The sequence below is a fragment of the Streptomyces sp. NPDC030995 genome, from assembly GCF_055571215.1.
In genome coordinates this window covers 3782-61452 of the sequence record NZ_JBVIFS010000018.1, presented here as the reverse complement: position 1 = coordinate 61452, position 57671 = coordinate 3782, and the positions used below count along the sequence as shown (strand labels likewise).

General features: G+C 69.7%; 44 protein-coding genes and 3 pseudogenes (1 of these 47 cut by a window edge). 19 read left to right on the top strand and 28 right to left on the bottom strand.

Going from position 1 to position 57671, the window contains the following annotated elements:
* The 10 genes from ACZ45T_RS25000 to ACZ45T_RS24955 form a co-directional block, all read right to left on the bottom strand.
* Positions 1-650, bottom strand: partial view of a glycoside hydrolase family 27 protein gene (locus ACZ45T_RS25000; RefSeq protein WP_468444876.1) — the 5' portion only. It extends 982 nt beyond the left edge of the window; the window shows 650 of its 1632 coding nt (coding positions 1-650); it begins with the start codon at positions 648-650; its stop codon lies off the left edge, out of view.
* Positions 651-761: 111 nt separating this feature from the next.
* Positions 762-2243, bottom strand: coding sequence for a non-reducing end alpha-L-arabinofuranosidase family hydrolase (locus ACZ45T_RS24995; protein WP_468444874.1), 1482 nt, complete (start codon positions 2241-2243; stop codon positions 762-764).
* Entirely contained in the window at positions 2243-3031 is a 789-nt protein-coding gene (locus ACZ45T_RS24990) for a cupin domain-containing protein (RefSeq protein ID WP_468444872.1), read from the bottom strand. The genes ACZ45T_RS24995 and ACZ45T_RS24990 overlap by 1 nt, the downstream gene beginning before the upstream one ends.
* Entirely contained in the window at positions 2983-3843 is an 861-nt protein-coding gene (locus tag ACZ45T_RS24985) for a DUF6807 domain-containing protein (RefSeq protein ID WP_468444870.1), read from the bottom strand. The genes ACZ45T_RS24990 and ACZ45T_RS24985 overlap by 49 nt, the downstream gene beginning before the upstream one ends.
* Entirely contained in the window at positions 3840-4886 is a 1047-nt protein-coding gene (locus tag ACZ45T_RS24980; RefSeq protein WP_468444868.1) for a Gfo/Idh/MocA family protein, read from the bottom strand. Before ACZ45T_RS24980 ends, ACZ45T_RS24985 begins: the two co-directional genes overlap by 4 nt.
* Entirely contained in the window at positions 4883-5935 is a 1053-nt protein-coding gene (locus tag ACZ45T_RS24975) for a glycoside hydrolase family 10 protein (RefSeq protein ID WP_468444866.1), read from the bottom strand. The genes ACZ45T_RS24980 and ACZ45T_RS24975 overlap by 4 nt, the downstream gene beginning before the upstream one ends.
* Before the next feature lie 29 nt (positions 5936-5964).
* Positions 5965-7284, bottom strand: a complete 1320-nt coding sequence (locus ACZ45T_RS24970; protein ID WP_468444864.1) for a glycoside hydrolase family 30 protein — start codon at positions 7282-7284, stop codon at positions 5965-5967.
* A 90-nt stretch (positions 7285-7374) separates the two neighbouring features.
* Positions 7375-8205 carry a carbohydrate ABC transporter permease gene (locus tag ACZ45T_RS24965; protein ID WP_468444862.1) on the bottom strand — a complete coding sequence of 277 codons (831 nt, stop codon included), beginning with the start codon at positions 8203-8205 and terminating at the stop codon, positions 7375-7377.
* Positions 8202-9191, bottom strand: a complete 990-nt coding sequence (locus tag ACZ45T_RS24960; RefSeq protein WP_468444860.1) for a carbohydrate ABC transporter permease — start codon at positions 9189-9191, stop codon at positions 8202-8204. The genes ACZ45T_RS24965 and ACZ45T_RS24960 overlap by 4 nt, the downstream gene beginning before the upstream one ends.
* Positions 9184-10476 (bottom strand): extracellular solute-binding protein, encoded by a 1293-nt coding sequence (locus ACZ45T_RS24955; RefSeq protein ID WP_468444858.1) that lies wholly within the window; start codon positions 10474-10476, stop codon positions 9184-9186. Before ACZ45T_RS24955 ends, ACZ45T_RS24960 begins: the two co-directional genes overlap by 8 nt.
* Positions 10477-10706: 230 nt before the next feature.
* On the opposite strand from ACZ45T_RS24955, the gene ACZ45T_RS24950 reads away from it, so the two are divergent.
* From ACZ45T_RS24950 to ACZ45T_RS24940, 3 genes are read left to right on the top strand one after another with little or no spacing between them, the layout of a single operon-like run.
* A complete protein-coding gene (locus ACZ45T_RS24950; protein ID WP_215150146.1) occupies positions 10707-11720 on the top strand; it encodes a LacI family DNA-binding transcriptional regulator in 1014 nt (337 codons plus the stop codon).
* A 9-nt stretch (positions 11721-11729) separates the two neighbouring features.
* Positions 11730-13949, top strand: coding sequence for a glycoside hydrolase family 3 N-terminal domain-containing protein (locus tag ACZ45T_RS24945; RefSeq protein ID WP_468444855.1), 2220 nt, complete (start codon positions 11730-11732; stop codon positions 13947-13949).
* On the top strand, positions 13946-15463 hold the full coding sequence (locus ACZ45T_RS24940) for a glycoside hydrolase family 43 protein (protein WP_468444853.1): 1518 nt from the start codon (positions 13946-13948) through the stop codon (positions 15461-15463). The genes ACZ45T_RS24945 and ACZ45T_RS24940 overlap by 4 nt, the downstream gene beginning before the upstream one ends.
* A gap of 161 nt (positions 15464-15624) precedes the next feature.
* Here the strand turns inward: ACZ45T_RS24940 and ACZ45T_RS24935 are convergent, their stop codons facing one another.
* On the bottom strand, positions 15625-16653 hold the full coding sequence (locus ACZ45T_RS24935) for a LacI family DNA-binding transcriptional regulator (protein ID WP_468444851.1): 1029 nt from the start codon (positions 16651-16653) through the stop codon (positions 15625-15627).
* A 268-nt stretch (positions 16654-16921) separates the two neighbouring features.
* On the opposite strand from ACZ45T_RS24935, the gene ACZ45T_RS24930 reads away from it, so the two are divergent.
* From ACZ45T_RS24930 to ACZ45T_RS24920, 3 genes are all read left to right on the top strand, one after another.
* A complete protein-coding gene (locus ACZ45T_RS24930) occupies positions 16922-17893 on the top strand; it encodes a glycoside hydrolase family 6 protein (protein ID WP_468444849.1) in 972 nt (323 codons plus the stop codon).
* A gap of 57 nt (positions 17894-17950) precedes the next feature.
* Complete coding sequence (locus ACZ45T_RS24925; RefSeq protein ID WP_468444847.1) at positions 17951-19240, top strand: glycoside hydrolase family 6 protein; 1290 nt, start codon at positions 17951-17953, stop codon at positions 19238-19240.
* 378 nt (positions 19241-19618) lie between these two features.
* Positions 19619-21061 (top strand): endo-1,4-beta-xylanase, encoded by a 1443-nt coding sequence (locus ACZ45T_RS24920; RefSeq protein ID WP_468444845.1) that lies wholly within the window; start codon positions 19619-19621, stop codon positions 21059-21061.
* 81 nt (positions 21062-21142) lie between these two features.
* Here the strand turns inward: ACZ45T_RS24920 and ACZ45T_RS24915 are convergent, their stop codons facing one another.
* The gene (locus ACZ45T_RS24915; RefSeq protein ID WP_468444843.1) at positions 21143-23614 is read right to left on the bottom strand and encodes a glycoside hydrolase family 9 protein; all 2472 of its coding nucleotides are present in this window, start codon (positions 23612-23614) and stop codon (positions 21143-21145) included.
* 299 nt (positions 23615-23913) lie between these two features.
* The gene (gene araD / locus ACZ45T_RS24910) at positions 23914-24651 is read right to left on the bottom strand and encodes an L-ribulose-5-phosphate 4-epimerase AraD (protein ID WP_308296938.1); all 738 of its coding nucleotides are present in this window, start codon (positions 24649-24651) and stop codon (positions 23914-23916) included.
* A gap of 319 nt (positions 24652-24970) precedes the next feature.
* Here araD and ACZ45T_RS24905 point away from each other — a divergent pair, with 319 nt between their 5' ends.
* Positions 24971-26047, top strand: a complete 1077-nt coding sequence (locus tag ACZ45T_RS24905; RefSeq protein WP_374777184.1) for a LacI family DNA-binding transcriptional regulator — start codon at positions 24971-24973, stop codon at positions 26045-26047.
* Between the two features lie 145 nt (positions 26048-26192).
* Here ACZ45T_RS24905 and ACZ45T_RS24900 read toward each other — a convergent pair whose 3' ends face one another.
* The 5 genes from ACZ45T_RS24900 to ACZ45T_RS24880 form a co-directional block, all read right to left on the bottom strand.
* A complete protein-coding gene (locus ACZ45T_RS24900) occupies positions 26193-27317 on the bottom strand; it encodes an aldose epimerase family protein (protein WP_468444840.1) in 1125 nt (374 codons plus the stop codon).
* A 104-nt stretch (positions 27318-27421) separates the two neighbouring features.
* Positions 27422-28444: a galactofuranose ABC transporter, permease protein YjfF gene (yjfF, locus tag ACZ45T_RS24895; RefSeq protein ID WP_468444838.1), complete on the bottom strand. Its 1023-nt coding sequence runs from the start codon at positions 28442-28444 to the stop codon at positions 27422-27424.
* Positions 28441-29541, bottom strand: coding sequence for an ABC transporter permease (locus ACZ45T_RS24890; RefSeq protein ID WP_468444836.1), 1101 nt, complete (start codon positions 29539-29541; stop codon positions 28441-28443). The genes yjfF and ACZ45T_RS24890 overlap by 4 nt, the downstream gene beginning before the upstream one ends.
* Positions 29538-31097: a sugar ABC transporter ATP-binding protein gene (locus tag ACZ45T_RS24885; RefSeq protein WP_468444834.1), complete on the bottom strand. Its 1560-nt coding sequence runs from the start codon at positions 31095-31097 to the stop codon at positions 29538-29540. The genes ACZ45T_RS24890 and ACZ45T_RS24885 overlap by 4 nt, the downstream gene beginning before the upstream one ends.
* Before the next feature lie 94 nt (positions 31098-31191).
* A complete protein-coding gene (locus tag ACZ45T_RS24880; RefSeq protein ID WP_112447263.1) occupies positions 31192-32190 on the bottom strand; it encodes an ABC transporter substrate-binding protein in 999 nt (332 codons plus the stop codon).
* Between the two features lie 507 nt (positions 32191-32697).
* On the opposite strand from ACZ45T_RS24880, the gene ACZ45T_RS24875 reads away from it, so the two are divergent.
* The gene (locus tag ACZ45T_RS24875; RefSeq protein WP_468444831.1) at positions 32698-34392 is read left to right on the top strand and encodes a ribulokinase; all 1695 of its coding nucleotides are present in this window, start codon (positions 32698-32700) and stop codon (positions 34390-34392) included.
* 83 nt (positions 34393-34475) lie between these two features.
* The gene (gene araA / locus ACZ45T_RS24870) at positions 34476-35987 is read left to right on the top strand and encodes an L-arabinose isomerase (protein WP_468444829.1); all 1512 of its coding nucleotides are present in this window, start codon (positions 34476-34478) and stop codon (positions 35985-35987) included.
* A 186-nt stretch (positions 35988-36173) separates the two neighbouring features.
* Here araA and ACZ45T_RS24865 read toward each other — a convergent pair whose 3' ends face one another.
* Both ACZ45T_RS24865 and xylB read right to left on the bottom strand, forming a co-directional pair.
* Positions 36174-37385, bottom strand: coding sequence for an ROK family protein (locus ACZ45T_RS24865; RefSeq protein ID WP_468444827.1), 1212 nt, complete (start codon positions 37383-37385; stop codon positions 36174-36176).
* A 13-nt stretch (positions 37386-37398) separates the two neighbouring features.
* Positions 37399-38829, bottom strand: a complete 1431-nt coding sequence (xylB, locus tag ACZ45T_RS24860) for a xylulokinase (protein ID WP_468444825.1) — start codon at positions 38827-38829, stop codon at positions 37399-37401.
* A 93-nt stretch (positions 38830-38922) separates the two neighbouring features.
* Here xylB and xylA point away from each other — a divergent pair, with 93 nt between their 5' ends.
* On the top strand, positions 38923-40095 hold the full coding sequence (gene xylA, locus ACZ45T_RS24855; RefSeq protein WP_468444823.1) for a xylose isomerase: 1173 nt from the start codon (positions 38923-38925) through the stop codon (positions 40093-40095).
* Between the two features lie 213 nt (positions 40096-40308).
* On the opposite strand, the gene ACZ45T_RS24850 is transcribed toward xylA, so the two are convergent.
* Both ACZ45T_RS24850 and ACZ45T_RS24845 read right to left on the bottom strand, forming a co-directional pair.
* Positions 40309-41739 (bottom strand): non-reducing end alpha-L-arabinofuranosidase family hydrolase, encoded by a 1431-nt coding sequence (locus tag ACZ45T_RS24850; protein WP_468444821.1) that lies wholly within the window; start codon positions 41737-41739, stop codon positions 40309-40311.
* 508 nt (positions 41740-42247) lie between these two features.
* On the bottom strand, positions 42248-42763 hold the full coding sequence (locus ACZ45T_RS24845; protein ID WP_468444819.1) for a transposase: 516 nt from the start codon (positions 42761-42763) through the stop codon (positions 42248-42250).
* A 710-nt stretch (positions 42764-43473) separates the two neighbouring features.
* Here ACZ45T_RS24845 and chvE point away from each other — a divergent pair.
* From chvE to mmsB, 3 genes are all read left to right on the top strand, one after another.
* Positions 43474-44568 carry a multiple monosaccharide ABC transporter substrate-binding protein gene (chvE, locus tag ACZ45T_RS24840; protein ID WP_468444817.1) on the top strand — a complete coding sequence of 365 codons (1095 nt, stop codon included), beginning with the start codon at positions 43474-43476 and terminating at the stop codon, positions 44566-44568.
* A gap of 102 nt (positions 44569-44670) precedes the next feature.
* A complete protein-coding gene (gene mmsA / locus ACZ45T_RS24835) occupies positions 44671-46218 on the top strand; it encodes a multiple monosaccharide ABC transporter ATP-binding protein (RefSeq protein WP_468444815.1) in 1548 nt (515 codons plus the stop codon).
* Between the two features lie 3 nt (positions 46219-46221).
* The gene (gene mmsB, locus ACZ45T_RS24830; RefSeq protein ID WP_468444813.1) at positions 46222-47457 is read left to right on the top strand and encodes a multiple monosaccharide ABC transporter permease; all 1236 of its coding nucleotides are present in this window, start codon (positions 46222-46224) and stop codon (positions 47455-47457) included.
* Between the two features lie 53 nt (positions 47458-47510).
* Here mmsB and ACZ45T_RS24825 read toward each other — a convergent pair whose 3' ends face one another.
* The gene (locus tag ACZ45T_RS24825) at positions 47511-47741 is read right to left on the bottom strand and encodes a hypothetical protein (protein ID WP_468444811.1); all 231 of its coding nucleotides are present in this window, start codon (positions 47739-47741) and stop codon (positions 47511-47513) included.
* An 817-nt stretch (positions 47742-48558) separates the two neighbouring features.
* Between ACZ45T_RS24825 and ACZ45T_RS24820 the strand changes: the two genes are divergently transcribed.
* Positions 48559-49542, top strand: a complete 984-nt coding sequence (locus ACZ45T_RS24820) for an expansin EXLX1 family cellulose-binding protein (protein WP_468444809.1) — start codon at positions 48559-48561, stop codon at positions 49540-49542.
* Here ACZ45T_RS24820 and ACZ45T_RS24815 read toward each other — a convergent pair.
* From ACZ45T_RS24815 to ACZ45T_RS24805, 3 genes are read right to left on the bottom strand one after another with little or no spacing between them, the layout of a single operon-like run.
* Positions 49520-49960: a hypothetical protein gene (locus ACZ45T_RS24815; protein ID WP_468444807.1), complete on the bottom strand. Its 441-nt coding sequence runs from the start codon at positions 49958-49960 to the stop codon at positions 49520-49522. The two genes, ACZ45T_RS24820 and ACZ45T_RS24815, sit on opposite strands and share 23 nt — an antisense overlap.
* Entirely contained in the window at positions 49960-51261 is a 1302-nt protein-coding gene (locus ACZ45T_RS24810) for an amidase domain-containing protein (protein WP_468444805.1), read from the bottom strand. Before ACZ45T_RS24810 ends, ACZ45T_RS24815 begins: the two co-directional genes overlap by 1 nt.
* 3 nt (positions 51262-51264) lie before the next feature.
* The gene (locus tag ACZ45T_RS24805; protein WP_189968800.1) at positions 51265-51588 is read right to left on the bottom strand and encodes a type VII secretion target; all 324 of its coding nucleotides are present in this window, start codon (positions 51586-51588) and stop codon (positions 51265-51267) included.
* A 741-nt stretch (positions 51589-52329) separates the two neighbouring features.
* Between ACZ45T_RS24805 and ACZ45T_RS24800 the strand changes: the two genes are divergently transcribed.
* The 4 genes and pseudogenes from ACZ45T_RS24800 (at position 52330) to ACZ45T_RS24785 (ending at position 54731) form a co-directional block, all read left to right on the top strand.
* Positions 52330-52470 (top strand): hypothetical protein, encoded by a 141-nt coding sequence (locus ACZ45T_RS24800; RefSeq protein WP_468444803.1) that lies wholly within the window; start codon positions 52330-52332, stop codon positions 52468-52470.
* A 153-nt stretch (positions 52471-52623) separates the two neighbouring features.
* Positions 52624-53265: a PASTA domain-containing protein gene (locus tag ACZ45T_RS24795; RefSeq protein ID WP_468444801.1), complete on the top strand. Its 642-nt coding sequence runs from the start codon at positions 52624-52626 to the stop codon at positions 53263-53265.
* Between the two features lie 298 nt (positions 53266-53563).
* Positions 53564-53680, top strand: a pseudogene (locus ACZ45T_RS24790) (RHS domain-containing protein); the annotation flags it as partial.
* 148 nt (positions 53681-53828) lie between these two features.
* Positions 53829-54731, top strand: coding sequence for a transposase (locus ACZ45T_RS24785; RefSeq protein WP_468444799.1), 903 nt, complete (start codon positions 53829-53831; stop codon positions 54729-54731).
* Between the two features lie 76 nt (positions 54732-54807).
* Here the strand turns inward: ACZ45T_RS24785 and ACZ45T_RS24780 are convergent.
* A pseudogene (locus tag ACZ45T_RS24780) lies at positions 54808-56492 on the bottom strand (ISAzo13 family transposase).
* Between the two features lie 52 nt (positions 56493-56544).
* On the opposite strand from ACZ45T_RS24780, the pseudogene ACZ45T_RS24775 reads away from it, so the two are divergent.
* Positions 56545-56743, top strand: a pseudogene (locus ACZ45T_RS24775) (ADP-ribosylglycohydrolase family protein); the annotation flags it as partial.
* Between the two features lie 496 nt (positions 56744-57239).
* Here the strand turns inward: ACZ45T_RS24775 and ACZ45T_RS24770 are convergent.
* A partial coding sequence (locus ACZ45T_RS24770; RefSeq protein ID WP_468444797.1) for an RlpA-like double-psi beta-barrel domain-containing protein occupies positions 57240-57671 on the bottom strand: 432 nt, incomplete at its 5' end.

Sequence of the window (57671 nt, the reverse complement as noted above, 5' to 3'; positions counted from 1 at the left end):
TCGCCCCAGTTGCGCTGCGGGCCGGTCTTCTCGTGGATGCTGTTGGAGTTGATGCTGTAGAGGATCGGCCGGCCGGTGGCCGCCAGGGCGTCGCGCATCTTCGCGAAGGTGCGGACCTGGTCGTCGATGGTGCCGGTGGGGGAACACCAGTCGTACTTGAGATAGTCGACGCCCCAGGCGGCGAACTGCCGGGCGTCCTGGACCTCGTGGTTGAGACTGCCGGTGGCGCCCGGATAGGACCCGAAGTACTGGGCGCAGGTCCGGTCCAGGGGTGCTTGGTAGAGGCCGAACTTCAGGCCCCGGGTGTGCAGGTAGTCGCCGAGCGCCTTCATGCCGCTGGGGAATCTCGACGGATTGGCCTGCAAGTTGCCGGCGGAGTCGCGAGTGGGGTCGAACCAGCAGTCGTCGACGACGACGTACTGATATCCGAGGTCACGCATGCCTGAGCTGACCATCGAGTCGGCAGTCTGGCGGATGAGCGTCTCGTTGATGTTGCAGCCGAAGGTGTTCCAGGTGTTCCACCCCATCGGCGGGGTGCGGCCCACGCCGTTGTCGAGCGCTTGAGCCTGGGGGGCGGAGGTGAGCGTGGAGGCCACGGCCAGGGCCAGGGCCGCCATGGTCAGCAGCGTGCAGTTGCGTTTCCTGCGCATGAAGATCGCTCCTTGGTGAATCGAAGAACGGGTTCACGGGGTGGGCCGGCCACCCCGTGAACCCGGTGCTCAGGGCCGGCTCCTCATCGGAGCCGGAGCGGTGTCACGTTGTCAGCGCTGCCGTGTCAGTAGAGCCGGCCGGTAGGGCCATTGGCCGTAGTCACCACCGGAGTTGGGGTCGCGTCCCTGGTAGAGGAACTGCAGGTTGCAGGGATCGACGGTGAAGGTCTGATCGGCGCTGGTGCGGATCAGTTCGCCATGGCTGATGTCGTTGGTCCAGGTGGCGCCACTGTTGGCCTTGCCGGCGAAGGGGTTGCTCTCGGTCGCGGCCTGGGGTGTCCATGAGCCGTCCAGGCTGGTGGCCGTGAACGAGCGGAAGTAGCGCCCCTGCGAGCCGATCGCCTCGACGATCATGAGGTAGCGGTCCTGGCCCTGAAGCTTGTAGACCTGCGGGGCTTCGAACAGGTTGTTCGTCGTATCGCTCATGACCGTCGTGTACGCCGATCCGAAACTGCCCGGGAAGTTCCCGATCGGCATGCTGGCACGGTAGATCTTGCCGTTGTCACCGGCGAAGAACAGGTACATGTTCGTGCCGTCACCGATGAGCGTCTGGTCGATGGGTCCTGTTCCGGAGCCGGTGATGCTTCCGGAGAAGAGCACCTGCTGTGACGACCAGCCGTTGGGGTTGGAGGGGTCGCTGGACGTCCGGTAGGAGAAGGCGCTCCCACCTCCCCACTGGTAGGCGAGCACCCAGATGTTCTTCGGCGCGAAGTAGAAGAGCGTGGGCGCGACAACGGAGTTCGACATCGTGTTCTGGCTGGCCGAGGCCATCTCCGGCCAGTTGGTGAACAGGCCGAAGTTCATCGAACCCCAGCCCGTTCCCGGTCCCGCGCCGTGCGTCGTCGCATACACGAGCTGCTTGCCGTTGTAGGGGGCGACGGTGAAGTCCTTGAGTGAGGCCCACCCGGCCTTGGGCTGCGCCAGCGCGCCCGTCGAGGTCCAGCGGTATGTCGACGGAAGACCGCACGGGCCGGGGTTGCCGGCACCGACCTTGACGAGCTGCCACTGCTGGTTGGTGCCGCCCCAGTCGTCGTACTGGACGATGTTCGCGTTGTCGGCGGTGGAGGCGCCCTGGACTTCGAGGGCCTTGTTGCTGTGGCGCGCGATGAACCTCACGTAGCCGTCCGAGCTGTCGGCCAGCCGCCACTGCTGGTTGGTACCGTTCACGTCGCTCCACTGGACGATCGAGGCGCCGTTGGCGGTGGACCGGCCGGAGACGTCCAGCACCTTGCCGGAGTGGCGGGACGTGATGCGGTAGTAACCGTCTCCGGAGTCGACGAACTGCCACAGCTGCTGGTTCTGGTCGTTCCTGGTCCACTGGGTGATGCGCGCGCCGTCGTTGGTCGCCAGGTTGTAGACGTCCAGGGCCTTACCGCTGCTGCGGTTGACCAGCGCGTACGAGGCGTTGGGGTCGACGGTCGCCGCGGCGGCGGCGACGGCGGGCTGGGTACCGAGGAGAGCAGCCCCGAGCAGCAAGGACGAAAGGACCGCGAGTACGAGTCTCAGGACCCGTGGCGGATGGCGAAACCACATCAGAAGAGCTCCTTTGGGGGGCGGGGGTGAGGTGACCCCGACGAACCGCCGAGCGGCCGCGTCAGGGGGTCTGGGACGGGATAGGTGTGAAGGCGGCCGCACATGCCGAAGCGTTGGTGCTCCGGGCACTCCAGGCGTGACACTTCGCCGTGGTCCAGATGAGAGAGGTCTCCGGCTTTCAGCCGTTCCAGCTGACGGCCTGTCGTGACGGCTGCGGCCAGGGGGCCGTCCCGCCAGCGGATCCACCAGGCGTCCAGGAGCGCGCTCTTCAGGCGGTGGGCCGCGATGTGGAACTCCTGCAGCCCGCCTTCGCGCAAGGCCAGGAAACCCTCGAGTGCCAGGTCACGGCGGCGGCGCGCTGCCGCGGAATGGTCGCCGGTCAGGGCGGCCGCCTTCCGGTAGGCGTGGGGATCGGCCAGCACCCGAGCAGGGAAGGTGAAGACGGCGTCGCCCGCCTCGGGGAGTCCGCTGTTCTGCATGAGCACCACGAGGCGCAGGCCGCCGTCGTTGACGAGGCGGTGGATCGTGCCGGGGGTGAACCAGACGACGTCGCCGGGGAGCAGCGGGGTGTCGGCGAAGCCGGAGGTGGTGAGGGTCTGGACACTGCCCGCGCCGCCGGTGACGACATAGGCCTCGGAGCAGACGAAGTGCATGTGGGGCGTGCCGCCGCACAGCCCGTCGGCCGCCTCCCAGTCGTACACGGTCAACCCGGAGATCCCCACGCCGCCGGGGAGCAGGGTCACCACGGGTGTTCCGCGATGTGGCGGGACAGTCGCCCGGGGGTCCATGCTCCGTCGGCCACGACGATCCGGTAGCGCCGCGCCAGGGTGTCACCCGGGGCCAGCGGCAGTTCTTTGCCGAACGCCAGGGACGGGTTGACGGCGGGGATGGGCTCACTGCGGACGAACCAGCGGCAGGGGGCGTCGGGATCGTCCAGGAACAGGAGCGTGGAGGAGCGGTCGACCTCGTCGTGCGTCCCGGTGAAGGCCAGCCAGTCGCCCTGCTCGCCCATCGCGGGACCGATCACTTCGCCGCCGGTGAAGTCGCGCGGGCCGCGCCAGAACAGGCCGGAGTATCCGGCGAGCTTTCTGCCCTGCGTGCCGGGGCTGCCGAACATCAGCTCGGCGTCGCGGACGTTGGTCAGCGAGGTGGTGACGTCCAGGGTCCAGGAATCGGCCCCGACGTCGTGTGCGGTCAGCGTGCGGCGCTCGTCGATCCAGTGCTCCCCCGCCATCGTCTGCCAGGCCAGGGCTTCGGTGATCACGGCGCGACCTTGACCCGTTTCGGCGGACACGGTGAGGCTGCGCATCGTGCCGATGTTCGGCAGGTCCACGTAGCCCTTGCCGCGCAGGTAGGTGCCGCCGCCCCAGAAGTTCTGCCCCGACACCCACGACGCCGTGATCTGGATGCCCTTGTGCCAGCGGTGGTCGTGCGGCCGGTACCCGGTGACCACGTCGCCCGCGAGCGTGCGTACGGGATGCAGGTAGGGCTTCGGCGCCTCGAAGGGGTCCATGACCGGCCGGTGCACGTACCGGAAGAGGTCGACGTCGCGAGCCCGGACGGTCAGCGAGTCCTCGTTCTCGAGGAGTTCGAACGTCATCGGAACACCCCCGGGCGCCCTCCGTTGAGCGAGCCGTAGAACGGGTCGGCCGCGTCGATCTCTCCGCGCCGGACCGGCAGGCCGGTGATCGCGGCCTTGTACAAGGCGGTGACCAGCTCGATGGTGGGCCTGCCGAGGTCGGGCCGGATACCCGCCTCGTAGCCGTCGAGGAAGGCCGCGAGCTGGGCGGTGTGCGAGCTGGGCAGGTCGTCCGGCGGCTCCCACTTCGCGCCGGACGACCTGGTGGTGAACGTCCAGTCCGCGTTGGAGTAGCCGTAGAGATGCCGCAGCTCGACCGTGGTGTCGGTGAGATCGAACCGCAGGTAGCTCTCCTCGCGCGGGGAAAGGACGCTGTTGACGACCGTCGCGATGGCTCCGTTGTCGAACCGGACCAGGGCCGCGGACACGTCCTCGGTCTGGACGTCGCGCTCGAGGCGGCCGGCCATCGCGCGTACCTCGGCCCATTCGCCGAGCACCGCGAGCATCAGGTCCATCTGGTGGATGCCGTGGCCCAGGGTCGGACCACCGCCCTCGCCCTCCCAGGTGCCGCGCCAGGGCACGTCGTAGTAGGCGTCGTCGCGGTACCACGCCGTGACGCACTGCGCGACGAGCGGACGGCCCAGCGCCCCGGCCGCGATCCGGTCGCGCAGGTACCGGGCCCCCGAGCCGTACCTGTGCTGGAACACCGCGCCCGCGACGGCGGGCCCCTCGGCGCCGCGGATCCGGTCGAGCTCGGCCAGCGACAGGGCCACCGGCTTCTCGCACCAGACCCACGCGCCCGACTCCAGGCAGGCCACGGCCTGGTCGGCGTGCAGGAACGGAGGCGTGCACAGGGCCACGAGGTCCGGCTTCTGCTCCCGGAGCATCGTGTGGAGATCGGTGTAGACCGCGGGGATGCCGTGTTCGGCCGCGAAGGCCTCGGCGCGCGCGGCGTCCACGTCGACGGCGGCCACGATCACGGCCCGGTGCTCCTGTGCCCGCAGGGCGGGAACGTGGCAGATGCCCGCGATCCCGCCCGTTCCGACGATCGCCGTTCTGATCATCCGCCCAGCACCTTCCTGATCGAGTGATAGGCGGGCTTGGGCAGCAGGTTCTCGTCGTAGGGCAGCGCCGCGCCCTCGCCGGGGAAGACGGAGGGGATCCACGAGTACTTGTCCGTGTAGTCCCAGATGGTGATGCCGACGCATTTCCTGACCGCCAGGCAGGCCTTGACGTAGTCGGCGTACCAGGTGGCCTGGGTGGCGAGCATCGAAGGGGTCGCGGGGAGGGCCATCCGGATGTCGAGCTCGGTGATCGCCACCTCGACCCCGAGGTCGGCGAAGCGCTGCATGTTCTGCCGGACGTCGGCGGGGAAGCCGTACTGGAGCGCCAGATGGCCCTGGATGCCGAAGCCCTCCACCGGGACGCCGTCGGCCTTCAACTGCTTGATCAGGGTGTAGTAGGCATCGCTCTTGGGGCCGATCCCATCGACGTTGTAGTCGTTGAGGTACAGCTTGGCGTGCCGGTCGGCCTCGTGGGCCCAGCGCAGGGCGTCGGCGATGTAGCCGGGGCCGAGCGTCTTGTAGAAGAGCGATTCGCGGTAGGTGCCGTCCTCGTTGAAGGCCTCGTTGACGACGTCCCAGTGGATCACCTGGCCCTTGAAGTGCCGGACTTCCGTCTGGATGTGGTTCTTGAGGACGGCGCGCAGTTCGTCGGCGGCCCAGGTGCGATCGGTGAGCCAGGCGGGGAGCTGGTTGTGCCAGATGAGGGTGTGCCCGCGGACCTTCTGGCGGTGGGCCTTGGCGAACGCGACGACCTCGTCGGCGTCGGTGAAGTCGAAGACGCCGCGCTCGGGCTCGGTGGCGTACCACTTCATGGCGTTGCCGGGGGTGGTCTGCCCGAATTCGCTGCCGAGGAGCTTCAGATAGGCGGTGTCGGTGAACTCGGGGTTGTCGGTGGCGGAGCCGAAGTACTTGTGGTGCTTCTTGGCCAGTTCGCCGAGCGTCCTGGGACGGGGCTCGGCGGCTGCGGGCGCGGCGGCGAGACCGGCCGCCAGGCAGACGGCGGCGGACAGAGCGGTGAGAATCCGGGACGTGGACCTGGGAATGGGCATGACGGACTACTCCTCCGGCTACGAGCGGTTCAGTCGAGGACGATCGTGGTCAGCGCGCGTGGGGCGAGCGTCGCCTTGAGGGTCGTGCCGTGCGTGGAGACGATGTCGGCCGGGGTAATCGAGCGGGTCTCGTCGGTGACGTAGCCGTCGGGGCGGCGGTCGTGCCCGCCGCGGAGGGAGAACTCGGCGGAGCTTTCGGTGGTCGCGGTGTTGAGGATCTCGATCACGCGGCTGCCGTCGGTGTTGCGGAAGGCCGTGATCTGCAGTGCCGGGCCGGCGTTCGTGACCGGCACGCGGACGGCGCCGGGGCGGATGAACCGGCTGAAGGCGGCCAGCGCCCAGTACCGCTTGGACACCCGGTAGTCGTCACCGGGGTTGGCGAGCTGGATGAGCCCTCGGGTCGCGCCGAGGGACGCGCCGGTCCAGTAGACGTAGGCATTGGCGTTGCCGACGGTCAGGGTGTTCTGGATGTCGGCCGCGACGGTGAGACCGTCGTAGCCGCTGCCGTCGTCCCAGTTCTCGTTCCAGGTGGCGCCGTCCGGCGACCATTCCGACATCCACACGCGCTTGTCGGTCGGCTGTGCCACCTCGGTCCGACCGCTGTAGCGGTGGCCGGTGATGGTCCGCACGGCCTTGCCGGCCGCGGGGTCCGCCTCGATGGCTTCGGTGTAGGCGACCTGTCGGTCCCAGCCCGCGGCGTCGCAGCAGACCACCCCGGTCTTCAGTCCGGAGGCGCGGACGGTCGGCCCGAGCACCTTGAGGAAGTCGACGGCCTGCTGCGGGGTGAACCGCATCGAGGCGTAGGTCGCCGTCCAGTCGGGTTCGTTGGTGAACCCCAAGTCGGTGATCCCGATGCCTTCCTGCCGGTAGAACTTCGCGTACTGGACGAGGTAGTTCGCGTAGGCCTGACGCCATTCGAGCCGCAGCTCGCCGCCGTCGTTCTCGCTTCCGTTGGTCTTCATGAAGGCCGGGGCACTCCAGGCGTCGGCGAAGAACCGCGTGACGCCGTAGTGCTTGGCCTCCTTGGCGAGCCAGACCTGGCCGCCGTCCCAGCCGTCCCATGCGTACTTCGGCGTGGCCTCAGGCCCGCCGGGATCGGCCGGCAGGATCGTGGGCATGTGGTCGTAGACCCTGTCGGTCGACGACCCGATGCCCAGGCGCAGGATCGAAAGGCCCGCGCCCTTGTCCCTGCTGAGCAGCAGGTCGAGCACCTCGCGCTGCTTGGCCGGGCTGAGGCCGCGTGCGCCGTGGAGCAGGTCGGCCCGCTGGAAGGCCATCGAGAAGCCGAATCCGTCTATGGGCTGGAGCTCGGCGCGGAAGTCGATGCCGGTGCGCGCGGGGGCGGCCACGGCCTGTGTTGTTAGCGCTAACAATATTGCTGTCAATGCGTTCAGGCGTTTCACGACGTCTCCTCGGGGGTGGAGGTCATGCGGGACGGCTCAGCCCTTGGTGGCGCCCGCTGTGAGTCCGCCGATCAACTGCCGTTCGGCGACGGCGTAGAAGGCGAGGGCGGGGACCATCGCGAGCACGATGTAGGCGAGGACGAGCGCATAGTCGGTCGAGTACTGACCCTGGAACTGCTGGACGCCGACCGGGATCGTCTGCCATCGAGGGTCGTTGAACACCAGCAGCGGCAGGAAGAAGTTGTTCCAGCTCGCGACGATCGCGAGCACCGAGACCGTGCCGAGCGCCGGACGTGCCATCGGCAGCAGGATCTTCCAGAAGAAACGGAACTTGCCGCAGCCGTCCATGACGGCCGCCTCCTCGACCTCTGCCGGGATGGTCCGGAAGAACCCGCGCAGAATGATGATCGTCATGGGGAGCCCGAAGGCCGCCTGCGGGAGGATCACTCCGAGCGGGTTGTCGAGCAGGTCGAAGTTGCGCAGCAGCAGGAACAGCGGCAGGACGGCCACCGCGAACGGGAACATCAGCCCGATCGTGAACAGCGTGTAGAACAGCTCCCTGCCCCGGAAGGCGTAGCGGGCCAGTACGAACGCCGCCATCGCGGACGCCGCCACCGTGCAGCACGTCGTGCCGATCGCGATGCCCGCGCTGTTGGCGATCTGCCGCCAGAACATACCGTCGCCGAGAATGCCGGCGTAGTTGCCGGTCTTCCAGTGCTCCGGCAGCCCGAACGGGTTGGTCGTCAGCTCGCCGGTGCTCTTGAACCCGGAGATCACCGCGTAGACCAGCGGCACGACGACGAACGCGCCGATCAGCCAGACCACGGCGTGCAGCGACAGGCCGCGTGCCGTTCTGCGTGCGTTCATCGGCCACCTCCCGAGGTGACGGCCCCGCTCAGGTCACGGCGCAGTACGTAGCGCTGGTAGAAGAGGGAGAAGACCAGACTGATCATGAACAGCACCACGCTGATCGCACTGGCGTAGCCGACCTGGTAGCGCTTGAACCCGAACTGGAACATCGAGATCGCCATCGTCTCGGAGGAGTGGTTGGGCCCGCCCGCGGTCATGACCCAGACGAGGTCGAAGAGCTGGATGGCACCGATGACCGAAAGGAAGACGCTGATCCGGATCGTCGGGCCGAGCAACGGCAGCGTCACGTGCCGGAAGCGCTGCCAGGCGCCGGCGCCGTCGATGGAGGCGGCCTCGAGGATCTCGCCCGGGATGCTTTGCAGCCCGGCGAGGAAGAGCATCATGTGGAACCCGAAGTACTTCCAGGTCATGACCACGAACAGGGTCGGCATGACCGTCGAGGGGTCCGCGAGCCATTTGCCCTGCAGCCCCTCCAGGCCGAGGGCGCCCGTGAGATGGTCGGCCATGCCGCCACCGGGAAGGAAGATCATCGTGAAGAGGACCGCCGTGACCACTTCGGACAGGATGTACGGCGCGAAGAACAGCATCCGGTAGACGGCCCGGCCGCGCAGCCTCTGGTTGAGCAGGACAGCGGTGAACAGCGCGAACGGCAACTGGACCGTGACCGACAGCGCGATCAGGTACAGCCCGCGCTCCAGATCGCCGAGGAAGACCTGGTCCCGGAAGAGGTTGGCGTAGTTCCCGAAGCCGACGAAGTCCTCCAGGGGGCCGACCCCGCCCCACTTGAAGAAGCCGGTGTAGACGGCGACCGCAATGGGGGCGAGGACGAAGACGAGGAAGAGGACCAGAGCCGGGACGAGGAACCAGGCGACCGACGCCCAGCCTGCCAAACCGCGCAGGAGCGACCGTGCCGGGGCGGGCGGGCCCACCGGACCGGCGCCATGCGTCCGCTCCTTGGTCAGGGTGGACACGGAGCTAGACACCCTTCGCAGCCTCGGTTATCGACTTGGTGACCTGCTCGGGCGTCTTCTTGCCCGCGATGAGGTCGGCGACGCTGTCGTTGACCTCCTGGCCGACCGCCGGCGGGTAGGCCTGGTCGAGGAAGAGCTGGAAGCCCGTCGCCTTGACCAGGCTGTCGGCCACCACCTTCCTGTTGGGGTCGGTGAGCCGGCTCTCCGCGCCCTTGACCACCGGCAGGTAGCCGTTGGAGGCCAGTAGCTTGGACTCGTTCTCCAGAACGAAGAACTTCAGGAAGTCCAGCGCCTCCTTCGGCGCGCCCTTGCGCAGCGCGAAGCCACCGCCACCGCCGAACACGTCGGTGGCTTGACCGACCCCGCCGTCGACCGTCGGGAAGGGGAAGAAGCCCAGGTCCGCTCCGAGATCGGCGCCCGCGTCCTTCTGCACCGATGGCCCCCACTGCCCCATCAGCTCCATGGCGGCCTTGCCGTTGCCCATGGTCGCGGCCTGGCCTCCGGGTGTGGCGTAGCCGGCGCCGAGGAAGGCCGTCTGGAACGGCTGGAGGTCGACCAGCTCCTTGAGGTGGGTGCCTGCCTGGACGAAGCCCGCGCCGGTGAAGTCCTTGGTGGTCGCGGCCCGCTCCAGCGCGGGGAGGCCTGCGACGCGCATCGCGAGGTAGGCCCAGTAGTAGTGGCCGGGCCATTTCTCCTTGCCCGCGAGGGCGATCGGAGTGACGCCCGCCGCCTTGAGCTTCTTGACGTCTTCCAGGAGCTCGGCCCAGGTGGCCGGCGGAGCGGTGATCCCGGCATGGGCGAAGAGCTTCTTGTTGTACCAGAAGCCGACCATGCCGACGTCGTAGGGCACCCCGTAGGTCCGGCCCTCGAACTGATAGGCCCGCAGCGAGACGGGCGTGAGCTCGGAAGACCAGCCGAGCACGTCGGTGAGGTCCTCGACCAGCCCCGCGTCGACCTGCTGCTGCAGCACGCCGCCGCCCCAGGTCTGGAAGACGTCGGGGAGCTTGCCCGAAGAGGTGGTGGCGGTCAGCTTGGACTTGAACGCCTCGTTCTCCAACGAGGTCGTGTTGATCGTGATGTTGGGGTGGGCGGCCGTGAACGCCGAGGAGATCTGCGGGAAGAGGGACTTTCCCGGTTCCGTCGTGGCGATGTTCCACCACGCGAAGGTCACCTTGCCGCCGGCCGTCGGCCTCGAGCCGGAGTCCCCGCCGCCACAGGCCGCGGTCAGCGAGACGGACAGAGCGGTCAGGCCCGAGAGCGCGAGAAAGCTTCGTCGGCTCGGGGGTGTACTGGCCATGGGACCTCCGGGGTGGGGAATGCGGTTCGATTTCGAAACTGTTTCGCAACATCCTCGATTCGGTGCTGCCACAAACTAGGAACGCGCGGCCCCCCGGTCAAGCCTTCTTACTGAATTCCCCTATGCCTCATCGCACTTGGAGCTTGACAACCTGGTCGCGCCGACCGGAAACTCTTCGAAAGTTTGCGATACCTGTCGTCAGCCCAAGACGTTCGCGCAGAGGAGAGAAGTTGAGCGAGCAGCGTCCGACCCTGGCCCTCATCGCCGCGGAGGCAGGGGTCTCCCAGGCCACCGTGTCGAAAGTGGTCAACGGCCGCTCCGATGTAGCACCCTCGACACGCGAACGGATCGAGGGCCTGCTGCGCTCCCACAACTACCTCCACCCCGGTGGGCAGGCCAGGGCCCGCAGGTCAGGCCTGGTCGACCTGATCATCGGCGGTCTGGACAGCGCGTGGGCGGTGGAGATACTGCGCGGCGTCGAGGCCGAGTGCGCTCAGCGGAGCGTCGGCACCGTCGTGTCGCTCGTCCCGCCGGGCGAGGCCACGCCGTCGAGCTGGGCCGCGCTGCCGGTCCTGCACCACAGCGACGGCGTCATCCTCGTCACCGCCTCGGTCACCCAAGCCCAGCGTGCCCAGGTCGAACAGGCCGGGGTGGCGCTGGTGGTCATCGACCCGATCGACCTGCCGGGCAACGGTGTGCCGAGCATCGGCGCGACCAACTGGGCGGGCGGCCTCGCCGCCACGGAGCACCTGCTGGAGCTGGGGCACCGCCGGATCGCCGCGATCGGCGGGCGCAAGGAGATGCTCTGCAGTCAGGCCCGCATCGACGGGTACCGCGCCGCGCTGGAGCGGGCCGGGATCGAGGTCGACCGCGACCTGATCCGGTTCGGCGACTTCCAGCACGAGGGCGGGTTCCAGCGCGCCCGGGAACTGCTCGCCCTCCCCGAGCCGCCGACCGCCGTCTTCGCCGGTAGCGACCAGCAGGCGATGGGCGTCTACGAAGCCGCCCGGCAGGGCGGGCTGAGCATCCCCCAAGACCTCAGCGTGGTCGGCTTCGACGACCTGCCGATGTGCGAGTGGCTGTCACCGCCGCTGACGACGGTGCGCCAGCCGCTGGAGGAGATGGGCCGGCTCGCCGCCCGCACACTTTTCCAGCTCCTGGACGGACAGCCCCTGGTCAGCCCCCGGATGGAGCTCTCGACCGAGCTCAAGGTCCGGCTCTCCACCGCCCCGCCCCGTCTCTAGGAGAACTCCTTGACCGAGCCCTGGCGTGACCCCCTCATACCCGCGTCCGTACGAGTCGCCGATCTGCTGAAACGGATGACGCTGGAAGAGAAGGCGGGTCAGCTCACCGGCTTCTGGGCGCTGCCCTCGGATCCGGGCACACCGGTCGCGCCGATGGAGGACGATTCCGGCGAGACCGCGCCCGGCCTCGACGACATCGTCGCCCACGGGCTCGGCCAGCTCACCCGGGTGTACGGCACCGCGCCGATCACCGCGGAGGCCGGGATGGAGCGGCTCGCCTCGCTCCAGCGGCAGGTGACCGGATCCGGCCGGTTCGGGATCCCGGCGATCGCTCACGAGGAGTGCCTGACCGGGTTCATGACGTTCGGGGCGACGGTCTTTCCCGGGCCGCTGGCCTGGGGTGCGTCCTTCGATCCCGGGCTCGTGCGCCAGATGGCCGCCGCCATCGGCGCGGGGATGCGGCGGGTCGGCGTACACCAAGGGCTGGCTCCGGTGCTCGACGTGGTCCGCGACTACCGGTGGGGCAGGACCGAGGAGTGCATCGGCGAGGACCCCTATCTCGTCGGAGCGATCGGCACCGCCTACGTGCAGGGCTTGGAAGGCGCCGGGATCGTGGCGACGCTCAAGCACTTCGCCGGGTACTCGGCCTCGCGCGGTGGCCGGAACATGGCCCCCGTCTCCTCGGGGCCGCGCGAGTTCGCCGACGTACTGGTCGAGCCCTTCGTACGGGCGCTGCGCGAGGGAGGGGCCCGGTCGGTGATGAACAGCTACACCGACGTGGACGGCGTCCCGGTGGCCGCCGACGAACGGGTGCTGACCGAGCTGCTCAGGGGTGAACTCGGCTTCAGCGGTGTGGTCGTCGCCGACTACTACGCCGTCTCCTTCCTGGAGACCCGGCACGGCGTCACCGGATCGCGGGGCGCGGCCGGCGCGCTGGCGCTGACCGCCGGAATCGACGTCGAGCTGCCCACGGCCCGCTGCTACGGCGAGCCGTTGACCGAACTCGTCCGGTCGGGAGTAGTGCCCGAGGAGCTCATCGACCGGGCCGCGGAACGGGTCCTGCTGCAGAAAGCCGAACTCGGCCTGCTCGACCCCGACTGGGAACCCGTCAAGGCCGAGCCGGTCGACCTCGACCCGCTGGAGAACCGGGCACTGGCCGGGCTCCTTGCCGAACGGTCCACCGTGCTGCTCGCCAACGACGGCATCCTGCCGCTGCGGCCGTGCCGCGTGGCGATCAGCGGGCCGTACGCCGACGACCCCCAGTCCTTCCTCGGCTGCTACTCCTTCCCCAACCACGTCGCGCTGCCCGGCGACCTCGGACTGCACATCCCGACGCTCGGCGAGGCGCTCACCGCTGCCGGGTTCACGGTCACCGCGGACGATCCGGACGTGAACGTCACGGTGCTCGGGGACCGGGCCGGCATGTTCGGCCGGGGCACCTCCGGAGAAGGCTGCGACGCCGAGACCCTCGACCTGCCCGGCGACCAGGCCGCACTCGCCTCCGCCGTTCTGGACTCCGGGGTACCGACCGTCCTGGTCCTCGTCTCCGGACGGCCCTACGCGCTCGGAACGCTGGCCGAGCGCGCATCGGCCGTGGTGCAGGCCTTCTTCCCAGGCGAGGAGGGCGGGACGGCGCTGGCCCGGATCATCAGCGGGGCCGCGGAACCGTCCGGGCGGCTGCCCGTCTCCATCCCCCGCCAGGTCGGCGGCCAGCCCGGCACCTACCTGCACGCGAGGCTCGGCGGGCACACCGACTGGAGCTCGGTGGACCCGACCCCGCTGTTCCCCTTCGGACACGGGCTGAGCTGGACCAGCTTCGGCTGCTCGGAACTGTCGGTGGATCCCGTGGCCGCGACGGACGGGGTCGTCTCCGTCTCGGTCACCGTACGCAACGTCGGCGAGGTGGCGGGGACGGAGGTGGTGCAGCTGTACCTCTCGGACCCCGTGGCGTCCGTCGTCCGGCCGCAGCGGTGGCTCGCGGGATTCGGCAGGGTCGAGCTGCAGCCGGGCGCGGCCGCCCGGATCACCTTCTCCGTCCACGCCGACCGGACCTCGTTCACCGGGCTCGACCTGCGCAGAAGAGTGGAGCCCGGGGAGATCGGCGTGGCCGTCGGACGGTCCAGCGGCGATCTTCCGCTCCAGGGCTCCTTCACTCTGGAGGGCCCCGTACGCCACCCGGCGGCCGACCGGGTGCTGTCCGTGCCGGTCCAGATCGTCCCGGTTCCATGACCACGTCGTTCGATGATCCCGTCTTCGGTGATCCCGTGCTGCCCGGGTTCCGGCCCGACCCGTCCGTCTGCCGAGTGGGCGCGGACTACTACCTGGTGACGTCCAGCTTCGAATGGTTCCCGGGCCTTCCCGTGTTCCACAGCCGCGATCTCGTGAACTGGCGGCGCATCGGCTCCGCGCTCGACCGGGCTTCTCAGCTCGATCTCGACGGGTGCGAGCCCTCACGGGGGCTGTTCGCACCGACGATCCGGCACCATGACGGGGTCTTCCATCTCGTCTGCACGCTGATGGACGGCCCCGGCCATTTCGTCGTCACGGCGACCGACCCGGCGGGGCCGTGGTCGCAGCCGAACTGGCTGGACGGCGAGGGCTTCGACCCGTCGCTGTTCTTCGACGACGGGCCGGACGACGGCGATGCGCACGGGGACGGCAACGGGGACGGCGACGGCAACGGCAACGGCCGGGCCTGGTTCACCGCCGCACGAGTCGTGGACGAAGCCGCGGGCCACACCGAGATCTGGATGCGCGAATACCTTCCCCAGGAACGACGGCTGACGGGACCCGAGCACGTCCTGTGGTCGGGAAGCCACCCGGGCGCCCGCTGGTCGGAAGCCCCGCACCTCTACAAGACCGGCGGCAGCTATCTGCTCCTCACCGCCGAGGGCGGCACCGATGTGGACCACAGCGTGGTGGCCGCCCGCGCCGACCGCGTGACCGGCCCCTACGAGGGCGCCCCCGGCAACCCGGTGCTCCCACCCGCCGAGGGGCCGGTCACCTGCACCGGGCACGCCGACCTCGTGCAAACCCCGTACGGCGACTGGCGGGCCGTCCTCCTGGGCGTCCGCCCGGGCTCCGCCCTCGGCCGCGAGACCTTCCTCAGCCGGATCACCTGGGAAGAGGGCTGGCCGGGCTTCTCCCCCGTCGTCCACACCGACCTTCGCCGCCCCCTCCACGACGGCTTCGCCACCCTCTCCGCCGACTGGAGCACCCTGCGCACCCCACCCGCACGGTTCTGGGCCACCGGTGACGGGCTCCGACTCCAGCTCCGCCCCGACCGCCTCGGCGAACGCACCACCCCGTCCCTTCTGGCCCGCCCACAGGAACAGCCCGACTGCGACGTCTCCACCGAACTGCACTTCGCCCCCGCCGCACCGGACGAGGAGGCAGGCCTCGCCGTAGTCCTCGACGACGACGCCCATCTCCTCTTCCTTCGCACCGCGGAGGGATTCAGCCTCCGCCACGGGCCCGAGGTCCTGGCCGGCGTTCCCGTCCCCCCGGGCCCCGTTCGTCTGGGGGTCCGCATCCGCGGCTTCAGCCACACCTTCGCCCACGCGGCTCCGAACGGTGTCTGGGAGGATCTGGCCACCATCGAAGCCACCTTCCTCACCCCGCTGTTCACCAGTGTCCAGCTGGGCCTCTACGCCACCTCCAACGGCCGCCCCTCCACCAGCCAAGCCCACTTCACGTGGTTCGACATCACGTACCCGGGCCGGCTGGAACCGCCTGGACACTAGGCCCTGTCCGGGCGATCTTCGCGGGCCCGCGCTGCCTGGCACGGCACCTCGCCGCGTTGTCGGACCGCGCTGGTACGTCCAGTACGAGCTGCGATCCTCCGCCTTGCGATGCACCGCACCAGACAACGCGGGCTGATCCACGAAGATCGCCCGGACAGGACCTAGGCCGTCGGCAGATCGGGGGCGGACTCGCGCACGGTCAGGCGGGTCGGGAGGATCAGCGGGGTGGGGCGGTGCCCTTCGATGGCGCTGACCAGCATCCTGGCCATCTCCTGGCCCAGCGCCCGCACCGGCTGATGGACCGTGGTCAGCGGCGGGCTGGTGTGCCGGGCGCTCGCCAGGTCGTTGAAGCCGATCACCGCGACGTCCTCGGGCACCCGCAGCCCCCGTTCCCGCAAGGTGCGCAGAGCGCCGATGGCCATCGCGTCGGAGGCCGCGAACACCGCGTCGGGATCGGGGTGCGCCCGGAGCAGTCGCTCCATCGCTTCCGCGCCGCCGTCCTCGGTGAACTGCCCGGGCTCGACCCCGAGAAGCGGCAGGCCGGACAAGACCAGACCCTCGGTGAACCCCTGCTCCCGCGCGACTGCGGCCCTGGCGTCCACCTGGCCGGTGATCATGACGGGCCGTCGGCGGCCCGTGCGCGCGAAGTGCTCGGCGGCCAGTCGGGCACCGCCCCGGTTGTCGGCGTCCACGTACCACGTGGGCTCGCCGGTGAGCGGGAGCCCGCCGAAGACGACGGGGAGATCGACCTCCTCTCCCAGGCGTCCCAGCGGATCGTCGCCCCGCAGCGCCATCAGCATGACGCCGTCGGCCCGGCGGGAGCGGAGCAACCGCTCGAACCTCTCCCGGCCGCGCGGGGTGTTGGCCAGCAGCAGGATCAGTTCCAGCTCGGTCTGCTCCAGCGCCGCGCTGACGCCGACGATGACCTCGGCGAAGAACGGGTCCGCGAACAGCCCCGGTTCGTCACTGGAGACCGCCAGGACCACCGCTCCGACCCTGCGGCTCGCCAGGGCCTGCGCGGACGGATTGGGCACGAAATCCAGCTCGCGCACCGCCCGTTGGACGGCCTCCCGCTTGGCGCGGCTGACATGCGGGGCGTTGTTGATCACCCGGGAGGCAGCCGTGCGCGACACGCCGGCTCGTGCGGCCACCTCGTCGAGAGTCGGCATGCGCTTGGGTGACGGCTCCATGGAAGAACTGCTCCTCGGGCTCACGCGGACGGCGAACAGCGGCCATGATTCCATGCGCCGCCCCGACTTCGGACCTGCACGCGGATGTCGCCCTCGGTCTCGATTTGGTAGCGCTTCCAACCCATCACGGCAATACCGGCCATGGCGGCAGTTCTGAGTTCAACCACTTGACACACCCTGGCGACGAACCCAATCATCCCATCAGCGCGGTCCGACCCATCTCAAAATTGGAAGCGCTTCCACTTCCCCACCCATCGGAGGAAGAACCATGCGCAAGTCCGTCCGAGCTGCATCCGCCCTGCTGGCCGCAGCCCTCACCGCGGGCCTGGCCCTGATCAACGCCGGCCCCGCGTACGCCGCCGACCCGACCACCATGACCAGCGGCTTCTACGCCGACCCCGACAACTCCGCCCTGCGGTGGAGCAACGCGAACCCCGGCGACGGGCGGGCGGCGGCGATCCGTACGTCCATCGCCAACACCCCGGCAGCCCGCTGGTTCGGCAACTGGAGCGGTGACATCGGCGCGGCCACCGGCGCCTACGCCGGCCGCGCGGACTCCTACGACAAGTTGCCGATCCTGGTCGCGTACAACATCCCCAACCGGGACATCTGCGCCGGTCACTCCGGCGGCGGCGCCGGGAGCCGGGCCGCGTACGACGCCTGGATCGCCGCCTTCGCCAGTGGCATCGGCAACCGCCCGGCCGTCGTCGTCCTCGAACCCGACGCGCTCGGCCACGAGAGCTGCATGACGGCCGGCCAGATCGCCGAGCGCAACGCCATGCTGAAGAACGCGATCGCCCAGTTCAACGCCAAGGCACCCAACACCTGGGTCTACCTGGACGCCGGCAACCCCGGCTGGATCGGCGCCTCGACCATGGCGCAGCAGCTCGCCGCCGCCGGCGTCAGCGGGGCACGCGGCTTCGTGCTGAACGTCTCCAACTACTTCACCACCGACCAGAACACCTCCTACGGCAACGCGGTCAACTCCACCCTGGGCTCCTACGGCTACACCAAGCCGTTCGTCGTCGACACCAGCCGCAACGGCAACGGTTCCAACGGCCAGTGGTGCAACCCCGCCGGCCGCCGGATCGGCACTCCCAGCCAGCGCGGCGGCGGCGCCGAGATGCTGCTGTGGATCAAGGTCCCCGGCGAGTCGGACGGCAACTGCGGCGTCGGCGCCGGCTCCTCGGCCGGACAGTTCCTGCCGGAGGTCGCCTACAAGATGATCTACGGCTACTGAGCCGATCCCCCTTCCCCCTCCCCTCACCGAAGGCCAACCCCCAACCGAAGGAACCCCGTGCGCATCCCCCTGCACCGATTAGTCCTGACAGCGAGCACACTCACGCTGCTCCTGGGCGCCCTCGCCCCGACATCTGCCGAGGCGAGCTCCGCGCCGGTCTCCCACACGCTTCCGACGAACACCCGCTTCTACGTCGACCCCGACGGCGACGCAGCCCACCAGGCCGTCACCGACCTCCTCCACCGGGACTTCGAGGGCGCCAAGTCCATGGCGAAGCTGGCCAGTTGGCCGGAAGCTGCCTGGTTCACCGACGGCACCCCGGAGCAGGTCGAGTCCCGGGTACGCGACCTGGTGCGCCGAGCCGAGCGAACCCGGACGGTTCCCGTCCTGGTGGCCTACAACATCCCGCTGCGCGACTGCTCCCAGTACTCCTCCGGCGGTGCGCAGTCGGACGCCGAGTACCAGGCCTGGATCAGCGCCTTCGCCCGGGGGCTCGGCCGGAGCAAGGCCGTCGTCATCCTCGAACCGGACGGGCTGGCCAACCTCCCCTCCGACTGCGGTCCCGACAGCGACCCCACCGGCGCGATCACCACAGGACGCTTCGCCGACCTCAACCATGCGATCGACGCCCTGGAGCGGCAGCCGAACAGCGTCGTCTACCTGGACGCCGGCAACAGCCATTGGCGCAGCGTCGGCGACATCGCACAACGCCTCCTCCAGGCCGGCGTCACCCGCACCCAGGGCTTCTCGCTGAACGTCTCCAACTATCTGGCCACCGACCTGTCCACCCACTACGGCACCTGGGTCTCCCAGTGTCTGTGGTTCGCCACCAAGGGCCCGGACTGGGCCAGGGGGAACGCCGACTGGTGCGCGAGCCAGTACTACTCACCCGCAGCACCGAACGACGGGCAGCCGGGAAACTCCGTGAACGTGGACGATCCGTCCACGTGGCACTGGACCGACCGCTGGTTCCAGCAGAACGTCGGTACCCCGCCCGCGCAGGAGCTCACCCACCTGGTCGTCGACACGAGCCGCAACGGCCAGGGCGCCTGGACCCCGCCCGCGGGCAAGTACAGCGGCGACCCGCAAACCTGGTGCAACGCCCCGGGTCGCGGCGTCGGCGACCGGCCGACCGCGAACACCGGCGTCCCGCTCGTCGACGCCTACCTGTGGATCAAGACCGTCGGCCAGTCCGACGGCCAGTGCAACCGCGGCATCCCGGGCGGCACCATCGACCCGGAGTACGGCATCGTCGATCCCGCGGCCGGCGCGTGGTGGCCGGAGCAGGCCAAGTCCCTCGTCCGGAACGCAAACCCCGCACTGGGGTTCAACACGGTCGTGCACTGACCGAGGCCGCCGTGACCAGGCTGCCATTCCCGGCGATGCCGACTGAAGGAAATGCTCGTTTATGGCTTTCCACTACAGATCCCGCTCGAGTGGTCCCTCATCGAAATAATTTCGATGAGGGACCACTCAATGAAAAGGACTACCAAGCGCCCACACGAGACAGATTCCCGAAATGATTTCGAAACTCTTGACTTGTTTCGGCGGGGTTTCCAGACTGATGGTCGAGGCGGTGTGGCCCGTCCGTGTCCGGTTCCGAGCACCGTCCTCGGATCATTACGCGCTCATGAGCGTCCCTTTCCCATGGACGCGGGCGTCGTTCACGCGGATTCACAATGCCGCGATTCAACCCTTCCGCGATTTCTTTCTGGAGGCTCATTCATGGGCTCACAAGCCATTCCCCCATCCACCGTCCGCCGGAAAATAGGCGGCCTGTGTGCGGCCCTGGTCGTCGGCGTCCTCGGTACGGCCGCCGCGCTGGTGGCGCCGCCGGCCTCACACGCCGCCGAGAGCACGCTCGGCGGCGCGGCGGCGCAGAGCGGCCGGTACTTCGGAACCGCCATCGCCTCGGGCAGGCTGGGCGACTCGGCGTACACGACGATCGCCGGCCGCGAGTTCAACTCGGTGACGCCCGAGAACGAGATGAAGATCGACGCCACCGAACCCCAGCAGGGCCAGTTCAACTTCGCCGCCGGTGACCGCGTCTACAACTGGGCGGTGCAGAACGGCAAGCAGGTACGCGGCCACACCCTGGCCTGGCACTCCCAGCAGCCCGGCTGGATGCAGAACCTCAGCGGCAGCACGCTCCGGCAGGCGATGACCAACCACATCAACGGCGTGATGGCCCATTACAAGGGCAAGATCGTCCAGTGGGACGTCGTGAACGAGGCCTTCGAGGACGGCACTTCGGGAGCCCGGCGCAACTCCAACCTGCAGCGCACCGGCAACGACTGGATCGAGGTCGCCTTCCGCACCGCGCGCGCCGCCGACCCGGCCGCCAAGCTCTGCTACAACGACTACAACGTCGAGAACTGGACCTGGGCCAAGACCCAGGCCATGTACGCCATGGTCCGGGACTTCAAGCAGCGCGGCGTGCCGATCGACTGCGTCGGCTTCCAGTCGCACTTCAACAGCGACAGCCCCTACAACAGCAACTTCCGCACCACCCTGCAGAGTTTTGCAGCCCTCGGCGTCGACGTGGCCGTCACCGAACTCGACATCCAGGGTGCCTCGGGCACGACCTACGCCAACGTGACCAACGACTGCCTGGCCGTCCCGCGCTGCCTGGGCATCACCGTCTGGGGCGTGCGCGACACCGACTCCTGGCGATCGGAGCAATCGCCGCTGCTGTTCGACGGCAACGGCAACAAGAAGCCCGCCTACACCTCCGTGCTCAACGCACTCAACGCCGGTTCCTCCACCCCCACTCCGACCCCCACGCCCGGGTCCGGGCAGATCAAGGGCGTCGGTTCAGGACGCTGCCTGGACGTGCCCGGTGCCAGCACCACCGACGGCACCCAGGTCAACCTGTGGGACTGCAACAACCGCACCAACCAGCAGTGGTCGTACACCGCCGCAGGCGAGCTCAGGGTCTACGGCGACAAGTGCCTGGACGCCGCCGGCACCGGCAACGGCACCAAGGTCCAGATCTACAGCTGCTGGGGTGGCGACAACCAGAAGTGGCGCCTCAACTCCGACGGATCCATCGTCGGAGTCCAGTCCGGCCTCTGTCTCGACGCCACCGGCAACAACACCGCCAACGGCACCCTGATCCAGCTCTACTCCTGCTCGGGCGGCAGCAACCAGCGCTGGACCCGTACCTGACGACCTGCCATGGAGTGGAGCCAGGACGATCCTGGCTCCACTCCGTCGTCCATCGCCGGGTGGGCGGGGCGTGACGATCGTTCAGGAGCAGAGTGCACCGTTGAGCGTGTAGCGCGCCGGCATCGCGTTGGTACCCGAGTACGTCGCCTGGAAGCCGAAGCTCACGCTGCCGCCGGGTGCCAGTGTTCCGTTCCATCCGGTGTCCCGGGCGGTGACCGTGCTGCCCGACTGGCTCACCGTGGCGTTCCAGGCGTTGGTGATCCGCTGGTCACCTGCGAAGCTCCAGCCGATGGTCCACCCGGATACCGCCGAGGTTCCAGTGTTCTTCACCGTCACCGTCGCCGTGAAGCCGTTGCCCCAGGCGTTGTCGATCCGGTACGCCACCGCGCAGGAGGCCGCCGAAGCGTCGTCGTCCGCCTCCGTCGCCGTGAACGTCGCCGACTGCACGCCAGGACCACCGACCGCGAACGTCGCGCTGCCCGACGACGCGTCGGGGTCCTGCGCGGCGAGGACCGAAACCTGCTGCGCCGTCGCCCAGTCGGCCGGGGTGAACACCAAGGTCGCGGCTGCCGACAGGTCCTCGTCGCCCGAGTTCCGGGCCACCGTCACCGTCACGTTCTGCGCGGGCGCGGCCGAGAGCCGCACGCCCACCGGCGCCGAGCCGCCCTCCGGGACCGTCACGGCCGCCGGTGCGACCTGGACCACGGGCACCGCCGGAGCGCTGCGCCGCTCAGCCGCGAAGGCCGCCAGCCAGGCCAGCGAGGCGTTCCAGTTGATGGCCACCTCGTTGGTGGAGTACGAGCCGATGTCGTCCACGTAGCACGCCGCCGGTGCGCAGCCCGCGAGCTTCTCCTTGGCCACCGGGTCCTCCAGCCCCGCGTTCGGCCCGCCCGCGAAGGAACCGGCCGGCGGGTGCGGCAGCGAGGCGTCGTTCTGATGCGCCCAGAACCGGTGGTGCTGGTTCTCGGAGTAGCGGTCCCCGTACCCGGTGACGTAGGAGAGGTCGAGTGCGTTCCGGCCGAGCAGGTAGTCCAGGGACTCCAACGCTCCGGCCCGGTAGCGTTGTTGCCCGGTGAGCTCGTATGCGACGGCCAGCACCATCGCGTTGTTGGTGACGGAGCTGTTGGAGCCCCAGACGTACGCGGTGGCGGGAAGCGGCACCGCGTAGCCCTGTCCGGCCATGGTGGTCAGGTGGCCATCGGCGGCCGTGGTCAGCAGGCCGCGCAGCCGGGCCACGTCGTCGGCGGGCAGGGCCGCCCCGGGGACGGTGGCGAGGGTGATCCGGCCGAGCGTCGCGGTGCCGCCCCACCAGAACCCGTCGACGGGCTTGGTGTGGTGCGCAGAGGAGGTGACGGAGTCCCGGTACTGTGACTCGCCGGTGGTGGCCAGGAGTTCCGCCGCCGCCCAGTAGAACTCGTCGGAGGCGTCTGCGTCCTCGTACGCACCACCGCCGGTGTTGTCGGTCGCGAGAGCAAGCATGTTCGGGTTGGCCTTGGCAGCCGTCCAGGCGCGGCGGGCCGTGTCCAGGCAGCGCGCGGCGAACGCGGCGTCGTACGGCGCGTACACCCGTGCACACTGCGCGGCCGAGGCCGCCAGGTTCAGCGTCGCGGCGGTCGACGGCTTGTGCAACTCACGCTGCTCGGCATCGAGTTCGGGCCGGGTCGGCAGAGCGGTCCACTTGGCGTCGTGCATCTTGTGGAAGGCCATCCCGGCCATCGGCTTCCCCGCCGGAACCTGCATCCGCAGCAGGAACTCCAGCTCCCAGCGGGCCTCGTCCAGCACGTCCGGCGTCCCGTTGCCACGCTCCGGCACCCGCAGCGTCGCGTCGCCGAGCGCCGCGTCGCCGCCCGAACGGCTGGCCCGTTCGAAGGAGTTGACCATTTCCCAGACGGAAATACCCCCGTTGACCACGTACTTGCCTTGATCGCCCGCGTCGTACCAGCCGCCGCGCACGTCCAGTTGGTAGTCGCACACCCCGGCCTGGCAGGGGACGCTGGTGTCGCCTTTGTTCGGGGCGACGCCCAGGTGCCCGGCGGGGCGGGCGTAGGCGCTGCCGCCCGCCAGGGCCGCGTCGATCGCGATACCGCTGCGTTGCTGGTAGAAGAACGACATGCTGTCGGCGCGCAGTCCGTCGTACAGCGATGCGGAGATGTCGAAGGGGCGGCTGGTCCGGCCGTCGACGACCAGGGTGAAGCCAGCCCCTGTGCCGGTGTACGCGCCGAAGTCCACCAGGTGCGTGGACTGGCCGGACGCCTGATCGGCCCCGCGCACCGCTGTGGCACCCGAGGCGACCACCGTGCCGGAGGCGTCGCGCAGTTGCCAGGCGAGCGGGGCGGTCGCGGAGCTGGCCACGGTGGCCCGCTTGGGGCCGTCGGGCAGGTAGCCGAGCTGGTTGACCCGCACAGGCGTGTCGGCAGCGGCTGCCACGGTGGCGGCAGCCGCGACCGGAACGGTCAGGGCGGTCGTGGACAGGCCGCCGACAACCAGCGCGAGGCCGGCGAGCGCAGCGGCCGCGCGACGTGGCACGCCGCGGGCGGAGGTGAAAGGAGGCACGGTGAAGCCTTCCTCGGGGGGGTGGGGGCTCGGAGTGGGAGCGCTCCCAATCAAGCCAGGCGCCTGACGAGGACGTCAAGTCACCTGCCTGGGACGGCGGTTGACCGTCCTTCATCCGAGAACAAGCCAACTACCACCACAGCTTCGGCGCACGTTGAACCGGTGGCGCGAAATCGCCGATCAGAGGCGGCGCCGGCCAGGCGGCCGGCTCCCGGGCAAAGTCGCGCCCCGGCACAGGGTCGGCGCAAGCGATCCGTCCCGCGCCGCCGCAGCGGGTAACGGCGAGACGGTGCGCGGCTTCAGACGCTCGGGGTGTGCGGGACGTTGCCGTAGTAGGCGTCCGGTCCGTGCTTACGGGTGAAGTGCCGCTCCAGCAGATGCTTCGGCGGTTCGGAGGCTTCCCCGAGGCGGGACCCCAGCGCCAGCGTGTGCAGCGCCATCTCCGCCACGGCCTCGCAGACGATGGCGTTCTCCAGCGCCGCCTTCGCGGTGGCACCCCAGGTGAAGGGTCCGTGTCGTGAAACGAGTGCTCCGGGGACCTCGTCGGCCAGCCGGGGGTCCCCGTCGAGCCGGGCGACGATCACCTGTCCGGTGTTGTACTCGTAGTCCCGCGCGCACTGCTCGGCGGTGAGGTCCTCCGTCACGGGAACGGGCCCGTTGAAGGTGTCGGCGTGCGTCGTGCCGAGTACGGGGATCGGGCGGCGCGCCTGAGCGAAGGCGACGGCGTGCGTCGAGTGCGTGTGGGTGACGCCGCCGATGGAGGGGAAGGCCCGGTAGAGGCACCGATGGGTTTCGGTGTCGGTGGACGGCCTGAGGCGTCCCCCGACGACCCGCCCGTCCTCCAGCGCCACCACCACCAGGTCCTCCTCGGTGAGGTCGGCGTAGGAGACGCCGGACGGCTTGATGACGAAGACGCCCGCGTCTCGGTCCACTCCGCTGACGTTTCCCCAGGTGAGGGTGGCCAGACCGGCCTCCGGGATGCGCAGGTTGGCCGCGAGGACCTCACGACGGAGGTCCCCCAGGAAGGTCTCGCTCACTACGCTCTCACCATCTCTCCGGCATGCGCGGCGGGTTTCTCCGGGACCGCTGCCCGGCAGGCCCCCGCGGTCGCGCATGAGTGGACTGGACTGATCGGGGCCGCAGCACATCGCGGCTGGCCCACCTCGGCCGCCCCGATCAGATTGTGAGCGCTAACAAGCAGCAATCTCAAGAGGTACGAGGAGATTCCTGCCCACAGCATGCGATCAACGCTGCATAATGTGAACGCAAACATCTACACCTGGTCGACAATCCTCCGGTCGGTCCGAGATGTGTGCGGGCCGCGGCTGGTTCGGTACCTTGAGGGAAGGCCGCTCGATGAGGAAAGGAAGAGAGTTGACCCAGCTCCCAGACGTCTCGCGAGCGCCCACGATGACGGACGTCGCGCGCGTCGCCGGCGTGTCCCATCAGACCGTTTCGCGGGTGCTCAGCGACCACCCGAACGTCAGCGCCAAGACCCGGGCCGCGGTGACTCAGGTCATCGAGCAGCTGGGGTACCGCCGCAATTCGGCGGCCAGGGCTCTGGCCACCCGCCGGACCCACACGCTGGGCGTCATCGCGGTGAACACCACTCTGCACGGCCCCGCCAGCACCGTGGCGGGAGTGCAGGAGGCCGCTCGGGACCGCGGCTACCTGACGTCCGCCGTCACGCTTCGGACCGCCACGCAGACGGCTCTCGCCGAAGCCATGCAGCACCTCGCCGGATGGGGCGTGGAGGGCATCGTCGCCGTCACTCCGCAACGCGCCGCGGTGCGCGCCCTGGCGGCATTGGAGGCACCGTGCCCCGTGGTCACCGTGGAAGGCGGCCACACCCTCGACCTGCCGGGGGTGTCGCTGGACCAGAACCTCGGCGCCCGCATGATCACGGAGCACCTTCTCGCGTCGGGCCACGCCACGGTGTGGCACGTGGCGGGCCCCCCCGACTGGCTCGAGAGCGAGGCCCGCACACAGGGGTGGGAGGACGCGCTGCGCGATGCCGGCGCCGAGGTGCCGCCCGTGCTGCGAGGCGACTGGAGTCCACTGTCGGGATACCAGGCCGGCCAGCAGCTGGCGGGGCGGGTCCTGGCATCACGAGGGCAGGGAGCCGGCCTCACCGCGGTGTTCGTCGCCAACGACCAGATGGCCCTCGGTGTCCTACGGGCCCTGCGGGAAGCGGGCCTGCGGACGCCCGAGGACGTGGCGGTCGCCGGCTTCGACGACATCCCCGAGGCGGAGTTCTTCCCGCCCCCGCTGACGACGATCCGCCAGGACTTCGCCTCGCTCGGCCGCGACAGCATCGGGCTGCTCCTGGACCACATCGAGGGCAGGACCGACGAGTCGACCCACCTGGTGGTGGCGCCCGAGCTCATCGTGCGCGCCAGCACGGCCCGCAGGATCGCTCCCCCCGGCGAATGACCCCCACGTGCCCGGCGGTTGACCCCTCTCGCAGGAGGCCGGGCCCCGGGGGCACCTTCGTACGCGGGAAACCGGGCGCAGGCACCAAAGCCGCTGTCCGGTGCCCCCCGGCACCGGACAGCGGCTACGGCCGCCGCCGCCCCTCTCAGGCGGCGACCGTGGTGAAACTGTGGATCGTGGTCGACCGGTACAGCTCGCCCGGGCGCAGGACGACCGTCGGGTAGTCGGGGCGGTTCGGGGAGTCCGGGAAGTGCTGGGTCTCCAGCGCGACCCCCGCGTAGGCGTGGTACGGCCTGCCCGCCTTGCCCGTGATGTCACCGGTCAGGCCTTGCGCGGTGTAGACCTGGATGCCCGGTTCCGTGGTGCGCACCTCCATGCGGCGGCCGGATGCGGGGGCGTACAGCACAGCGGCCTTACGAGGACTGTCTCGCCGGGCGTCGTCGAGGACCCAGTTGTGATCGAAGCCTCCGCCGGCGAGGGCCAGTTGCGCCTCCGTATGGGTCAAGGCGTCGGAGAGACGCCGGTGCCGGCGGAGGTCGAACGGGGTGTCGCTGACCGGGCGGTGGGAGCCGTCGGGGATCAACTCGGCGTCGACGGGGGTGTAGAGGGGGGCCGCGATCTGGAGGTGGTGGGCCAGGACGTTGCCGCGCCCCTCCCCTTCGAGGTTCCAGTAGGCGTGGTTGGTGAGGTTGACGATCGTCGGGGCGTCGGCGACCGCCTGGTACGACATCGTCAGGTTGTCGTCGCGGTCCAGCGTGTAGGTGAGGCGCACGTTCAGGGCACCGGGGAATCCCTGGTCGCCGTCGGGGCTGTGCAGGAACAGACGGACACCGGTGCGGTGCGCCGAGTGGAAGGGTTCGCACCGCCACAGGCGCTGGTCGAACCCGTCGGGACCACCGTGCAATGTGTGCCCGGTCTCCTGGGTGGCGAGCCGGTGGGTGACGCCGTCGACTACGAGCCCGCCGCGTGCGATGCGGTTGGCGTAACGGCCCACCGTCGCACCGAAGTAGCGTGCGGAACCCTCGCAGGCGGCGGGGTCGCGGGGCGCGAGCACCACGTCAGCGGTGTGGCCCCAGCGGTCCGGCAGGATCAGTGAACGGAGCCGGGCGCCGCGCGTGTGGACCTCGGCACGGGCCCTGCCGGGGAAGCCGAACCGCCACCTCTCCCCCGTTCCGCCATCGTCCAGACGCAGGGGGCGGGCCGTCCGCGGACAGGCGGCCGTCTGCCTGGGCTCGGCGGCCTGGTCGACAGATTCGTATGCGTGTTCCATGACGGCATTCCCTGGAAGTCGGTCCACCGGATGCGCGCCGGGACCAAGCTGTGATCGCGGCACGCGAACGCGGTGGCACGGGCGGGTGGGCTGCGGAGCCGGAGTCAGTCGGCGGCGGGGCGGCGGCCGCTCATCAGGCGTTGCAGCACGATGAACACGAGCAGCAGGGCACCGATGACGATCCGGGTCCACCAGGAGCTGAGCGTGCCCTGGAAGTTGACCACCGTCTGGATCGTGCCGAGGACGAGCACGCCGAGGGCGGTGCCCAGGACGAAGCCGGAGCCTCCGGTCAGCAGCGTGCCGCCGATCACGGTGGCGGCGATCGCGTCGAGTTCCAGGCCCATGGCGTGGAGGGCGTAGCCGGAGAGCATGTAAAAGGTCAGCAGCAGGCCGCCGAGTGCGGAGCACAGGCCGCTGACGGCGTATGCGGCGATCTTGGTGGAGCCCGTCGGAAGACCCATCAGCCGAGCGGAGGACTCGTTGCCGCCCAGCGCGTACACGTTCCGGCCGAAGCGCGTGTGGTGCAGGACGACGAAGGCGATCACCAGCACGGCCAGGGCGATGACCACCGGGATCGAGACGAACAGTCCTCCCGGGCCGTACAGCCGGGTCTGCGCGATTCCCGCCGTCGTGGGGTCGCTGATCGTGATGGATTCGGTGCTGATCGTGTAGCAGAGCCCGCGGGCGAGGAACATGCCTGCCAGGGTGACGATGAACGGCTGGATCTCGAAGGTGTGGATGATCCAGCCCATGAGCGTCCCGCTCCCGGCGCCGACGAGCAGGACCAGGGGGATGACGGTGGCCAGGGGCCAGCCGTGCGACTCGACCAGCCAGGCGGTGAGCATGGTCGACAGGGCCACCATGGAGCCGACGGACAGATCGATGCCGCCGGTGAGGATGACGAAGGTCGCCCCGACCGCAACGACCAGGAGGAATCCGTTGTCGATCAGCAGGTTCAGTACGACTTGCGCCGAGAGGAAGCCCTCGTAGCGCACCGATCCGACGCTGAACATGACGGCCAGCAGGACGGCCGTGACGATCAGTGGGATACGGGTGCGGGTGCGCGGGGACACGGTCGCGAAGGGGCGGGTGAGGTGCGCGGCGGCGCTCGCGATGCCGGTACTCATGCGCGTACCTCCTGCTGCAGCGGGGCGGCGCCCGCCGTGGTGTGGGATCGGGGAGTGGTCGTCCTGCGGCGGCGCAGGACCTTGGCCCGGAAGACCGGGGCCTGCACGAGGCAGACGACGATGACGACGAAGGCCTTGAAGACGAGGGTGGTCTCGGGTGGGACGCCGAGGGTGTAGACGGTGGTCGACAGGGTCTGGATGATCAGGGCGCCCAGGACGGTGCCGCCGAGGGAGAAGCGTCCTCCGGTCAGTGCGGTGCCGCCGACGACGACGGCGAGGATCGCGTCGAGCTCGATCCACAGGCCGGCGTTGTTGCCGTCGGCGCTGGAGACGTTGGAGCTGATCATCAGTCCGGCGACGGCGGCGCACAGGGCGCTGAAGACGTAGACCAGGGCGAGCAGGCCGCCAGCGCGGATGCCGACCAGGCGGCTGGCTGCGGGGTTGCCGCCGACGGACTCGATCAGCATGCCGAGTGCGCTGCGGCGGGTGACGAGGGCGGTGAGCGCGACGAGGGCGGCCGCCAGGAGGACGGCGAACGGGAAGGTCAGCCAGTAGCCCCCGCCGATCATTTTGTAGGGGGCGCTGGTCACCGTGACGATCTGGCCGTCCGTGATCAGCTGGGCGACGCCGCGGCCCGCGACCATGAGGATCAAGGTGGCCACGATGGGCTGCACCCCCAGCCCGGACACCAGGAAGCCGTTGGCCAGGCCCAGCACGAGGGCGACGCCGAGCGCGAGGGCGACGGCCGTGAGCAGAGTGGCGACGCTGCCGGGATGCGCAGCGGTGGAGATGTGCCCGCAGGCGAGGGCGCCGGCGATGGCGACGGTGGAACCCACCGAGAGGTCGATCCCGCGGGTGGCGATGACCAGGGTCATGCCGAGCGCCACCAGGATGAGTGGCGCACCGAACTGGAGGATGTCGATGAGGCTGCCGTAGAGATGGCCGTCGCGTACGCGGACGGAGAAGAAGTCGTGGTGGAACGCGAGGTTGCCGAGGAGCAGGGCGAGCAGGATGAGCGCGGGCCACAGCAGGCGGTGGCCGGCCAGCCGTCTCCCGATCGCGGCGGCCGCCTCGGACTTGGCGGGCTGGGTGGTCATGAGTCCGTTCCGGTGGCGATGGTGGTGAGGAGGCGTTCGGGCGTGACGGTGTCATCGTTCGCGAGGGTGGCCACCATGCGGTGGTCGCGGAGCACGGCGATGCGGTGGCTCAGGCGCAGGACCTCTTCGAGTTCCGCCGAGATGAACAGCACGGCGGTGCCTTCGCCCGCCAGGCGGGCCACGAGTTTCTGGATCTCCGCCTTGGCCCCGATGTCGATGCCCCGGGTGGGTTCGTCGAGGATCAGGAGCCGGGGTGCGGTCAGCAGCCAGCGGGCGAGGAGGACCTTCTGCTGGTTGCCTCCGCTGAGGTGGCGCACCTGCGCTTCGGGGTCGGCGGGGCGGATGTCCAGGGCCTCTGTCCAGTGCCGCGCCAGTTCGTCCTGCTTCGCACGGGCCAGCGGCCTGGTCCAGCCGCGGGCGGCCTGCAGGGCGAGGACGATGTTCTCGCGGACCGTGAGCTCGCCCACCAGTCCCTCGGACTTGCGGTTCTCGGAACAGAACGCGATGCCCCGGGCGATGGCGTGGCGGGGGCTGCGCAGGACCACCTTCTCGCCCTCGATGCTCACTTCTCCGGCGTCCGCGCTGTCCGCGCCGAACAGGAGGCGCGCCACCTCGGTGCGGCCCGAGCCCAGGAGGCCGGCCAGTCCGATGACCTCGCCGGGATGGATGTCAAGGTCGTACGGTTCGATCGAGCCCGTACGGGTCAGCTGTCGGGCCTGGAGGAACGGCTCGCCGGCCGCCCGTTCGGCCGCTTCCTCGTGGGCACGGCCGGACAGCTGGTCGAGGGTGGCCAGTTCTCCGCCGATCATGCGCTGTACCAGCGTCACCGGCGTGAGTTCCCCGATCGGGTACTCGCCTTCCAGCCGGCCGTTGCGCAGGATGGTGACGCGGTCGCAGAGGTCGAATACCTGGTCGAGGAAGTGCGTGACGAACAGGATGGCCACACCGCGGTCCCGCAGGCGCCGCACCAGGGTGAAGAGCTGGGCGACCTCCTCGCGATCCAGGCTGGAGGTGGGTTCGTCCAGCACGAGCACCTTCGCCGAGACGTCCACCGCCCGGACGATGGCGACCAGTTGCTGCACCGCCAGGGAGTGCGAATCGAGCAGACTGGTGACGTCCAGATCGAGGTCGAGTTCCGTCAGCAGCTCTGCCGCCCGCTGCCGCATCGCGGACCAGTGGATGAGACCGAACCGGCGCGGTTCGCGCCCGATGAGGATGTTCTCGGCTACCGAGATGTTCGGGCAGAGGTTGACCTCCTGGTAAACGGTGCTGATTCCGGCCTGTTGCGCCTGGAGGGGGTCCGTGAACGCGTGGGGCCGGCCGTCCACGAGGATGGCGCCGCCGTCGGCGGGGTGGACACCGGTGAGCACCTTGATCAAGGTGGACTTCCCGGCGCCGTTCTCGCCCATCAGGGCGTGCACCTCACCGGGGAAGAGCCGCAGGGCGACTCCGTCGAGGGCGAGCACGCCCGGGAACCGCTTGCGGATGTCGTGGGCTTCCAGGACCGGCCGCGGGCCGCCGGCGCCCGTGGCCGGCGGGGTGGACGGATGCGTCATCCGCCCTCCTCTCATGTGTGGGGTGGTGGAGCGGGCTCCGGAGGGTGAAGGAGGCACCGGAGCCGGGCCTCCTCCGGCACCAAAACCTGTCGCGTCAGTAGTTCCGGGACGGCAGGGCGGCCGCGGCCTTGTCCTGCGGGAAGACGCCCTCCTGGGTCTCGACCCGGGTCGGCACGCTCTCCCCCGCCACGACCTTCTTGGCCAGCTCCATCAGCTGGTCGCCGAGCATCGGGTTGCACTCCACCACGACGTTGATCTTGCCCTCGGTCATGGCGACGAAGGCGTCCTTGATTCCGTCCACCGAGATCACCTTGATGTCCGTACCGGGCTTCTTGCCGGACTCCTCGATGGCCTGGATGGCGCCGAGGGCCATGTCGTCGTTGTGGGCGTAGAGGACGTCGATGTCCTTCTGGGACTTCAGGAACGCCTGCATGACCTCCTTGCCCTTGGCGCGGGTGAAGTCGCCCGTCTGCGAGGCGACGATCTTGAACTTGCCGTCGGCACGGATGGCATCGGCGAAGCCGGCCTTGCGGTCGTTGGCGGGTGCTGAGCCCGTGGTGCCCTGGAGCTCGACGATGTTGACCGGGCCCTGTTCGTTCGCGTACGCGCCGGTCAGCCACTCGCCCGCGGACTTGCCCTCCTTGACGAAGTCCGAGCCCAGGAAGGTCTTGTAGAGGGAGGTGTCCTTGGTGTCCACGGCCCGGTCGGTGAGGATGACCGGGATGCCCGCGTCCTTGGCCTCCTTGAGCACCGTGTCCCAGCCGGACTCCACGACGGGCGAGAAGGCGATCACATCGACCTTCTGCTGGATGAAGGTGCGGATCGCCTTGATCTGGTTCTCCTGCTTCTGCTGAGCGTCGGAGAACTTGAGTTCGATCCCGGCCTTCTTCGCCGCCTCCTGGACGGACTTGGTGTTGGCGGTACGCCAACCGCTCTCGGCGCCGACCTGGGCGAAGCCCATGGTGATCGTGCCGCCGGAGCCCGTCTTGGCCCCGGAGGCCGGGGCGGAGGCGGGACCCTCGGTCGAGCAGGCGGTCAGCGCCGAGGAGGCGAGAAGGGCGACGGTGAGGACGAGGGCTGCTCTGCGAGCCATGACGGGTGTCCTTTCGGGGGCTACGGATGAGGCTCCGCACGGCCGGTGCCGGGCTGCGCCCGTGGTCATGGGCGTGGCGGGGCCGGGGCGGGGGCCGGGGGCGGGGCGACAGGAGCGGGATGCCCTTGAGGGGGCGCCGTCGCATTGTGAGCGCTAACAAGCCGGGTTCTCAACCCCTTTGCGCGCGTTACCTGTCCGTTACCCCGTCGCGTGCGACAACAACGCGGACTCCATCCGCTCGCGCGACCATCGACCCCGCCTACCCGAATCGGAGTCCTCAACCCGCCTCGCATCAAAGGCATATCGAGCCGCGGCCCCGTATACGAAGGCCGCCGCACCATGAGGGTCTCCCACATGATCCACGCAGACCCCTTGCCTATCGACATTGTTAGCGCTCACACTGCAAGCTCATCGGATCCTCCGCCGACCGCCAGGATGGTCGGGACGGCATCTCCGGCTGCCGGGCCGCGCCGCGTGCCGCCCACGGCTCCTTCGAAAGGCACTCTGTTGACGTCACCGCATCTCCTCGCGCCCGCCCCTCCTTCCGAGGAATCGGAGCAGTACACGGTCGGTGTCGACTTCGGCACCCTGTCGGGCCGCGCCGTGGTGGTGCGGGTTCGCGACGGTCAGGAGCTGGCCGCGGCGGTCCACCCCTACCGGCACGGCGTCATCGACCGATACCTGCCGCAAGGCGGTGCGCCGCTGCCTCCGGACTGGGCCCTGCAACACCCCCAGGACTGGCGGGACGTACTGCGTCGCGCCGTCCCGCAGGCCCTGGCGGCGGCCGGGATCGATCCCGCCGCGGTGATCGGCATCGCCACCGACTTCACCGCCTGCACCGTCCTGCCCACGCTGGCCGACGGGACTCCCCTCGCCGAGACCGAGCTCGCCGGACGGCCCCACGCGTGGCCCAAGCTGTGGAAGCACCACGCCGCCCAGTCCCATGCCGACCGCATCAACGAACTCGCCCACGCCCGCGGGGAGAAGTGGATCGCCCGCTACGGCGGCCGGATCTCCGCCGAGTGGCAGTTCGCGAAGGCGCTCCAGGTCCTGGAAGAAGACCCGCTCGTCTACGAAAGCTGCGCGCGGTGGATCGAGGCCGCCGACTGGATCGTGTGGCAGCTCACCGGAACCGAGTCCCGCAACGCCTGCACCGCCGGATACAAGGGCATCCACCAGGACGGCGCCTACCCGAGCGAGGAGTACCTGGCCGCGCTGAACCCCCGGTTCGCCGACTTCGCACGCACCCGCCTCGAATTCCCCCTCTCCGCTCTGGGATCACGAGTGGGCTCGCTCAGTACGGAGGCGGCAGCGTGGACAGGGCTGCGGCCCGGCATCGCCGTGGCCGCGGGCAACGTCGACGCCCATGTCACCGCGGCGGCGGCCCAGGCCGTCGAGGACGGACAACTGCTCGCCATCATGGGGACCTCCACCTGCCACGTCGTGAACGCCCCCGTCCTCGCCGACGTCCCCGGCATCTGCGGTGTCGTGGCCGGCGGGATCGTCGAGGGAACCTACGGCTACGAGGCCGGCCAGAGTGCGGTCGGCGACATCTTCGCCTGGGTGCTGGACCAAGGCGTCCCGTCGGACTACCTCGCCGAGTCCGCCGAGCGCGGCGAGGACCTGCACACCCTGCTGACCCGGAAGGCCGCCGGCCAGCCGGTCGGCGGACACGGACTGGTCGCCCTCGACTGGCTCAACGGCAACCGTTCGGTCCTCGTCGACCACCACCTCTCCGGAGTCATCGTGGGTCTCACCCTCGCGACCCGCCCCGAGGACGTCTACCGCGCACTGCTCGAAGCCACCGCGTTCGGCACCCGCGTCATCGTGGAGGCCCTGGAAGCAGGCGGCGTACCGGTCCACGAGTTCATCGTCGCCGGCGGACTGGCCAAGAACGAACTGCTGATGCAGATCTACTCCGACGTGCTGCGCCGCCCCGTCTCCCTGGCCGCGTCCGACCAGGGCCCCGCCCTCGGGTCGGCCATCCACGCCGCCGTAGCCGCCGGCGCGCACGGCGACGTACGGACGGCCACCGCCGCCATGGGCCGCCGGCTGCCGGCCGTCTACCTGCCCGACGCCACCCGGGCCGAGGCGTACGACGCCCTCTTCGCCGAATACCGGCTCCTGCACGACCACTTCGCCACGGGTGGCCTGCTGCACCGCCTCAGGCACATCCGCGACACGACCCACACCGCGGGCTGACCCCCGCCCCGTTGTCCGTTCCCGCATTCCCACCCGCCCGCCGCCCTCACCACCGTTGCGGGACGTCACCTTCAGGAGTCCATGTGCCCAGCCGAACATCCCCCGCCCAGGAAATCTGGTTCCTCACCGGCAGCCAAGGCCTGTACGGGGAGGAGACGCTGAAGCAGGTCGCCGAACAGTCGCTGCAGATCGCCGCCGCGCTGGCCGACGCCTCCGGCATTCCCGCGCGCGTGGTGTGGAAGCCGGTACTGACCGACGCCGACGCCATCCGCCGGGTGTGCCTCGACGCGAACGCCGACGACCGGTGCATCGGGCTGATCGCCTGGATGCACACCTTCTCGCCGGCCAAGATGTGGATCGCCGGACTGGACGCGCTGCGCAAGCCGTTGCTGCACCTCCACACCCAGTCGAACGTGGCCCTGCCCTGGGACACCATCGACATGGACTTCATGAACCTCAACCAAGCCGCCCACGGAGACCGCGAGTTCGGGCACATCCAGACCCGTCTGGGCGTACCCCGCAAAACGGTGGCCGGCCACGTCACCGATCCCGAGACGAGCGCACGCGTCGCGATCTGGGCGCGGGCGGCCGCCGCACGATCCGAACTGGCCACCCTCAAGGTCGCCCGCTTCGGCGACAACATGCGCGACGTGGCCGTCACCGAGGGCGACAAGGTCGAGGCCCAGCTGCGCTTGGGCGTCTCCGTCAACACCTACGGCGTCAACGACCTGGTGAAGGTCGTCGACAGCGCGGACGAGACCGACGTGGCTTCCCTCGTCGAGGAGTACGCCGACCTGTACGACCTGGCGCCGGAACTGCGCCCGGGCGGCGAACGGCACGACGCGCTGCGTTACGCGGCCCGCATCGAAGCCGGCCTGCGCACCTTCCTCGAAACGGGCGGCTTCGGGGCCTTCACCACCAACTTCGAGGACCTGGGCGGACTGCGCCAGCTGCCCGGCCTCGCGGTCCAGCGGCTCATGGCCCAGGGGTACGGCTTCGGAGGAGAGGGCGACTGGAAGACCGCCGTCCTGCTGCGCGCCCTCAAGGTGGCTGCCGCCGGCCTCCCGGGCGGCACCTCCTTCATGGAGGACTACACCTACGACCTGACACCCGGCAACGAGCTCATCCTCGGCGCGCACATGCTGGAAGTCTGCCCCACCATCGCCGCCTCCAGGCCCAGCTGCGAGATCCACCCCCTCGGCATCGGCGGGCGGGAGGACCCGGTGCGGCTGGTGTTCGACGCGGCACCCGGCCCGGCCGTGGTGGTCGGGCTCGCCGACCTCGGCGACCGCTTCCGCCTGATCGCCAATGACATCGACGTGGTGGCACCCCCTCACCCGCTGCCCGCACTGCCCGTCGCCCGCGCGGTCTGGCGGCCCCGCCCCGACCTGCGGACCTCCACCGAATCCTGGCTGACGGCCGGAGGACCGCACCACACCGTCCTCAGCACCGCCCTGACCTCCGACCACCTCGACGACCTGGCGGAAATGCTCCGCCTGGAGCTCGCCCTCATCGACGAGACCACCACCCCGAAGCAGTTCCGGCGCGATCTCCGCTGGAACCAGGCTTACTACCGGCTGGCACTGGGACTGTGAACCAGTTGAAGCCCGGCACGGTCCGCGCAGCCTGGCACCGGCCGCGACCGTCCACATCACGGCCGTGGAGCAGTGGCCGGCCGCCTGTCCGAGCGGCGACTCGCTGCGAGCGCGATCGACGACTGACCGCCCCGGTGCACCGGGGAACGGCGGCCACCAGCCCGGCGAACCCACGCGGTCACAGCACTACCGGGCCGGCAGGCGAGTGGGATCGGCGATGATCTCTCGGACGGTCGACCAGGCCGCGCCCAGCACCGGTCCGCGGCGCCCCAGGGCGGAGGGTCGTACCGCCTCCGGGGTCCAGGGCCGGACGGTGATCCGGGCGGCCAGTTCGGCGCGTATGGACGGGAGGAGCCAGTCGGCGAGTTCGGCGTAGGCACCGCCCAGAACGAGGCCGTCCGGGTCGATCAGGTTCACCGCCGAGGTGAGGGCGAGGCCCAGGGCCCGTCCTGCGCGGTCCAGGGCGCGCAGGGTCGCCGCGTCCCCGGCTCCCGCCCGCTCGGCCAGCAGGGCCACCGGGTCGCCGACGCGCCCCAGCCCGGCCTCGCGCAGCACGGCCGCTTCGCCCGCGTACTGCTCCAGGCAACCGCGCGCCCCGCAGGCGCAACGGGCACCCTCCGGGTGGACGGGCAGGTGGCCGAGTTCGCCCGCGAAGCCGCGGGCGCCCCGGAACAGCTGCCCGCCGATGACCAGTGCGGCACCGATTCCGGCCTCGGCGGAGACGTGTACGAAGGTCTCGGCGGAGTTTCCCCGGTGCCACTGCTCGGCCAGCGCCCCGAGGTTGGCTTCGTTCTCCGGCTCGGGCGCGGTGTCGGGGTCGGGCCAGTGGTCGGCGGGGCGGACGGCTTGCCAGCCGAGGTTGGGAGCGTTCGCGACCAGTCCGCCCGGCTCGTTCGGCACCACCCCCGGCACGGCCAGGACGCGGCCCTCGACGCGCAGGCCGAGGGCCGCGGCCTCGGACTCCGCCTCGGCGCCCAGCGCGGCGGCCTCCGCCAGCACCTCTCCGGCCGGCCGGCCCGCGTTGGCCCGCTCCACGCGACGCCAGACCCGGGGTTCACCGCGCAGGTCCACGACGCACGCGGCGAGATGGGTGACGCCGATCTCCAGGCCGAGGCCCGCGGGACCCCGATCGTTCAGGGCCAGCGCCCGTCCGGGGCGGCCGACCCGTCCGCTGGGCGCGGTCTCCGTCTCGGTCAGCGCTCCCCGACCGATGAGCTCGTCGGCCATGGAGGAGACGGCCGGCCTGGTCAGGCCCGTGTGCCCGGCCACGTCCGCCCGGGAGAGCGGGCCGTGCGCGGCGACCACGCCGATCACCACCGCGAGGTTCCGCCGGCGCATCCCCTGCTGCGAGGCGGGCGCGGCCTCCGCGCCCCCGCTCGCCCTGCCGGTCCCCGTCATCGGCCCGACCCTCCTATCGCTCTCCCGGCGGGACCTCCTGCAAGGCCCGCGCCCGCCGCAGCGTACTGGTGATCCGTTCGAGCGTGTCGTCGTCACGGGGTACGGGCTCCAGTACCCGGCCCTCGGCGGTCCGCCAGCGCCGGGCGACGGCATCGGCAGGCTCACCGGTGAGCAGTGCGGCGGCCTGGGCGGCGGCCCCGAGCGCGACCAGTTCCCGGGCCTCGGGCACCTGGACCGCTCGCCCGGACAGTCGCAGGACGGTCCTCTGCCAGGCCCTGCCGCGGGCTCCGCCGCCGATCAGCAGGAGTGGTTCGCCGGGGGCGGGGCTCTCGCCTCCGGCGCGCAGCACGTCGTCCAGGGCCGCGAGCAGGGCGTGGGCGGCGCCGTCGTAGGCGGCCTGGAGCAACTGGCCCGGCGTCGTGTCGTGGCGCAGGCCGTGGACCAGGCCGGAAGCACCCGGGAGGTCGGGGGTGCGCTCGCCGTCCAGGTAGGGAAGCACCACCGCCGTGCCGCCTCCCTCGACGTCCTCCCGGTCGCGGCCGACGAGGGCGGCGAAGCGGTCGACGGCGAGGGTGCAGTTGAGCGTGCAGGCGAGCGGCAGCCAGCCGCCGAGGGCATCGGCGAAGCCTGCGACGGTTCCGCCCGGGTCGGTGGGCCGGGTCCGGCCGACGGCGTAGACGGTGCCGGAGGTACCGAGGCTCAGCACCGGACGTCCGGGGGTCAGGCCCAGGCCGAGGGCGGCGGCCATGTTGTCACCGGTCCCGGTCGCCACCAGTGCGCCCCTGCGCAGCGGCATCCCGGCTCGGACGACGCCCGCCCGGGCTCCCGGCGGGAGGACCTGCGGCAGCAGCCCGGGGTCGAGGCCGATCCGGCCGAGGACGTCGGTGTCGTAGCCGTCCGGGCCCCACCAGCCGGTTCCCGACGCGTCTCCGCGGTCCGTCACCGCCTCACCGGTCAGGCGCTCCGTCAGGAAGTCGTGGGGAAGCCGGACGGCCGCGACGCGGTCGGCGGCGGCGCGCTCGTTCGTGTGCAGCCAGGCCCACTTGGCGGCCGTGAAGGCGGCCGTGGGGACGCTTCCGGTGCGGCGGGCGAGCTCTGCCGCACCGAACGCGGCTGCGAGTTCGGCGGCCTGCGGGGCGGAGCGGACGTCGTTCCAGAGCAGCGCCGGGCGCACCGGCCGTCCGGCCGCGTCGAGGGTGACCAGGCCGTGCTGCTGGCCGGCGATCGAGCAGGCGGCGGCGCGATCCGCCCAGCCGGTGCCCGCCATGGCCTCGCCGAGCGCTCGCCACCACTGTTCGGGGTCGCTCTCGCGTCCGGCGCCCGTACTGACGGCGTGCACGGCGCGGCCCTCGCCCAGGACCGTGCCGGTTTCCACGTCGACGGCGAGGGCCTTGGTCGACTGGGTCGAGCTGTCGACACCGATCACGACACGCTGAGCAGACATGCGTTCCTCCGGTGGGGTTCCTTCTGGCGTCTCGGCATACTAATTTGTTTTTTGCCATTACAAATAGCCCTCGGCCCTGAACCGGAGACCCTCATGACCAGCGACCCGCTCGTCCCCACTCCCGCGCACCGGTTCACCTTCGGCCTGTGGACCGTCGGCTGGCAGGGCCGGGACCCCTTCGGCGACGCCACCCGACCCGCCCTCGACCCCGTCGAGACCGTGGAGCGGCTGGCCGGGCTCGGCGCCTACGGCGTCACGTTCCACGACGACGACCTGATCCCCTTCGGCGCCGGCGAGGCCGCCCGCGAGCAGGCGGTCAAGCGCTTCCGCACCGCACTCGACACGGCCGGGCTGAAGGTCCCGATGGCCACCACCAACCTCTTCACCCACCCGGTGTTCAAGGACGGCGCCTTCACCGCGAACGACCGGGACGTGCGCCGGTACGCGCTCCGCAAGACGATCCGCAACATCGACCTGGCCGTGGAACTCGGCGCCTCGGTCTACGTCGCCTGGGGCGGCCGCGAAGGCGCGGAGTCGGGCGCGGCCAAGGACGTGCGCTCCGCCCTCGACCGACTGAAGGAGGCCTTCGACCTGCTGGGCGAGTACGTCGAGAACCAGGGATACGACCTGCGCTTCGCGATCGAACCCAAGCCCAACGAGCCGCGCGGCGACATCCTGCTGCCCACCATCGGCCACGCCCTGGCGTTCATCAACGAGCTGGAGCGGCCCGAGCGGGTCGGCCTCAACCCGGAGGTCGGCCACGAGCAGATGGCCGGGCTGAACTTCCCGCACGGCATCGCCCAGGCCCTGTGGCACGACAAGCTGTTCCACATCGACCTCAACGGCCAGACGGGCATCAAGTACGACCAGGACCTGCGCTTCGGCGCGGGCGACCTGCGCCAGGCCTTCTGGCTGGTCGACCTGCTGGAGTCGGCCGGCTACGACGGCCCCCGTCACTTCGACTTCAAGCCGCCGCGCACCGAGGACTCCGCCGGCGTCTGGGCTTCGGCGGCCGGCTGCATGCGCAACTACCTGATCCTGGCGGAGCGTGCCCGCGCCTTCCGGTCCGCTCCGGAGGTCCGGGCCGCGCTCGCCGCCTCCCGGCTGCCCGAACTGGCCCTCCCGACCGCCGCGGACGGCCTGGCCGGGCTGCTGGCCGACCCGTCCGCCTTCGACGAGTTCGACGTCGACGCCGCCGCCCGCCGCGGCATGGCCTTCGAGCAGCTGGACCAGCTCGCCCTCGAACACCTCCTCGGCGCCCGCTGAGCCGCAACGCCCCGGAGCCGGGCCGTGGCGTTCCACGGCCCGGCTCCGCTACGCCTTGGCCGCCGGTACAGGATGAGGAACCCCAGCCGATGCGCGGCTGGGGTTCCTCGGTGCGGTGAGCATGGGTCAGCAGGTGGAGCTGCCCACGCCATGAACCGCTCGGCTGCACGTCGGCGGAACGCACCACATCGCGAGCGCCGTGGTTCAGGCGGGTCAGCGCTGCAGGGTGAGCAGACCCGGCCGGTACGGCAGCTTCAGGTAGTCGGTGTTCTCCGGTGTGGTCGTGGGGAGGCCCTGATAGAGGAACTGCAGGTTGCAGGGATCGATGGTCATGGTCTGGTCGGGGTTGTTGCGGACCAGGTCACCGTGGCTGACGCCCTTGGCCCAGGTGGAACCGCTGTTGGCCTGACCCGCGAAGGGGCTGCTCTCGCTGCCGGCCTGGACGGTCCACGGACCGTCCAGGCTGGAGGCGGTGAACGAGCGGAAGTAGCGGTTCGAACCCTGCGCCTCAACGATCATGAGGTACTGGTTCCGGCCCTGGACCTTGTAGACCTCCGGCGCCTCGAACAGAAGGTCCGTCGCGTCGCTCATGACCGTCGTGTACGAGGAGCCGAAGTTGCCCGGGAAGTTCCCGATCGGCATGCTCGCCCGGTAGATCTTGCCGTTGTCGGCGGCGAAGAACAGGTACATGTTCTGGTCATCGGCGATCATGGTCGGGTCGATCGGGGCGTCCCTCCGGTCCCCGGGTCCCACGGGCAGGCTGCCGGTGAACAGCGGCTGCGCGGCGGACCAGCCGTTGGGGTTGGTGGGGTCGCTGGAGGTGCGGTAGTAGAGCGGCCACTGACTCCACTGGGACACCATCACCCAGACGTCCTTGGGCGCGAAGTAGAACAGTTCGGGCGCCACCGCGGGTTCGTTCATCCTGGTCTGGGTGGCCGCCCCCATGTCCGACCAGTTCGTGAAGGGGCTGAATGCCGTCGAGCCCCACGCCGTTCCGTTGGAGGTGGTCGCGTAGACCAGGTGCTTGCCGTTGTACGTGGTGGTGGAGAAGTCCTTCAGCGCCAGCTGCCCGTTCGCCGGCTGCGCCAGCGGACCCGTCGAGGTCCACCGGTAGGCCGACGGAAGAGCACACGCGTTGCTCACCCCGGACAGGCCGGTCCACTTCTGGTTGCTGCCACCGTGGCACGACCAGATCTGCACCCCCGTGCCGTTGGCCGTGCCCCAGCCCGAGACCTCCAGACACAGCCCGGACCGCACGCCGACGATCGTGCCGTCGGAGTTCACCCGCCACTGCTGGTTCTCACTGCCGTTGCACGTCCAGATCTGCACCGGGGTCCCGGACGTGGTGGCGCCGCCCCGGACATCCAGGCACTTGTTGCCGTACACGGTCAGCTGGCTGCTGTCCGTCAACGTCCACTGCTGGTTGATTCCACCGTGGCAGTCCCAGATGTGCACGTTTGCGCCGTCGGACTGGCTGAAGCCCGCCACATCGAGACAGCGGCCGGAAGCAACACCGCGCAAGTCGCTGGTGGTGGCCGCCTGAGCCGGGCCGGCGACGAGCAGCGCCGCCAACGCGGCCAGGGCAGCGACCGCGGCGGCGAGCACCGCGGACAGGCGGCTGCGGCTGGAACTTTGTCTGCGCATTTGAGATCTCCTTTGTGACCGGATGAGCTGTCACACGGTTTGGGCAGGGGCGACCTGCCCTCGGCACCTGCGGATCCGGCCGCACGGCGCGTCGCAGCGGCGGAGCGGCGGAGCGGCGGAGCGGCGACAAGGTGTGGCCCCTGAGGGTGGTGGGGGACGCGGAGGATTGTTAGCGCTAACAATTTGCAGCTCGCACATGGGCGTTGGAGGCAGGAGACCAGGGGCCTGAGCGACTGTCAAGATCTTCTGCAAGAATCCGTCGGATCACTGAAACAACATCAGGACGGTCAACCGCAAGGGGAGCTGATGAAGTCGAGGCCCGGCAAGTCGACCTCGACCCGTAACGGGACCGCACTGCCCACCTGAAGCCAAACGGCTCTGCCGCGGACTGGGGCGGCCTGGAAGGGCGCGTGGTCGCGGATCATGACCCAGAGGACATTGCCGCGGCGCCGAGCGAGGGTGAGAACTGCTCGCTGTGCCCTTTGCCTTCCTTCCCCTTCCGGTCGCATTACGCCTTGGAGACCGGGCAGAAGAATACGCTGACCTGCGCGGAGAGGTAGAGGTCCCGCTGGAGGCCGCGGTGGTAGCGGCGGCGTCCGCGCAGGTTCCCGCCGACCGTCCCGGAGTCCCAGGGGACGGGTGCCAGGCGGGCAAACGCGGTCAGGCGGTCGGGGCCGGCGAAGGCGGTGAGTTCACCGCCGGTCGTGGCGACGAACTCCGCTCCAAGAGTGCGTCCCATGCCGGGCATCGCGAGGATGACCTCGGCGTCCTGGTGCCGGCGGAACCGGGTTTCGATTCGGCCGTCGAGTTCGGCCACTTCGTCGCTGTGGGCGGCTACCGAGCGGGCGACGAGCTCGGTGCCCAGCTCTTCGCCTCGCAGGGCGGTCATCTGGTTCTGGGCAGCTTCCACGGCCCGGGCTGCGAGCGCGGCCGCCCCGCCGACCTTACGGTTACGGAGCCATGCCTCCAGCCGCCTGACACCCATGCGGCGGATCGCGGCCGGGGTCCGGTAGGCGGTCAGCAAGATGGCGGGGGCCCTTCTTCGTTAGATCCAGGGCCCGTTCCAGTACAGGGAAGTAGGTGGTGGGCGCCTGGTGGACGGCCCGGCCTGTGAGGTATGCGACGGGCTGGCCGTGGTTGAGGAGGAGACCGGGCAGTTCTGTCTCGTCGTTCATGACGCGGCGGGACAGCTCGGGCACGATTCCCTCCGCCAGCTCGTCGTCACACTGTTCCCGCAGCCGACGTCGTCTTACAAGCGACCGAGTCGCGACGCCATGGGACCCTCGGCCGGCTGCTGGAACCGACCGCGGCGTGGGGCACAGAACTGGCGCGCCGGGCCGCCGCACTGACGGCGGAGACCCGGTACGCGATCACGTCGACGTCTTCCAGGCCCTGGTCGAACGGCGGGGTCGAGTCGAAGCCGACCACGCCGAGGGTGTGCGAGCTGCGGGTGACCAGAACACGGGCAGCGGGGTCGGGCCGGTGGTCCAGCTCCCGGAATTTCCGCGCGCATCCGCTCCCGCACGCCGGACGTATGCCCCGACAGCGATCCGAACAGACCCTTGACGGACCACTTGTGAGCGTTAACACTCAGGTATCGCCAGGCCGGAGCCGCCGCGAACCCGGACTTCACACAGTGCGAGGAAACGACTCCCGGCCGGCCCCGCTCGACCGCTTCCGGCTTCTCCCAACCGGGTCGCACCGTGCCGGTCGCGGAACATCACTGGAGGAACTGTGCGGAAGCTTTCAGCCGGCCTTGTCACCCTGGGCCTGACGCTGTCGCTGGCAGCCTGCGGCCAGAGCGCCAACGGAGCAGGCGAGGGCGGGGGTGGCGGGGAGGCCAAAGGCGGCCTCGTCGGCATCGCGATGCCGACCAAGTCGTCGGAGCGCTGGATCAATGACGGCAACAACATGGTCAAGGAGTTCCAGGCCAAGGGTTACAAGACCGATCTCCAGTACGGCGACAACGTCGTGGAGAACCAGGTCTCCCAGGTGGAGAACATGATCACAAAGGGCGCCAAGCTGCTGGTGATCGCCGCCATCGACGGTTCCTCGCTCACCAACGTGCTGCAGAAGGCCGCCGACGCCCACGTCCCCGTCATCTCCTACGACCGGCTGATCCGCGGCACCGAGAACGTCGACTACTACGCGACCTTCGACAACCACAAGGTCGGCGTCCTCCAGGGCAGTTACATCGTCGACAAGCTCGGCCTCAAGGACGGCAAGGGCCCGTTCAACATCGAGCTGTTCGCCGGCTCACCGGACGACAACAACGCCACCTTCTTCTTCAACGGTGCGATGAGCGTCCTGAAGCCGTACATCGACGACAAGAAGCTGGTCGTGCAGAGCGGCCAGACATCCTTCAATCAGATCGCCACACTGCGCTGGGACGGCGGCCTCGCCCAGTCCCGGATGGACAACCTGCTGAGCAAGTCGTACACCGCCGCACGCGTCGACGCCGTGCTCTCGCCGTACGACGGCATCTCGATCGGCATCATCTCCTCGCTCAAGGGCGTCGGCTACGGCGCCGGCCAGCCCATTCCCGTCGTCACGGGCCAAGACGGCGAGCTGGCCTCGGTGAAGTCGATCATCGCGGGCGAGCAGACCCAGACCGTCTACAAGGACACCCGCCAACTGGCCAAGGCAGCAGTCCAGATGGGCGACGCGCTACTGACGGGCGGCAAGCCCGAGGTCAACGACACCGGCCAGTACAACAACGGCGTCAAGACCGTACCGGCGCAGCTGCTCCAGCCAGTCAGCGTCGACAGGGAGAACTACCAGAAGGTCCTGGTGGACAGCGGCCAGTACACCGCGGACCAGCTGAAGTAGCCCACGGAGCCCGACCGACGGGTCCGGCGACGAAGAAACGGCGGTGCGACGCCCGCGGGACCGCCCGGCGCCGCACCGCCCCGACGATACGGATGCACAACCATGGCCCGACCCGTTCTCGAGATGCGGTCGATCAGCAAGACGTTTCCCGGTGTCAAGGCCCTCTCCGAGGTCAACCTGACCGTCGCCGCAGGTGAGGTGCACGCCGTCTGCGGCGAGAACGGCGCCGGCAAGTCCACGCTGATGAAGGTGCTCAGCGGGGTCCACCCCCACGGCGGCTACCAGGGCGAGATCTACTTCGAGGGCGAGCCCTGCCGGTTCCGGGACATCCGGGCCAGCGAGCAGCGCAGCATCGTGATCATCCACCAGGAACTCGCGCTGGTGCCCTACCTGTCCATCGCCGAGAACATCTTCCTCGGCAACGAGCACGCCACCCGGGGCGTCATCAGCTGGCACAAGACGCTGACCCACGCCGCCGCACTGATCCGGCAGGTCGGACTCGACGAGAGCCCGCACACCAGGATCGCCGATCTCGGCGTGGGCAAACAGCAGTTGGTCGAGATCGCCAAGGCGCTCGCCAAGAAGGTGAAGCTGCTCATCCTGGACGAGCCGACGGCCGCCCTGAACGACGAGGACAGCCGCAAGCTGCTCGACCTGATCCTCGAACTCAAGGCACAGGGCATCTCCTGCGTCCTCATCTCGCACAAACTGAACGAGATCGCCCGGGTCGCCGATGCCGTCACCATCCTGCGCGACGGACGGACCATCGAGACCATCGCGATCGGCCCCGAGGGCATCTCCGAGGAGCGGATCATCCGCGGCATGGTCGGCCGCGACCTGGAACACCGCTACCCCGAGCGCGCCCCCGAGATCGGCGAGGTCGCCTTCGAGATCGAGGACTGGAGCGTCCAGCACCCGATCGACCACCGGCGCAAGGTGGTCGACGGCGTCTCGCTCCACGTCCGTCGAGGCGAGATCGTCGGCATCGCCGGCCTCATGGGCGCCGGCCGCACCGAACTGGCCATGAGCGTCTTCGGCCGCTCGTACGGTCGGTGGACCGGCGGCCGGGTGCGGCTGCACGGCCGGGAGATCCGCACCCGGACGGTGCCGGAGGCGATCGGGCACGGCATCGCGTACGTGACCGAGGACCGCAAGCAGCTCGGCCTCAACCTCAACGACGACATCAGCCGGAACATCTCGCTGAGCGCCCTCGGCAAGGTCGCCCGGCGGGGCTGGGTCGACCGGCACGAGGAGGCACGGATCGCCGAATCGTTCCGGCGGACCATGAACATCAAGGCCCCCTCGGTGTTCGCGGAGACCGGCAAACTCAGCGGCGGCAACCAGCAGAAGGTCGTCCTCAGCAAATGGATCTTCGCCGAGCCGGACGTGCTGATACTCGACGAACCCACCCGGGGCATCGACATCGGTGCCAAGGCGGAGATCTACACCGTCATCGCCGAACTCGCCGACCAGGGCAAGACGGTGCTCGTCATCTCCTCCGAACTTCCCGAACTCCTGGGCCTGTGCGACCGGATCTACACCATGGCCGAAGGCCGGATCACCGGTGAGGTCAACCGCGCGGAAGCCACCCAGGAATCCCTCATGCGGCTCATGACCACGAGCGCGGCATACCCCGACAAGCAGGTGTGAGGCATGGCCCAGACCAAGACCACCCCAGACACCACGCCCCGCACACCGGAGCCCGGCCGACGACCGTCGGCCGGTGCCGTACTGGCCCGAGCGCTGCGCGGCAACCTGCGCCAGTACGGGATGCTGCTCGCGCTGGCGCTGATCGTGCTGCTGTTCCAGTTCTGGACGGACGGCATCCTGCTCCAGCCGCTCAACATCACCAACCTGATCCAGCAGAACGGCTACATCCTCATCCTCGCCATCGGCATGATGATCGTCATCATCGCCGGGCACATCGACCTGTCGGTCGGGTCGCTCGCCGCCTTCGTCGGGGCGGCCGCCGCGGTGATGATGGTCAAACACCACGTGCCGTGGCCCGTGGCGCTGGTGGCCGCGCTGCTGATCGGGGCTCTCGCCGGAGGCTGGCAGGGCTTCTGGATCGCCTATCTCGGGATCCCCTCGTTCATCGTCACGCTGGCCGGCATGCTGCTGTTCCGCGGTGGGACCCAGATCCTCCTGCAGGGCCAGTCGGTGGCGCCGTTCCCCAAGGGCTTCCAGAACATCAGCAGCGGCTTCCTCCCCGCGGTCGGCCCCCACACCAATTACCACAACCTCACCCTGCTGCTGGGCTTCGTGGTGCTGGCCGTCGCGATCCTGCAGGAGGTGCGCGGACGGCGGCGGGCCGCCTCGTACGGGCTGGAACCCCTCCCGGCCGGGCTCTTCCTGGTGAAGCTCGGCGCGATCACCGCGGCCGTGGTGGCCTTCACGCTGCTGCTGGCCAGCTACCACGGGGTGCCGATCGTTCTGCTGATCCTCGGCGTCCTGCTGGTCGGCTTCGGATACGTGATGCGCAACTCGATCCTCGGCCGGCACACCTACGCCATCGGCGGAAACGAGGCGGCGGCGAGGCTGTCCGGGGTGAAGAGCAAGCGGGTCGTCTTCCTGGCCTTCGTGAACATGGGCGTCCTCGCGGCCCTGGCCGGGATGGTCTTCGCCGCGCGACTCAACGCCGGTACCCCGCAGGCCGGCATCAACTTCGAGCTGGAGGCGATCGCCGCCGCCTTCATCGGCGGCGCCTCCGCGAGCGGCGGTGTGGGAACCGTCATCGGCGCGCTCACGGGCGGTCTGGTGCTGGGCGTACTGAACAACGGCATGTCGCTGGTCGGCGTGGGTACCGACTACCAGCAGGTGATCAAGGGCCTGGTACTGCTGGCGGCCGTCGGCTTCGACGTCTACAACAAGCGCAAGGCCGGAGCCTGACCCTGCCCTGCCCCTCCTCGGTGCCGCCGCTTCACGAGGAGGGAGTGCCTCGCCTACCGGGAGCACGCCTCCCGCGGCTCCGCTCGCGCGTCGACGATACGCTCGAAGAAGAACTCGTGCTTGAGGAAGGAGAGGTCGTACTCATGACCCGGGTACGGCGGGATCAGCTGAGCGGCCTGAATCAGCCGCCAGCCCGCCCGGAGCGCCGCCACCCCCGACTCGTACGGCGGCTCGTCGCTGTCGCCCGTGGTGGGCGAGGTGCGGCCCGTGCCGTCGTACGGCACTCGCCCACCTTGACGAGCCCCCCGCTCTCGCCGCCGTCGGCATCGGCGTGCACGGCCCGGCCGGCCACGTGGACGTGTTCTCCCTGCCGGATCTCTGGCAGCTCCATCTGTACGACTACGAGGCCGATTTGACGGTGGACGGCACGGAGTACGCGATCCGCCCCGGCCGGGTCAGCCTCGTACCGCCCGACGCCGAGGTCCGCTATCGCTGCCGGGGCCGTTCCTCACACCTCTACGTCCACCTCCGTCTGGGTTCAGGTGGAACTCCGCACAGCGTCCCGGCGATCCAGGACTCGGGCCCCGAACACACTTGGCTGACTGTCCAGTTGCGGCATTCACTGGCCGCCTGGCCACATAGCCCGGCACGGGCCGCGGCGGAGGCGTGGGCCGCCTTGTGGCGGGTCACCCAGCTCGCGCCCGCGAGGGAGCGGAACACGCAGGCCGCTCATCCGGCGGTCACGGCCGCGCCACTTCCCGCAGGCCACCACCCTCTCCGTCCCCGCCGTCGCCGCGTCGGTCGGCATTCCCGACCTCCAGGCGTTCAACAAGGCTCGTCGCCGCGCGCTCGGAGCCTCTCCGCGCGGCATCCGCGCCGCCAGCCCGTTTCCCCGCACTCCCTTGCTCAGTGAGCGGACCGATTCGGGACACCGCTGTCCGGCCGCCCTGAAGGACCCGCCGCGCGCCTGCTTCCCACCGTCGGCAACCTTTTCGCGTCCTGCGGCGACCAGGCAGTGCACCTCGACTCAGATCTTCGAAACGGACGGACATGCAGACTGCACGGCAGGCCGCGCGGCAGCGCAGGCGTAGACACAGGCTGATGCTGGGGACGGCAGTGACACTGACCGCCGCGGGCGTCCTCTTCTGTCTGGCAACAGCCATGCTCCCCGGCCCCATGGCCGGGGCCGACGCCGACGCCGACGCCGACGCTGCGGCCGACGTGGCCGTCCCCGCCGCCGCCCAAACGGGAGCCACGTCCTCGGCCCCGACGAGCCCAGCACCCCCGGCGGCCGGCTCGCATGCCGCGGCAACCCCGAGCGCGGCCGCCGCGGCGACCACCGCGGCGACGCCACCGCCTTCGGCGAAGGAAACCCCACCGGTGGCATCCACCCCGGCACCGCCGGCAGGACGCATCCAGCCGGATATCACCTACAAGGGCGTCGCCACCGCCTACGCCGCCGGCGACGGCAACGGCGCCTGCCTGTTCGGCCCGAGCGACGACCTCATGATCGCGGCGATGAACACCACCGACTACGAGTCGTCCAGGGCGTGCGGCGCTTACGTGCGCGTCCGCGCCGCGAGCGGCGCCTCGATCACGGTCCGGATCACCAACGAATGCCCACTGCCCTGCGCACCCGGGCAACTCGACCTCAGCGAACAGGCCTTCGCCAAACTGGCCGATCCCAAACTCGGCCGTATCCCGATCACCTGGAGCCTGCTGAGCCCCCGCACGTCCGACGCCCTCTCCCTCCGGTACAAGACCGGGTCCAGCGCCCACTGGTGCGGCATCCAGGTGATCGACCACCGCAATCCGGTCGCACGGCTGGAGGTACGCACCACCAAGGGCTGGCGGAGGCTGCCTCGTACCGACTACAACTACTTCCTCTCCGCCGACGGCAGCGGGTGCGGCGGCGCGATGAGGATCACGGCTCACGGCGGCCGCGATCCTCTCGGGCGGCGTCCGACGAGGCACCGCCCCGCCGTTCCCCGCGCCCTCAGCTCGACGCCGGGCAACAAGCCATTGGCCCCGACATCTCACCCGCCCACCGTGCACGAGCTCGTCAGCACCCGTCGCCGAGGTTGATCCCCGCCGCGGCGGCCGAGTAGACGACGTACAGCTGGATCAGTTCCATCGGGATCGCCAGAACGTTGAACCAGACGGTGGTACCGGCGACGAGTCCCGGCCAGCTCTCCCCGAGCCGGCGGCCGTACCGTCCGCGCAGCCGCCGTGCGAGCAGCACGCACACGGCCACCGCCGCCAGGCCGAGGCCCACACCGGCCCACCCCGCGACGTACTCCGCCATCGGGAAGGGCAGGTGCCGGCAGGCTTCGCGCTGCCGGTCGGCCCACCCGTGCTCGATCTCCTGCGTGTGCAGGGAGGTGGCCACACCGGCCACGGTCAGCAGCGGCACCAGCAGCGCCGCCGTCACGGTGCCCGGCGTGACGGCACGCGGGCGCGCCGTGCCGTCGCTCGCGGAGGGGGAGGGCGAGGTGGTGGCCATCAGTACCAATCCGGTTCCGGGCGGACGATGCGGATGCGCTGCTCGCCCCCGTTCCTGTTCGCGATGTGTTCCCGGCTGTCCAGACTCACGTTCTGGAACGAGCTCGTGTGCTGGGTCAGCTTGATGTCTCCGTCCGGGGTGACCGAGGTGACGACGGCGGCGTGGTGGGTCTCGCCGGGGGCGGTTTCCGTGCCGGAAGCCACTTGCTCGTAGAAGACGATGTCACCGGGCTGTGCCTCGGTCCTCGGCACCTCCTTGCTGCCGTGGCGCAGCAGGAAGTTCTGCAGTCCCTCGGCCCGTGCCCATGACTCGGAGTGGTACGCGTGCTGGTCGAGCCAGTCCCACCCGGTCCCGCTCTGGCGGCCCCAGGCGTCGTCGCCCATCAGCCCCGTCCAAGGGTCGATCTTCTTCTTCATGCCGCCCGCTTCCAGGCTCGACGACACGAAATTGGTGCAGTTGCCGAGCGCCCCGTAGTCGAGGTCGTCCTTCTTGTCCCAGTGGTCGAGCGCGTACCGCACCATCTCGACCCGGTCGACCTTCCCGTCGGGTCCGCGCAGTTCGCGCCCGACCTCGGGCGGCAGGCCCTTGAGGTCGGCGAGGGTCACAGGGTCGGCCCGCATGAGGTCCCTCTGCTGCTGCGGCGTCAGGCCGTCCCACCAGGTGCGGACGAGGTGCGGATCCTTCCCGACGGGGATGTCCGCCCTGAAGATGTCGAATTCGACGTGCGACGCCTCAACGAGGATCTCGTTGTGCGCCCGCGAGGTGTCGGAGACGTTGATGGTCTTCGCGAGCTTGTCCAGTTCGGCGGAGGCTTTCGCGTCCGCCTGGGAGGCTTCGCGCAGGGCCTCCTCTATCAGCCCGTTGACCTCGGATATCTGGCCCAGTTCCTTGGTGTAGGCGTCGCGTACGTTCTGCGGGACGTTCGGGCCGACGGGTGCGGCCCCCGTGTACGCGCCCACGGCGCGGCCGTCCTCGATGCTCAGCCCGTGCTCGCGCGCCAGCTCGGTCGCGTGGAAGAGCGTGCGCTGGGCGAGGCCCATGGAATGGGCCAGGGCGTCGACCACCATGGCCACACCCTTCATGATGTCGCCGCCGGACTCCAGACGGTTGGCGAGGTCTTCCAGCCGCCGGCCGGCCTGCTTGCCGGTGGCGTCCGCCCAGTGGTCGTCGAGTTTCTTCTTGCCCTGCGCGCGGACGTCCTCGCAGGCGGAAGAGGAACGCCGGGCGAGGTCGACCCAGTCGTCCGCCGCCTTCTGCCACTGGTCCACGCGGCAGTCGTACAGGTCGTGATAGGCGACCACGGGTCAGCTCCTCCCGAAGTCGGCAAGGCCGTGCTGAAGCCTGGCGAAGGCGTCCTTCGCCTGTGCGTCCGTGGTGTCGTAGGCGTTGGCCGTGGTGTGGAGGTTGTCGGCCATGGTGTTCATCTGCTTCCCGAGGTCGACCATGTGGTCCTCCCAGGCGGTCGCACACCGCTTGAGCGCCCCGGCCGAGGCCCAGCCGTGGTGGCCGCCGGCTGCCGTGTCGCTCGAATCGAGGGACTTGCGGAGGTTCTCCAACGCCTTCTCGGCGGCCGAGCTCGCACCTCCCGCGCTTTGCCGCACGTAGTACGTCTTAATGTCTACATCCACGAATTCCCCCATGATCACTTCGTCCATATCCTAAGACACCGGTTCACCGGTGTGATCATTCGTTGAACTGACCATGGCAGGAACGGGGCCGGTCGAGAAGCCGGTACCGGACGAGTTGGGAGTGCCGTTCCGGCGGGTGGTGCCGCAGGTGGAGGCCATACGGCCCGCAGGGTGGCGGCCGGCGTCGAGCGGGCGACCGCGAGGCATTGGCCGCGGTCACCCTTCGTGGCAACCTCGGTGCTGCTCTCGCGAGCCGGTACCTTCCGGCGGACACTCCGAAAGGCTCGTGCCGCGTAGATGGCCGCGGCAGCTGCGAACTGCCCAACGCCGGCAGCGCCACGCCGTCCGGCACCCGCGCCCCTCCATCAATGGCGCCGCCGAGCCGGGACTGCGTACTGCGCCTCGCGCGGCCACCCCCTGGCCGAACCTCGGCCCACCCCGGGAACACCAAAGCCCTGAATCCAGCCATGTCGAGGGGTGTTATTCCAGCCATGCCGGGCGTAGCGTGAGCCCCACCGAGAGGGGGCGCGTCACCTCCCACCCATTGGCGCGCACCACTGAAGAGCCCCGCCACAACGTCCCCCGTGCGGCGGGGCTCTCTTCTGGTCACCACCGGCATCAAGTGGCCCGTGCACCGCCTTCCGGAGGCGATTGTTCACCTGGCGCTGCGGGCACAACGGGTGAGATGCGTACTCATGCACTCATCAAACGGGGGCTTGATGGACTGGTAGGACCGACGATATGGAGCGAGCAGTAGAGCGCGGAATCCGGCGAGCCCACGGCGAGGAGCTGCCAGACGACAGCTGCATGGCCTGCGCAGGTTGTCTGATCGTTCTCCCCCTGCTCCTCTTCATCATCTGGGTGATCATCAAGTCCAACTAGGTGGCTCCTAGTTGGAAAATCAGCCGCCGTGCCCATCCTGGCCTCACGTCGGGCGTGCCCAGACACCGAAGCCCGTTACCGCGCGGGGCTTTCGCGCGTCACAGACCGGTCACAGCCACCACACAGGCACCCAGCCCCGGCGAACATGGCGCGATGCGCACACACCACACGATCACCCTGCTCACCACCGCCGCTGCCATCGCCCTCGCCCTCACCGCCTGCAACCCCCAGACCTCCAGCAACGGGAAGCCCGCAGCGCCGAGCGCACCGGCCCCAGGTGCCTCGTCCGCGCCCTCCAGCGCCGCGCCCGCCACAAAGACCGCCACGCTCCCGAACTTCGTCGGCAAGGGCCTCCAGACCGCCCAGGACGAGGCGCAGGCCGCCGGGTTCTACGCCCTCAAGTCCCACGACGCCCTCGGCCGCGACAGACTCCAGGCCCTCGACCGGAACTGGAAGGTCTGCTCCCAGACCCCCGCCGACGGCGCGAGCATCGACACCAGCACGAGCGTCGACTTCGGCGCAGTCAAGCTGGAGGAGACCTGTCCGGCCACCGACGCCCCCGCCCCCAAGCCCGCCGGCGGCACCATGCCGAACTTCGTCGGCCAGGGCATGAAGGCTGTACGAGGCGCCCTGCCGTCCAACGCGAGCATCACTGTGAAGGACGCGGTGCAGAGCCGCATGGTGCTCCAGGAGTCGAACTGGAAGGTGTGCAGCCAGGACCCGAAGCCCGGGACCGCGCTCAGCGGCCAGCAGGTCTCCTTCACCGTCGCCAAGACCGAAGAGACCTGCCCCTAACCCACCGGCGACCAGTCCGCGCCCCACACTCAAGCGCCCTCACCCGCCCCCGCCCCCGCCCTCGGGCTCCTGACTTTTGTCCGCGGACAGAAGTCGGCCCCGGCTACCCGTCGGTGAGCAGCCTCCAGGCGAGGGCTCGTAGCTCCTCATCGGGGTGGGTTTCCTCCGAGAAGGGGGTGTCGCTCAGCAGGCGGAGCGGGGAGAAGGCGAAGGCGCGGAGCGTGGGGCGGAGGTGCTCGGGAACCTCGCCGGTGGCGGCAAGGGCCTTCAAGAGGCGCTGAACCCGACCGGGGCGGCGGAGGTCGGCAGCCGCTTCTTCGCGATCGCCACGGACCTGATCGGGACCCCGCGCGAACTCATCGACGAGGAGGGGGAGGTGGCCTGGTACACGCGCGCCACCCTCTGGGGCACCACCCCGCAGAAGAGCCACACCCATTGATCATCGGCGGGCAGCCGTGACGTGCAGTGGCCGCACGGGTTCTTCGAGTGTGACCAAGAAGTGGGCTCGTGCGGCCTTGACCCATCCTGCCTTCTGCGGCGTCTCGCGTGCGCATCTCGGCGATTTGGTCGAAGAGTTGGCCGATCTGTGGCTCGCCCGGTGCGAGTCGGAGCTTCGTGAGCGGCGTGGTGCCGAGCGGCAGCGGGAGGCCGGTGCCGGCCCGAAGCACGACCTGGTCTTCACCGACCGCCTGCTCGTCACCCTGGTCCACCTACGCACCGGGCTCCCGCACGCCGCGCTCGCCGCGCTGTACGACGTCGCCCGCTCCACGATCTCCCGCGCCATCGGGGAGATCCGCCCGTTGCTGGCCATGCGTGGCTTCGCGGTCCCCGACCACCCCGGCGTGCGACTTCGGACCCTGGCGGACGTGTTCGCCTACGCCGAGGCCGCGGGGATCCGGTTGCGGATCGATGGCGCCGAGACCCAGGTTCGCCGCCCGAAGGCAGGCAGGCCCGGACGGCGGGCCTTCGTCTCCGGCAAGAAGAAGCAGAACACCATCAAGACCACCACCATCAGCGACGGCCAGGGCCGTCTGCTGTGGTCGGGCGCGGACCGACCTGGCCGTATACACGACCAGACCGCGATGCGCACCGAGGGTATCGCCGAGCCGTGCCGGCTCCACCCGAAGGTGACGGCCGAGGTCGACGAGGGCTACCGGGGGCTGGCCAACGAGTTCCCTGACCAGATCAGCGCCCCTCCGAAGAAGCCGAAGGGCGACGCGCCGCTCGGCGAGCAGTACGCCTGGCGAGAGATGCGCCGACGGCAGTCCTCGGAGCGGATCTGCGTCGAGCACGCCAACGCCGAATTGCGGCAGTGGTGCCCGCTCCAGCGCTACACCGGCCCACGCGAGGACTACGCCGCAAACCACCAGGCGATCGCTTCGTTGGTTTCTGACCGTTCGGCTCGCCGACCGACCCGCCGCAAGCCGAGCACCGAGCTCGTGCTCGTCCGGCAGGCCGCCTGCTGATCAACCCCTAACCGACCCGCCAGGCCAGCACGCCCAAACCTCAATCGCGGACCATGTCGTTAGGGCTCGCAGAGAATCAACATGCTGACTTGATCTCCGTGGGGCTGTTGTTGGTGATGAACGCGGTGACGTCGGCGGGTGTGCGGAACCTGGCTGTTGAGGGTGGAATGGTGCGCTTGTCTTCGGTGAGGAGGGGCTGGACTTGCTGAACGGCCCTGGTGATGGTGCTGCCGTTGACGCCGAAGAGCTGGGCGATCAGGTCTCGGGTGCCGAGTTTGCGCAGGTAGAGCACGGTGGCCAGGACCCTGTCGGCGGTGGTCAGCTTGTCCTTGGCGCCGGCTCCGCGAGCCCGGATACGGTCGCTTCCTCGCTGCTGGGTCCGTCCTTTTTCACGTAGCTCGTCGAGTCTCTGGGACAACTGGTCGACGAGTGCGTCCAGCGCCTGCTTGGTCATGCCGGTCAGTTCCGGATTGCGCAGATCACCAGCGCAGGACGGAGGCGGCAGGCCCTCGGCTGACCGCGGGTCCTTGGTCGCGCCGGCCGTGTCGCGGCGTTGTGGGTTGAGGGTGTAGTTCCAGTCGCCGTGGAAGCGGTGCCGGTGCATGGGCAGGGCGTCGATGTCCGTGTCGGTGACCTTGATGCCGGTGTCGTAGGTGCCCGAATCGAGTTCGGCGTGGACTGTCAGCCCGGTGTGGGTGGTGGTCGCCTTGATGCTGTTCACGATGACGTCGTGGCTGGTCAGGGGCCTGCCTCGCCAGTTCATGGAGATGTGGGAGAACAGCCGGTGCTCGATCTTGTTCCACTTCGAGGTGCCCGGCGGCATGTGGCAGACCGTGATCTCCAAGCCCGTCTCGACGGCCAGGGCGGCAAGTTCCGTCTTCCAGGCGCGGGTGCGGTATCCGTTGGAGCCACCCGCGTCCGCGGTGATCAGCAGCCGGGAGGCCTGGGGGTAGTCGCGGCTGGCACGGGCCTGCCACCAGCGGCGGATGGAGGCAACGGCGAAGGCTGCCGTGTCGTGGTCGGTGCCGACGCTGACCCATCCGGTATTCGCGGCAACGTCGTAGATCCCGTACGGGATCGCCTTGCCCGGTCCCTGCCGGTCCAGGAAGTCATGGGCCTTGACCTGGGCCGGAGTCCCTTCGGCTCCCACTCACGGCCCCCGTTCTTGTAGGGGCCGACCAGCTCCTTCTTCTTCGTGTCCACGCTGATCACCGGGTCGCCGGCACCCATGTGCTCCTTGGCCCGGTCGTTGATGTAGTGGAACTGGGCATCGCGGTCAGGATGCTGGGCGCCCTCGAGGGTCTTGGTGTTGGCCTGGAGACTGAATCCCTCCTCCCGCAGCAGGTCGGCAACGGTATCCGCCGAGACGCGGTGGCCCTGCCTGGTGAGCTGGTCGGCGAGTCTGCGGGTGGACTTCGTCGTCCATCGCAGCGGCGACATCGGATCTCCGCGCATGTCGGGCTCGACCAGCTCCAACAGTGCGGGCCGCAGTCCCGGATCCACCTCGGCTGCCCGCTTGCGCCCGCCACCGGGACGGCGGACCCGGCCCAGTGGTTCCGCCCCCGCTTCCAACTCGTCCACGCCCTTGCGGACGGTCGTCTCGCTGACCTCAGCCGCCTGGGCGACGGCGCGGATCCCGCCGTGCCCCAGGATCCGGGCCTCGGCCCCCATCAGCAGCCGACGCTGCCTCTCGTCCAGATGCGGGAACAACACCGCGAATTTCAGGACGAGTTGATCACGGACATCGCCGGATATGCGCATACCACACCAACGAGCCGAACCACGGGAAGCAACACCTTGATTCTCTGCGAGCCCTTACGCTCTGTGGTGCGCAGCAGGGCACCTCGACGACCTGCACGAGGGCCTGTGGTTCACGGTCACCGGGCGTGGCGACATCGACACCACCTGTGCTATCGCGGGTGGCGTGATTACTGCTCGCACAGGCGTCGGCGCACTCCCCCCCTGCCTGGCACGCAGCGCGTGAACCGCTGCCCCCGGTTGTGGCGGCGTAAGAACTCCTATCGGGAGGGCTTCAGGCGTCTCCACCAGTGCGCATCCAAGGGTGAGGAAGGCTCCGTGGATGTCGTCGCCGATCTCCCAGCGGATCCGCAGGCGGCGGAACCAGTGCATTGGGGCAAACGCCCGCTCGCCGAGCGAGCGTTGGGTGTCGAGTCCGGAGCCCCAGACCAAACCGCGGTACTTGTCGTAGTCGTAGCCGTGGCCGTGGTCGCCCAGCACGATGTCCGGACGGCGTCGGGGCCGGCCTCGCTTGCCCCACACCGGTGGTACCGCCTGGAGCGGTGGGATCAGCTGCGTGACCTCGTTGCGATTCCCGCCGGTCCGGGTGGCAGCGCGCCGGGCCCCGTCCGATCCTGGGGACGCCGACTCGAACTGCTCAGCCACCCGGGTCGGGCGGGGAATACCGCAAGCGTTAGGTGCGGTACTACGGAGGGGGACGGGTTGCGCTGTGCCCCGCCGTAGTTCCGTGGCACCGAAGGGCCCTGGCGTTTACGGCACGCGTTCGATGCGTGCGCGTCGGATGAGGTTCTTGCCGGGTTCCCTCACCTTGTCGAAGGCCGCGTTGTTCAGTAGGACGCAACTGCCCGACGGGCCGTTGACCGTGACCGTTGTCGACTGGCCGTTGTCGAGGTTGGTCACCTTCAGCTTCGTCCCTGTCGGAAACGTCCCGCTGCTCGCCGCCGGTGGTCCCGCTTCACCCGACAACGTCACCGTCGACCCCTGACACACCACTTCCCCGGTGGCCGGCGGCACCGGCGCGCCCGCCTCGGCGGACCCGGCCGCCCCACGGTTCGGCGCGGAATTATCACCGGCCACGCGTTCCACGCGTGCGCGTCGGATGAGGTTCTTGCCGGGTTCCCTCACCTTGTCGAAGGCCGCGTTGTTCAGTAGGACGCAACTGCCCGACGGGCCGTTGACCGT

Bases quoted from the DNA above. Each gene is read 5' to 3' on its own strand.
- ACZ45T_RS24995 (WP_468444874.1), bottom strand. From the start codon at position 2,243: ATGTGGTTTCGCCATCCGCCACGGGTCCTGAGACTCGTACTCGCGGTC.
- ACZ45T_RS24990 (WP_468444872.1), bottom strand. From the start codon at position 3,031: ATGGACCCCCGGGCGACTGTCCCGCCACATCGCGGAACACCCGTGGTG.
- ACZ45T_RS24985 (WP_468444870.1), bottom strand. From the start codon at position 3,843: ATGACGTTCGAACTCCTCGAGAACGAGGACTCGCTGACCGTCCGGGCT.
- ACZ45T_RS24980 (WP_468444868.1), bottom strand. From the start codon at position 4,886: ATGATCAGAACGGCGATCGTCGGAACGGGCGGGATCGCGGGCATCTGC.
- ACZ45T_RS24975 (WP_468444866.1), bottom strand. From the start codon at position 5,935: ATGCCCATTCCCAGGTCCACGTCCCGGATTCTCACCGCTCTGTCCGCC.
- ACZ45T_RS24965 (WP_468444862.1), bottom strand. From the start codon at position 8,205: ATGAACGCACGCAGAACGGCACGCGGCCTGTCGCTGCACGCCGTGGTC.
- ACZ45T_RS24955 (WP_468444858.1), bottom strand. From the start codon at position 10,476: ATGGCCAGTACACCCCCGAGCCGACGAAGCTTTCTCGCGCTCTCGGGC.
- ACZ45T_RS24940 (WP_468444853.1), top strand. From the start codon at position 13,946: ATGACCACGTCGTTCGATGATCCCGTCTTCGGTGATCCCGTGCTGCCC.
- ACZ45T_RS24935 (WP_468444851.1), bottom strand. From the start codon at position 16,653: ATGGAGCCGTCACCCAAGCGCATGCCGACTCTCGACGAGGTGGCCGCA.
- ACZ45T_RS24930 (WP_468444849.1), top strand. From the start codon at position 16,922: ATGCGCAAGTCCGTCCGAGCTGCATCCGCCCTGCTGGCCGCAGCCCTC.
- ACZ45T_RS24920 (WP_468444845.1), top strand. From the start codon at position 19,619: ATGGGCTCACAAGCCATTCCCCCATCCACCGTCCGCCGGAAAATAGGC.
- ACZ45T_RS24905 (WP_374777184.1), top strand. From the start codon at position 24,971: ATGAGGAAAGGAAGAGAGTTGACCCAGCTCCCAGACGTCTCGCGAGCG.
- ACZ45T_RS24900 (WP_468444840.1), bottom strand. From the start codon at position 27,317: ATGGAACACGCATACGAATCTGTCGACCAGGCCGCCGAGCCCAGGCAG.
- yjfF (WP_468444838.1), bottom strand. From the start codon at position 28,444: ATGAGTACCGGCATCGCGAGCGCCGCCGCGCACCTCACCCGCCCCTTC.
- ACZ45T_RS24890 (WP_468444836.1), bottom strand. From the start codon at position 29,541: ATGACCACCCAGCCCGCCAAGTCCGAGGCGGCCGCCGCGATCGGGAGA.
- ACZ45T_RS24885 (WP_468444834.1), bottom strand. From the start codon at position 31,097: ATGACGCATCCGTCCACCCCGCCGGCCACGGGCGCCGGCGGCCCGCGG.
- ACZ45T_RS24880 (WP_112447263.1), bottom strand. From the start codon at position 32,190: ATGGCTCGCAGAGCAGCCCTCGTCCTCACCGTCGCCCTTCTCGCCTCC.
- ACZ45T_RS24865 (WP_468444827.1), bottom strand. From the start codon at position 37,385: ATGACGGGGACCGGCAGGGCGAGCGGGGGCGCGGAGGCCGCGCCCGCC.
- xylB (WP_468444825.1), bottom strand. From the start codon at position 38,829: ATGTCTGCTCAGCGTGTCGTGATCGGTGTCGACAGCTCGACCCAGTCG.
- xylA (WP_468444823.1), top strand. From the start codon at position 38,923: ATGACCAGCGACCCGCTCGTCCCCACTCCCGCGCACCGGTTCACCTTC.
- ACZ45T_RS24850 (WP_468444821.1), bottom strand. From the start codon at position 41,739: ATGCGCAGACAAAGTTCCAGCCGCAGCCGCCTGTCCGCGGTGCTCGCC.
- mmsA (WP_468444815.1), top strand. From the start codon at position 44,671: ATGGCCCGACCCGTTCTCGAGATGCGGTCGATCAGCAAGACGTTTCCC.
- mmsB (WP_468444813.1), top strand. From the start codon at position 46,222: ATGGCCCAGACCAAGACCACCCCAGACACCACGCCCCGCACACCGGAG.
- ACZ45T_RS24820 (WP_468444809.1), top strand. From the start codon at position 48,559: ATGCTGGGGACGGCAGTGACACTGACCGCCGCGGGCGTCCTCTTCTGT.
- ACZ45T_RS24815 (WP_468444807.1), bottom strand. From the start codon at position 49,960: ATGGCCACCACCTCGCCCTCCCCCTCCGCGAGCGACGGCACGGCGCGC.
- ACZ45T_RS24800 (WP_468444803.1), top strand. From the start codon at position 52,330: ATGGAGCGAGCAGTAGAGCGCGGAATCCGGCGAGCCCACGGCGAGGAG.
- ACZ45T_RS24795 (WP_468444801.1), top strand. From the start codon at position 52,624: ATGCGCACACACCACACGATCACCCTGCTCACCACCGCCGCTGCCATC.